Annotated in this window: 55 protein-coding genes and 1 pseudogene (1 of these 56 cut by a window edge); 16 read left to right on the top strand and 40 right to left on the bottom strand. The window is 71.0% G+C overall.

Going from position 1 to position 54985, the window contains the following annotated elements; all coding sequences use genetic code 11:
* Both ACX9GQ_RS22280 and ACX9GQ_RS22285 read right to left on the bottom strand, forming a co-directional pair.
* Positions 1 to 324 (bottom strand): annotated as a pseudogene (locus tag ACX9GQ_RS22280) (hypothetical protein); the annotation flags it as partial.
* Positions 317 to 2173, bottom strand: coding sequence for a sensor histidine kinase (locus tag ACX9GQ_RS22285; RefSeq protein ID WP_459631805.1), 1857 nt, complete (start codon positions 2171 to 2173; stop codon positions 317 to 319). The gene ACX9GQ_RS22285 and the pseudogene ACX9GQ_RS22280, both read right to left, overlap by 8 nt.
* Positions 2174 to 2479: 306 nt before the next feature.
* On the opposite strand from ACX9GQ_RS22285, the gene ACX9GQ_RS22290 reads away from it, so the two are divergent.
* From ACX9GQ_RS22290 to ACX9GQ_RS22300, 3 genes are all read left to right on the top strand, one after another.
* A complete protein-coding gene (locus tag ACX9GQ_RS22290; protein WP_459631806.1) occupies positions 2480 to 2794 on the top strand; it encodes a hypothetical protein in 315 nt (104 codons plus the stop codon).
* A 101-nt stretch (positions 2795 to 2895) separates the two neighbouring features.
* Entirely contained in the window at positions 2896 to 3321 is a 426-nt protein-coding gene (locus tag ACX9GQ_RS22295; protein WP_459631807.1) for a SufE family protein, read from the top strand.
* Between the two features lie 12 nt (positions 3322 to 3333).
* Positions 3334 to 3654 (top strand): cupin domain-containing protein, encoded by a 321-nt coding sequence (locus tag ACX9GQ_RS22300; RefSeq protein ID WP_459631808.1) that lies wholly within the window; start codon positions 3334 to 3336, stop codon positions 3652 to 3654.
* A gap of 18 nt (positions 3655 to 3672) precedes the next feature.
* Here ACX9GQ_RS22300 and ACX9GQ_RS22305 read toward each other — a convergent pair whose 3' ends face one another.
* Complete coding sequence (locus tag ACX9GQ_RS22305) at positions 3673 to 4272, bottom strand: DUF6456 domain-containing protein (protein ID WP_459631809.1); 600 nt, start codon at positions 4270 to 4272, stop codon at positions 3673 to 3675.
* A 108-nt stretch (positions 4273 to 4380) separates the two neighbouring features.
* Here ACX9GQ_RS22305 and ACX9GQ_RS22310 point away from each other — a divergent pair, with 108 nt between their 5' ends.
* Positions 4381 to 4743: a DUF6477 family protein gene (locus tag ACX9GQ_RS22310; protein ID WP_459631810.1), complete on the top strand. Its 363-nt coding sequence runs from the start codon at positions 4381 to 4383 to the stop codon at positions 4741 to 4743.
* Positions 4744 to 4747: 4 nt separating this feature from the next.
* Here ACX9GQ_RS22310 and ACX9GQ_RS22315 read toward each other — a convergent pair whose 3' ends face one another.
* The 10 genes from ACX9GQ_RS22315 to ACX9GQ_RS22360 all read right to left on the bottom strand — a co-directional run bounded on the left by ACX9GQ_RS22315 (position 4748) and on the right by ACX9GQ_RS22360 (position 13850).
* Positions 4748 to 6388, bottom strand: coding sequence for a methyl-accepting chemotaxis protein (locus ACX9GQ_RS22315; RefSeq protein WP_459631811.1), 1641 nt, complete (start codon positions 6386 to 6388; stop codon positions 4748 to 4750).
* Positions 6389 to 6446: 58 nt separating this feature from the next.
* On the bottom strand, positions 6447 to 7328 hold the full coding sequence (locus tag ACX9GQ_RS22320; RefSeq protein WP_459631812.1) for a ChbG/HpnK family deacetylase: 882 nt from the start codon (positions 7326 to 7328) through the stop codon (positions 6447 to 6449).
* 114 nt (positions 7329 to 7442) lie between these two features.
* Positions 7443 to 7829: a response regulator gene (locus ACX9GQ_RS22325; protein ID WP_459631813.1), complete on the bottom strand. Its 387-nt coding sequence runs from the start codon at positions 7827 to 7829 to the stop codon at positions 7443 to 7445.
* Positions 7822 to 8961 (bottom strand): chemotaxis-specific protein-glutamate methyltransferase CheB, encoded by a 1140-nt coding sequence (gene cheB / locus ACX9GQ_RS22330; protein ID WP_459631814.1) that lies wholly within the window; start codon positions 8959 to 8961, stop codon positions 7822 to 7824. The genes ACX9GQ_RS22325 and cheB overlap by 8 nt, the downstream gene beginning before the upstream one ends.
* Positions 8961 to 9578: a chemoreceptor glutamine deamidase CheD gene (locus ACX9GQ_RS22335; protein WP_459631815.1), complete on the bottom strand. Its 618-nt coding sequence runs from the start codon at positions 9576 to 9578 to the stop codon at positions 8961 to 8963. The genes cheB and ACX9GQ_RS22335 overlap by 1 nt, the downstream gene beginning before the upstream one ends.
* Complete coding sequence (locus ACX9GQ_RS22340) at positions 9578 to 10420, bottom strand: CheR family methyltransferase (protein WP_459631816.1); 843 nt, start codon at positions 10418 to 10420, stop codon at positions 9578 to 9580. Before ACX9GQ_RS22340 ends, ACX9GQ_RS22335 begins: the two co-directional genes overlap by 1 nt.
* 39 nt (positions 10421 to 10459) lie before the next feature.
* Positions 10460 to 10963 carry a chemotaxis protein CheW gene (locus ACX9GQ_RS22345; RefSeq protein WP_459631817.1) on the bottom strand — a complete coding sequence of 168 codons (504 nt, stop codon included), beginning with the start codon at positions 10961 to 10963 and terminating at the stop codon, positions 10460 to 10462.
* Complete coding sequence (locus tag ACX9GQ_RS22350) at positions 10963 to 13143, bottom strand: chemotaxis protein CheA (protein ID WP_459631818.1); 2181 nt, start codon at positions 13141 to 13143, stop codon at positions 10963 to 10965. Before ACX9GQ_RS22350 ends, ACX9GQ_RS22345 begins: the two co-directional genes overlap by 1 nt.
* A 67-nt stretch (positions 13144 to 13210) precedes the next feature.
* Positions 13211 to 13570: a response regulator gene (locus ACX9GQ_RS22355; protein ID WP_459631819.1), complete on the bottom strand. Its 360-nt coding sequence runs from the start codon at positions 13568 to 13570 to the stop codon at positions 13211 to 13213.
* A 4-nt stretch (positions 13571 to 13574) separates the two neighbouring features.
* Positions 13575 to 13850 (bottom strand): STAS domain-containing protein, encoded by a 276-nt coding sequence (locus ACX9GQ_RS22360; RefSeq protein ID WP_459631820.1) that lies wholly within the window; start codon positions 13848 to 13850, stop codon positions 13575 to 13577.
* Positions 13851 to 14122: 272 nt separating this feature from the next.
* On the opposite strand from ACX9GQ_RS22360, the gene ACX9GQ_RS22365 reads away from it, so the two are divergent.
* The 3 genes from ACX9GQ_RS22365 to ACX9GQ_RS22375 are packed head-to-tail and all read left to right on the top strand — an operon-like array spanning position 14123 to position 16598.
* Positions 14123 to 14974, top strand: a complete 852-nt coding sequence (locus ACX9GQ_RS22365; protein ID WP_459631821.1) for a branched-chain amino acid aminotransferase — start codon at positions 14123 to 14125, stop codon at positions 14972 to 14974.
* Positions 14974 to 16146 (top strand): YbfB/YjiJ family MFS transporter, encoded by a 1173-nt coding sequence (locus ACX9GQ_RS22370; RefSeq protein ID WP_459631822.1) that lies wholly within the window; start codon positions 14974 to 14976, stop codon positions 16144 to 16146. Before ACX9GQ_RS22365 ends, ACX9GQ_RS22370 begins: the two co-directional genes overlap by 1 nt.
* A gap of 59 nt (positions 16147 to 16205) precedes the next feature.
* Positions 16206 to 16598 carry a hypothetical protein gene (locus ACX9GQ_RS22375; RefSeq protein WP_459631823.1) on the top strand — a complete coding sequence of 131 codons (393 nt, stop codon included), beginning with the start codon at positions 16206 to 16208 and terminating at the stop codon, positions 16596 to 16598.
* Here ACX9GQ_RS22375 and murJ read toward each other — a convergent pair.
* The 8 genes from murJ to ACX9GQ_RS22415 all read right to left on the bottom strand — a co-directional run bounded on the left by murJ (position 16564) and on the right by ACX9GQ_RS22415 (position 23983).
* Positions 16564 to 18090 carry a murein biosynthesis integral membrane protein MurJ gene (murJ, locus tag ACX9GQ_RS22380; protein WP_459631824.1) on the bottom strand — a complete coding sequence of 509 codons (1527 nt, stop codon included), beginning with the start codon at positions 18088 to 18090 and terminating at the stop codon, positions 16564 to 16566. The genes ACX9GQ_RS22375 and murJ overlap by 35 nt on opposite strands.
* 199 nt (positions 18091 to 18289) lie before the next feature.
* On the bottom strand, positions 18290 to 19324 hold the full coding sequence (locus tag ACX9GQ_RS22385) for a glycosyltransferase family 2 protein (protein ID WP_459631825.1): 1035 nt from the start codon (positions 19322 to 19324) through the stop codon (positions 18290 to 18292).
* 112 nt (positions 19325 to 19436) lie between these two features.
* Entirely contained in the window at positions 19437 to 20273 is an 837-nt protein-coding gene (locus ACX9GQ_RS22390) for a ComEC/Rec2 family competence protein (protein WP_459631826.1), read from the bottom strand.
* A 111-nt stretch (positions 20274 to 20384) separates the two neighbouring features.
* The gene (locus ACX9GQ_RS22395) at positions 20385 to 21050 is read right to left on the bottom strand and encodes a pyroglutamyl-peptidase I (protein WP_459631827.1); all 666 of its coding nucleotides are present in this window, start codon (positions 21048 to 21050) and stop codon (positions 20385 to 20387) included.
* Positions 21047 to 22054, bottom strand: coding sequence for a methylmalonyl Co-A mutase-associated GTPase MeaB (meaB, locus tag ACX9GQ_RS22400; RefSeq protein ID WP_459631828.1), 1008 nt, complete (start codon positions 22052 to 22054; stop codon positions 21047 to 21049). Before meaB ends, ACX9GQ_RS22395 begins: the two co-directional genes overlap by 4 nt.
* A 147-nt stretch (positions 22055 to 22201) precedes the next feature.
* The gene (locus tag ACX9GQ_RS22405) at positions 22202 to 22522 is read right to left on the bottom strand and encodes a YkvA family protein (RefSeq protein ID WP_459631895.1); all 321 of its coding nucleotides are present in this window, start codon (positions 22520 to 22522) and stop codon (positions 22202 to 22204) included.
* Positions 22523 to 22619: 97 nt separating this feature from the next.
* Positions 22620 to 22856, bottom strand: coding sequence for an Lrp/AsnC ligand binding domain-containing protein (locus ACX9GQ_RS22410; protein ID WP_459631829.1), 237 nt, complete (start codon positions 22854 to 22856; stop codon positions 22620 to 22622).
* Positions 22857 to 23152: 296 nt separating this feature from the next.
* Positions 23153 to 23983, bottom strand: a complete 831-nt coding sequence (locus ACX9GQ_RS22415; protein WP_459631830.1) for an alpha/beta hydrolase — start codon at positions 23981 to 23983, stop codon at positions 23153 to 23155.
* Positions 23984 to 24148: 165 nt separating this feature from the next.
* Here ACX9GQ_RS22415 and ACX9GQ_RS22420 point away from each other — a divergent pair, with 165 nt between their 5' ends.
* Positions 24149 to 25156 (top strand): asparaginase, encoded by a 1008-nt coding sequence (locus ACX9GQ_RS22420; RefSeq protein ID WP_459631831.1) that lies wholly within the window; start codon positions 24149 to 24151, stop codon positions 25154 to 25156.
* Here ACX9GQ_RS22420 and ACX9GQ_RS22425 read toward each other — a convergent pair.
* The 3 genes from ACX9GQ_RS22425 to ACX9GQ_RS22435 form a co-directional block, all read right to left on the bottom strand.
* Positions 25128 to 25538 (bottom strand): NUDIX domain-containing protein, encoded by a 411-nt coding sequence (locus ACX9GQ_RS22425; protein ID WP_459631832.1) that lies wholly within the window; start codon positions 25536 to 25538, stop codon positions 25128 to 25130. The two genes, ACX9GQ_RS22420 and ACX9GQ_RS22425, sit on opposite strands and share 29 nt — an antisense overlap.
* On the bottom strand, positions 25535 to 26920 hold the full coding sequence (locus ACX9GQ_RS22430; RefSeq protein WP_459631833.1) for a dipeptidase: 1386 nt from the start codon (positions 26918 to 26920) through the stop codon (positions 25535 to 25537). The genes ACX9GQ_RS22425 and ACX9GQ_RS22430 overlap by 4 nt, the downstream gene beginning before the upstream one ends.
* Positions 26921 to 27126: 206 nt before the next feature.
* Positions 27127 to 28668, bottom strand: coding sequence for a helicase HerA-like domain-containing protein (locus ACX9GQ_RS22435; protein WP_459631834.1), 1542 nt, complete (start codon positions 28666 to 28668; stop codon positions 27127 to 27129).
* A 193-nt stretch (positions 28669 to 28861) separates the two neighbouring features.
* Between ACX9GQ_RS22435 and ACX9GQ_RS22440 the strand changes: the two genes are divergently transcribed.
* Complete coding sequence (locus tag ACX9GQ_RS22440; RefSeq protein ID WP_459631835.1) at positions 28862 to 29245, top strand: DUF2267 domain-containing protein; 384 nt, start codon at positions 28862 to 28864, stop codon at positions 29243 to 29245.
* 74 nt (positions 29246 to 29319) lie between these two features.
* Positions 29320 to 29730 (top strand): DUF4332 domain-containing protein, encoded by a 411-nt coding sequence (locus ACX9GQ_RS22445; RefSeq protein WP_459631836.1) that lies wholly within the window; start codon positions 29320 to 29322, stop codon positions 29728 to 29730.
* A 127-nt stretch (positions 29731 to 29857) separates the two neighbouring features.
* Here the strand turns inward: ACX9GQ_RS22445 and ACX9GQ_RS22450 are convergent, their stop codons facing one another.
* Entirely contained in the window at positions 29858 to 30430 is a 573-nt protein-coding gene (locus ACX9GQ_RS22450) for a hypothetical protein (RefSeq protein ID WP_459631837.1), read from the bottom strand.
* Positions 30431 to 30680: 250 nt separating this feature from the next.
* Between ACX9GQ_RS22450 and ACX9GQ_RS22455 the strand changes: the two genes are divergently transcribed.
* Entirely contained in the window at positions 30681 to 32540 is a 1860-nt protein-coding gene (locus tag ACX9GQ_RS22455; RefSeq protein WP_459631838.1) for a methylmalonyl-CoA mutase family protein, read from the top strand.
* A 4-nt stretch (positions 32541 to 32544) separates the two neighbouring features.
* Positions 32545 to 34710: a methylmalonyl-CoA mutase gene (scpA, locus tag ACX9GQ_RS22460; protein WP_459631839.1), complete on the top strand. Its 2166-nt coding sequence runs from the start codon at positions 32545 to 32547 to the stop codon at positions 34708 to 34710.
* Positions 34711 to 34740: 30 nt separating this feature from the next.
* Here scpA and ACX9GQ_RS22465 read toward each other — a convergent pair whose 3' ends face one another.
* Positions 34741 to 35022 (bottom strand): Uma2 family endonuclease, encoded by a 282-nt coding sequence (locus ACX9GQ_RS22465; RefSeq protein ID WP_459631840.1) that lies wholly within the window; start codon positions 35020 to 35022, stop codon positions 34741 to 34743.
* Positions 35023 to 35086: 64 nt separating this feature from the next.
* Between ACX9GQ_RS22465 and ACX9GQ_RS22470 the strand changes: the two genes are divergently transcribed.
* Positions 35087 to 35887 carry a DUF3750 domain-containing protein gene (locus ACX9GQ_RS22470; protein WP_459631841.1) on the top strand — a complete coding sequence of 267 codons (801 nt, stop codon included), beginning with the start codon at positions 35087 to 35089 and terminating at the stop codon, positions 35885 to 35887.
* A 6-nt stretch (positions 35888 to 35893) separates the two neighbouring features.
* Here ACX9GQ_RS22470 and ACX9GQ_RS22475 read toward each other — a convergent pair whose 3' ends face one another.
* From ACX9GQ_RS22475 to ACX9GQ_RS22495, 5 genes are all read right to left on the bottom strand, one after another.
* The gene (locus tag ACX9GQ_RS22475; protein ID WP_459631842.1) at positions 35894 to 36910 is read right to left on the bottom strand and encodes an ABC transporter ATP-binding protein; all 1017 of its coding nucleotides are present in this window, start codon (positions 36908 to 36910) and stop codon (positions 35894 to 35896) included.
* The gene (locus tag ACX9GQ_RS22480) at positions 36907 to 37908 is read right to left on the bottom strand and encodes an ABC transporter ATP-binding protein (RefSeq protein ID WP_459631843.1); all 1002 of its coding nucleotides are present in this window, start codon (positions 37906 to 37908) and stop codon (positions 36907 to 36909) included. Before ACX9GQ_RS22480 ends, ACX9GQ_RS22475 begins: the two co-directional genes overlap by 4 nt.
* Complete coding sequence (locus ACX9GQ_RS22485) at positions 37905 to 38831, bottom strand: ABC transporter permease (protein WP_459631844.1); 927 nt, start codon at positions 38829 to 38831, stop codon at positions 37905 to 37907. The genes ACX9GQ_RS22480 and ACX9GQ_RS22485 overlap by 4 nt, the downstream gene beginning before the upstream one ends.
* A gap of 10 nt (positions 38832 to 38841) precedes the next feature.
* On the bottom strand, positions 38842 to 39819 hold the full coding sequence (locus ACX9GQ_RS22490; protein WP_459631845.1) for an ABC transporter permease: 978 nt from the start codon (positions 39817 to 39819) through the stop codon (positions 38842 to 38844).
* Positions 39820 to 39889: 70 nt separating this feature from the next.
* Positions 39890 to 41500: an ABC transporter substrate-binding protein gene (locus ACX9GQ_RS22495; protein ID WP_459631846.1), complete on the bottom strand. Its 1611-nt coding sequence runs from the start codon at positions 41498 to 41500 to the stop codon at positions 39890 to 39892.
* Between the two features lie 253 nt (positions 41501 to 41753).
* Here ACX9GQ_RS22495 and ACX9GQ_RS22500 point away from each other — a divergent pair, with 253 nt between their 5' ends.
* Positions 41754 to 42950 carry an alpha/beta hydrolase gene (locus ACX9GQ_RS22500; RefSeq protein WP_459631847.1) on the top strand — a complete coding sequence of 399 codons (1197 nt, stop codon included), beginning with the start codon at positions 41754 to 41756 and terminating at the stop codon, positions 42948 to 42950.
* Between the two features lie 164 nt (positions 42951 to 43114).
* Entirely contained in the window at positions 43115 to 44320 is a 1206-nt protein-coding gene (locus tag ACX9GQ_RS22505; protein ID WP_459631848.1) for an alpha/beta hydrolase, read from the top strand.
* A gap of 60 nt (positions 44321 to 44380) precedes the next feature.
* Here ACX9GQ_RS22505 and ACX9GQ_RS22510 read toward each other — a convergent pair whose 3' ends face one another.
* The 8 genes from ACX9GQ_RS22510 to mog all read right to left on the bottom strand — a co-directional run bounded on the left by ACX9GQ_RS22510 (position 44381) and on the right by mog (position 52619).
* Positions 44381 to 45061 carry a GntR family transcriptional regulator gene (locus tag ACX9GQ_RS22510; RefSeq protein WP_459631849.1) on the bottom strand — a complete coding sequence of 227 codons (681 nt, stop codon included), beginning with the start codon at positions 45059 to 45061 and terminating at the stop codon, positions 44381 to 44383.
* Between the two features lie 9 nt (positions 45062 to 45070).
* Positions 45071 to 45967: a dihydrodipicolinate synthase family protein gene (locus ACX9GQ_RS22515; RefSeq protein ID WP_459631850.1), complete on the bottom strand. Its 897-nt coding sequence runs from the start codon at positions 45965 to 45967 to the stop codon at positions 45071 to 45073.
* A gap of 41 nt (positions 45968 to 46008) precedes the next feature.
* A complete protein-coding gene (locus tag ACX9GQ_RS22520) occupies positions 46009 to 46842 on the bottom strand; it encodes a carbohydrate ABC transporter permease (protein ID WP_459631851.1) in 834 nt (277 codons plus the stop codon).
* A 166-nt stretch (positions 46843 to 47008) separates the two neighbouring features.
* Positions 47009 to 47956 carry a carbohydrate ABC transporter permease gene (locus tag ACX9GQ_RS22525; protein WP_459631852.1) on the bottom strand — a complete coding sequence of 316 codons (948 nt, stop codon included), beginning with the start codon at positions 47954 to 47956 and terminating at the stop codon, positions 47009 to 47011.
* A gap of 119 nt (positions 47957 to 48075) precedes the next feature.
* Complete coding sequence (locus ACX9GQ_RS22530; protein ID WP_459631853.1) at positions 48076 to 49455, bottom strand: substrate-binding domain-containing protein; 1380 nt, start codon at positions 49453 to 49455, stop codon at positions 48076 to 48078.
* 504 nt (positions 49456 to 49959) lie between these two features.
* Entirely contained in the window at positions 49960 to 51546 is a 1587-nt protein-coding gene (locus ACX9GQ_RS22535; protein ID WP_459631854.1) for a DEAD/DEAH box helicase, read from the bottom strand.
* Between the two features lie 244 nt (positions 51547 to 51790).
* Positions 51791 to 51976, bottom strand: coding sequence for a hypothetical protein (locus ACX9GQ_RS22540; protein WP_459631855.1), 186 nt, complete (start codon positions 51974 to 51976; stop codon positions 51791 to 51793).
* 100 nt (positions 51977 to 52076) lie between these two features.
* The gene (mog, locus tag ACX9GQ_RS22545; protein ID WP_459631856.1) at positions 52077 to 52619 is read right to left on the bottom strand and encodes a molybdopterin adenylyltransferase; all 543 of its coding nucleotides are present in this window, start codon (positions 52617 to 52619) and stop codon (positions 52077 to 52079) included.
* A gap of 290 nt (positions 52620 to 52909) precedes the next feature.
* On the opposite strand from mog, the gene ACX9GQ_RS22550 reads away from it, so the two are divergent.
* Positions 52910 to 53674 carry a cyclic nucleotide-binding domain-containing protein gene (locus ACX9GQ_RS22550; RefSeq protein WP_459631857.1) on the top strand — a complete coding sequence of 255 codons (765 nt, stop codon included), beginning with the start codon at positions 52910 to 52912 and terminating at the stop codon, positions 53672 to 53674.
* Positions 53675 to 53816: 142 nt separating this feature from the next.
* Here the strand turns inward: ACX9GQ_RS22550 and ACX9GQ_RS22555 are convergent, their stop codons facing one another.
* On the bottom strand, positions 53817 to 54985 hold the 3' portion of the coding sequence (locus ACX9GQ_RS22555) for an efflux RND transporter permease subunit (RefSeq protein ID WP_459631858.1). Its footprint extends 2017 nt past the window's final position; the window shows 1169 of its 3186 coding nt (coding positions 2018–3186); the start codon falls outside the window, past its right edge; the stop codon is at positions 53817 to 53819.

Here is a 54985-nt window from a genome sequence, read left to right on the forward strand (position 1 = left end):
CGGCGCGGGCGCTGCGGCCGCGCGCTCGGCGGGGCGCGGCGCCGGCATTGGCGGCTGGGCCGGCGCGGGCTGGGCCGTACGCTCGGCCTTCGGCGGCGCCTTGAAGAAGGGCGCGGGATGCGGGCCGCCCTGCAGCGCGAGGGCGTTCACGAGGATGCCGACGCCCACCGCCGCAGCCGCGGCGCCGACGATCGTGCGCCCCGGGTTGCGGAACAGGGTCGACACCACCGCGAACACGCGGCGCCCGCGCTTGCGGGCACCCTTGCGCGGACGGCGCTCCTCGAGGACGAAGTCATGGTCGGCGCGGGCGAGCATTTCACGCACGTTTCTTCACCATCGGCTCGAGGTCGGGAGAAGCCGCCCGCTGGGGCGGAAGGACGGCCGCCGCCGGGCGCTCGGCCGGCGCGGAGGGGAAGGGAGCGACGACCGGGGCCGGCTCCGGGCGTCCGGCCGCACCGGAGACGAGGCGCACCCGCACCCGCAGGCCGCTCTCCGGGCCGCAGGCGAAGTCGATGCTGCCGCCATGGAGCCCGACGAGCCCCCGGACGACCGAGAGGCCGAGCCCCGTGCCCTCGAAGGGACGGTCATGGCCCGAGCGGGCCTGGAAGAACGGCTCGCCGAGCCGGCCGAGGTCATCCTGCGACACGCCGATCCCGGTGTCGGACACGCCGATCCGCACGCCCTCCCCGTCCCGCTCGCACGTCACCGTCACGGTCCCGCCGGCCGGCGTGAACTTCACGGCGTTGGAGATGAGGTTGACGAGGATCTGGCGGCAGGCCCGGCGGTCGGCCACGATCAGCGGCAGGTCGGGCGAGACGTGCGAGACCAGCGTGACGGAGCCGGCCTCCGCCCGCAGGCGCAGCATGTCGGTGACGCCGGCCAGCACGTCGCGCAGGTCGACGGGCTCGGGATCGAGCGGGAAGGTGCCGGCCTCGATCTGCGAGATGTCGAGCAGCGTGTTGACGACGCCGAGCAGGTGCTGGCCGCTGTCGCGGACGATCCGCGCGTATTCGCGGCGGCGCTCGTCGTCGAGCGGCCGGGGCAGCGAGCCCGCGAGCATGTCGGAGAAGCCGATGATGGCATTGAGCGGCGTGCGCAGCTCGTGGCTCACCATGGCGAGGAAGCGGCTCTTGAGCTCGCTGGCCGATTCGGCCTGCCGGCGCGCGCGGTCGAGATCGTCGTGCTGGAGCCGCTGCACCGAAACGTCGCGCAGCAGGCACACGAGCCGCGCATCGTCACCGGCCGCCGGGTCGAGCGCCAGGGCCCGGATCTCGAACCAGCCATAGGCGGGAACGGCGGGGCCGCGCGTCGGGTCGACCTCGCCCACGCGGATGCGGACCTCGGCACGGACCGGCAGCGCCTGGGGGCCGGCCGCGTCGGCCAGCGCCTTCAGGTAGGCGGGACGATCGGCGACGTGGACGCGTTCGAAGAGGCCCCGCTCCTCGAGCGAGGCCGGCGACACGCCGAGCACCGTCCCGGCGTTGGGGCCGACGGACAGCACCGCGCCCCGCTCGTCGTGGCGGGTCACGAGGTCGCCGAAGCCTTCGTTGACGAGGCGGTCGCGCGCCTCGACGGCCCGTTCGCTGGAGCGGCGGCGCACCATCTCGCGCTCGACGAACATGCCGACGCCGGCCGAGGCGGCGAGCAGGGCGGCATGCTGGACGAAGAGGCGGGCGGCGGCCATCGGATCGGCGGCGGCCGGTCCGAGCACCGACACCAGCGCCATGCCGCTGAAGGCGGCCAGCGTCACGCCGGTGGTGAACGCGAGCGCCCGCAGGCCGCCGAGCACGGTGGCCTCGAGCATGAGAATCGGCAGGATCGCCATCACCGGCGCCTGCGAGGCGCCGCCGAGCCCCGCGAGCCAGCCGAGCACGGCGGCGAGGACGACGACCGAGATCCGGTGCGGCCATTCAAGGTCGCCGCGACGCGACGCCCACAGCGCCAGCGTGGCCTGCGCGACGAGACCCACGATGACGACGAGGGCGACGCCGACGAGGGCGTTGTGCATCGCCAGCACGATCGGCACGGCGGCAAGGCCGATGGCGCCGATGACGAGGCGGGTGCCGATGAACCAGCGGTGGCGGTCGCGCTCGGGCGGGTTCGCCTGCACGGCAGGGTGCACGAGGGCGTGAACCCGCCCCTCCAGCCCGCCCCATGCACGCGACTCACGCACGACCCACAACCCCTGACGGTGCCGGCTGTCCGGTGTCGTCGGCCTCCCGCCGGGAGGCCGCTGTCCCGCCGCTCCACCGGACGGGACAATGGCAGCGCAGCCTTAAGCGAACCCTAAGCAAGCCCCCCGACGCCGTTCGGGCGCCGGCGGCGGCCTGCATCCACCATCAAGCGGCAACAGGATGAACGGACCGTTTCCACGCGGCCCTTTCCCGCACGACGGGAGCCCCCGGACCGTCCGGTGACGGAGCCTTAAGGCGCAGCGGCGAGAGTCGCCGGCGTCGGGAATGGCCGAGGGAGCCTTGGCGTGGGCGTGATGCTGCGGGCAGTGCTGGCGATCGGGGCGATCTACGCCCTGTCCCCGGTCGACGTCGGCCCCGCACCGGACCTGCGGCAGGCGGCGAGCCAGGCGCTTCCGGCCGTCACGGGCGCCCTCCCCTCCTCCACGACGCTCGGCCGGGACGCCGCCGCGGCGGCGCTCGCCGCCTGCGCCGCGAAGCCGCAGGCGTGCGCCGACATGGCCGCGACGCTGCGCGGCTCCATGGCCGGCGGGCCGGCGGAACGTCCTCCGGCCCAGCCGCAGGCTTCGCCGAGCGCTCCACCGCGATCGTCGGCACGCTGAGCGGCCATCCGTCCGCCTGGTGCGTTTTTGCGTACACCGGACGGGCCGGAGCCTGTAAACAGGCGCCTCAGCGACCGGCGGCAACTCCACGGGCATTCATCATGGCGGCGACCATCGACGAGATCGTCGAGAACTTCTCCTTCCTCGACGAATGGGACGACCGCTACCGCTACCTGATCGAGCTCGGGCGGACGCTGGAGCCCCTGCCGGAGGAAGCGCACAACGACGCCAACAAGGTGCGGGGCTGCGCCAGCCAGGTGTGGCTGGAGACGCGGGTGCGCCGCGACGACGGGACGCCCGTGCTCGACTTCCGCGGCGACAGCGACGCCCACATCGTCCGCGGCCTCGTGGCGCTGGTTCTGGCGCTCTACTCGGGGCAGCCTGCGACCCGAATCGCCGAGATCGACGCCATGGACCTGTTCCGCTCGCTCGGGCTCTCCGAGCACCTGACGCCGCAGCGCTCCAACGGGGTGCGCTCCATGGTGGAGCGCATCAAGTCCGACGCCCGCGCCGCCCTCGCGGCCTGAGGAGACGACGCGATGGCCTTCGCCTGCGACATCCCCGCCCGCCCCACCGTGCAGGTGGACGACGCCGCCGTGCGCATCACCCGCTGGGACTTCGCGCCCGGCGCCGTCACCGGCTGGCACCGCCACGGCTGGCCCTACATGGTGGTGATGCTGGTCGCCGGCACGCTGCGCGTGCACGACGGCTCGAAGGTCACGGAGGTGGCGCTGGAGGCCGGGCAGTCCTACCGCCGGCCGCCGGGGGTGGAGCACGACGTCATGAACGGCTCGCCCCACCCCATCGCCTTCATCGAGATCGAGGTGAAGGACGGCGCCCTCCTCGACACGCCGGCCTGAGACGGGGCCGGCCCGCCCTCACCCCATCGTCGGGCGCGCGTCCGGCGCCATCCAGCTGCGGGAACGGGCGGCGGCGGGACCGCGCACCTCGTCGGCGAGGCCGTAGTGCGCGGCCAGCCGGTCGAGGGCGATCAGCAGGACGACCTTGGCCGACCGTGCCGGCCAGCGCCGCTCACGCTCCACCGTCTCGAGCCCCTTCAGGAAGCCGCACACGTCGATCAGAAGGCCCGCCATGTCGCGGCCGACGGCGGCGGCGGCGTCCTGCACCCGCTGGCGGGCGTCGAGGGCGACGTCGCTCACGTCCGCGGGGCCGCGGCGGCCGCCGCCGGGCGGGCGTGTCCAGTCCATCGTCATGCGTGGCTGCAGGCCGGCGCGGGCGATGTCGGCGCGCAACCGCTCTCCCGCCGCGAATGCGGCGTCTCCGACGAGAGGCAGGCCATCCGTCCCGCGCCGTCGCCGCAGCCACGCGAGCGGGCTCTCTGCGCCGTCGAGCAGCACGCGGCGGGGCGTGCCTTCCACGTCGAGGGTGGCCTCGTGCAGGTCGAGGTGGCGGGCCCGGAGGGGGCCCGGGCGAAGGGACCGCGGCGGTGTCACAGCGCGGGAGCGGGACTTCCTCATCTGAAACTCCTTGCGAATATATGTCTTTGTTCCTAATGTCGGTGCGTTCGAAACCGCTCCGGCGGACCACCGTTCTTTCATCACCTCTCGATTTCAGGAGACGCTGCGATGGCGCCCACGCCGCGACCCGCCGTGCCGCACGGCGAAAGACTAGGCTCATTTTCCTCTTTATGGGAAGAGGCCGCCCGTGCGGCCGTCGCCCGCACCGTGCGGCGAGGCAGCCTCGCCTATCGCCGCGAGGCCACGCTGATGCGGGTGCTGCCACGGGCGACGCTCGACCTTCCGGAGGCCGAGCCGCGGCGGACGGCGCTGATCCTGCTGCGCATCGCGCGCGCACTGCGGGCGGAACGCCGGCTCGGCCGGGCGGGACACTGGACGTACGACATCGCGCGGCACGTGGCGCTGGCGCAGGCCTTCGCGGCGGAACGGCGGACGCTGGAGCGGCTGCTGCGACCGGTCCGGCGCGGCTGACGGATCAGGCGGCGGAGACGGCCTCGAGGAAGCGGTCGACGGTGGCGTGCAGGCGCTTCGCCTGCTCGGCAACGTCGCCGGCCGCGTGGCTCACCTGGGCGGCGGCCTGGTCTGTCTCGCCGACCACGGTGTCGAGCTGATGCATGTCGGACGCGGCGCTCTCCGTGCCGCTCGCGGCGCGCGACACGCCCGCGGCGATCTCGCCCGTGGCACTCGCCTGCTTCTCGACCGCGTCGACGATGCCTGCGGTGAAGCCCTCGACCTGCTCCATGCCGCGGGAGATGGCCTCGATCGCCTCCACGGCAGAGGCCGAAGCACCCTGGATGGCGCCGATCTGGTCGGCGATGCGCTCGGTGGCGCGGGCGGTCTGGCCGGCGAGGCTCTTCACCTCGGACGCGACGACGGCGAAGCCGCGGCCCGCCTCGCCCGCGCGCGCGGCCTCGATGGTGGCGTTGAGCGCGAGCAGGTTCGTCTGCGCGGCGATGGCCTGGATGAGGCTCACGACCTCGCCGATGTCCTGCGCCTTGCCGGCGAGGCTCTGCACGGTGGCGGTGGTGTCGCGGGTCGTGGCGGCCGTCGAGACGACGACCGCGCGCGTCTGCATGACCTGGCTCTCGATGTCGGCAATGGCGGCGGCCAGCGCGTCGGAGGCGCGGGAGACGCCGCGCACGCTGTCGGACGCGTCGCGCGTCGCGCGGGCTGCGGCCTTGGCGCGCGTCGCCGACTCTGCGGCGATGCCGGACATGGTACGGGCGGCGAAGGTCATCTGCTCGCTGTTGGCGGCAACCGACGTCAGGGCCTCGCGCACGGCGAGGCGGAAATCGGCGACGAGCGCGTCGATGCGCGACTGGCGGTCCTCCTGGCGGGCGCGGTCCGCCTCGGAGCGCTTCTGCATGTCGCTGCGGTCGCCGAGGCCGTCCTTGACGAGCTGGACCGCGTGGGCCAGCGCGCCGAGTTCGTCCTGGCGGCGGGTGGCGGGAACGCTGACGGAGAGGTCGCCACGGGCGAGGTGGCGCGCAGCCTTGGCGAGCGCCCGGATCGGCTTCGTCAGCCGGCCCAGCGCCACGAAGAGCAGCAGCGCGACGACGACCACCACCATGAGGCCGGTGATCGCGTCCTGCAGCATCTGCGTGCGCAGGCGGGCGTCGAGGCGATCGTGCGAGAAGCGGACGACGAAGAAGCCAAGCTCAGCGCCGCTGCGGTCGATGATCGGCTTGACGCGCAGCGTGAAGCCGTCGCCCCGCACCTCGACCTCCGACTTCGGCGGCCAGCCGGGGGCGATCTTGCCCTGCTGGCGCAGGACGTCGAGGGACAGCGGTCCGCTGTTGTGGAACGCGGCGGCCGTGACACGGGCGACGACCGACCCGGCAGTGTCCAGCACGGTGGCGGCGTGAACGTCCTCGTCCGTGAGAAGCACGGTGAGCACCGCGCGGGCGCCGGCGGCATCTGTCCGGGTGAGCGCGTCGGCGAGGAGCGGCGTGACGACGGATGTGAGCGCCGCGTTCTTGGCGCTGAAGTCGGCCATGGTGCGCGCGCGGTTCTGCCATTGCGAGAACGTGAACGCGCAGCCCAGCACGACTGCCACCACCGCCGCGACCGAGGCGGCGAGGAAGGCCTGCAGCGATTTGCGAGGGTCGAGCGTCACGCGCCACCGCCAGGAATTGCGGGATGGGGCAATGTGCTCGCCTAAGTTGAAGACACCGTTAAGGGTGATCGCCCTGCAACGCGGCGAAACGCACTCTTTCCATCCTGCTTTTCGCCAGCAGCTCCGGGAACCCATCCCCCGCGAGCCACGCGTGCTCCTGCGGCCGCGTGGCGACGACGGGGTCGATCCGGCCGAGTTCGTCGTCGACGAAGCCGGGATGGCACATCACGAGATGGGCGGGGCCGGGCACGGACAGGAAGCGCGCCATGTCCGCCCCGAAATCGCGCGCGGGGTCGAACGGGCTGACGCCGGCGAAGCCGCGGTTCGTCTCGCAGCCCGCATTCGCGGCCTGCCGGCGCCAGCCGACGGACAGCGCCGCGATGACGAGGGCCTTCGGCACGGCGACGCCCCTCGCCAGCACCGTTCCCGGCGTGTCGAACGGGTCGCGCAGCCACGGTCGGGCGTCGTGCGGCCAGCGGCGGGCGACGGCGTCGAGCAGCGCATGCCGTACGCCGGGCAGCACATGCGCGTGCTGGTGGCCGTCCATGAAGTCCGGCAGGCGACCGAGTCCGTCCGCGCAGGCGTCGACCTGGGCGAGGATCTCGTCGCGCAGCGCCGCCGCGTCGAGGCCGCCGGTGAAGGCCGCCTTCGCCAGGGCGCCAAAGGCGGGCAGCGTGTCCCCGCCTCCCCGCACCGGGCTGCGCCCCGTGATCGGCGCGCCCAGCGTCAGGTTGAGGTGGAGGCCGAGGTCGGCGGCGCCGTCGAAGGCTCGAAGGTCCGCGGCGAAGGAGGGCCAATGGGGCCGGTTCGCCATGATGCCGGTGCCCGACAGGCGCCCGCGGCCGAGAAGATCGAGGATCGCCCGCGACACGCCCGGCGTCAGCGCGAAGTCGTCGGCGACGAGGGCGAACCGGGTGGGACGGGGGGCGAAGCGGGACATCCGGCTCCTGCTGGCACGCGCGGGAGCGGTTTCCCTAGCACGGAGGGCCCTGAAACGGCGAGGCCGCCCGGATCGCTCCGGACGGCCCGCCGAACTCGCCGGGATGGTCGCGGCTCAGGCGACCTTGAGCACCGTCTTGACGCGCTGCTGCAGCGCGTTGGGCTCGACGGGCTTGAGGATGAAGGCATCGACGCCGGCCGTCTTGGCCTGGCGCACGGTGTCCGACGACGTCTCGCTCGTCGCCATGATCACCGGGGTGCCGCGCAGCACCGGGTGCTGGCGGATGGCCTTGAGCAGGCCGAGCCCCGAGATGCCGCCCATGTGCAGGTCGGTGATAACGAGGTCGTAGCGCACCTGGGTGAGCTTCTTGATGGCCTCTTCGCCGCTCTCGGCGCCGTCGACCGTCTCCATGCCCATCTGCAGCAGCGCGAAGCGGACGAGGCCGCGCATGCTCTTCTGGTCGTCGACGACGAGGACCTTCTTCGACTTCAGATCAGCCATTGCGGCCTCCCATGGACTTGCGGACGGACCGTGCGGTCCGGCCGGACACGTTGGCGAGAACTCCGTCCGCGATGCGGTCGAGCGGCAGGATGACGTCCGTCGCGCCGAGGCTCGCGGCCACCTTCGGCATGCCGTAGACGACCGAGGTGCTCTCGTCCTGCGCGATGGTCCACGCGCCGGCCCGGTGCATGGCGAGCAGGCCCTCGGCGCCGTCGCGGCCCATGCCGGTGAGGATGACGCCGGTGGCGTTGGCGCCGGCCTGCCGGGCCGCGCTCTCGAACATCAGGTCGATCGACGGCTTGTGGCCGCTATAGGGCGCCTCGTCGGAGAGCGCCGCGACGTAGCCGCCGGACTTGCGGACGATGCGCAGGTGGCGGCCGCCGGGTGCGACCCAGACGGTGCCGGCCGTCAGGCGCTGCCCGTCGGTCGGCTCGATGGAAGGCAGCCCCGTCGTCTGCTGCAGGCGTGCGGCGAGGCGGGCCGTGAAGCTCGGCGGCATGTGCTGCACGACGACGATGGGGAACGGCGCGGGCGCAAGGCCGCTGACCACCTTGCATACGGCCGGCACGCCGCCGGTCGAGGCGCCGATGCAGACGATCGCGTCGGGGTCCATCGCGGCGGAGGCCATCGCTCCGGCGGCGCCGCCGCCCTGCGCGATGCGCAGCATGGCCTGCAGGCCGGAGGTCGCGGCCGGGGCGCTCGTGGTGGAGGCGCGGCGGTTGCTCTGCGCCGCCCGCATGAGTCCGGCGGCGGTGTCGGCGATGAAGCGGTCGATCTCGTCGGGACGGCCGTCCGGCTTCTGGATGCAGTCGATGGCGCCGTTCTGGAGCGCCTCGAGAGTCAGGTCGGCGGACGCGTCCGTGTGGCCGGAGACGACGAGCACCGGCAGCGGGCGTACGCCCATGATCTTCTTGAGGAACTCGATGCCGTTCATGCCCGGCAGCTCGATGTCGAGCGACAGCACGTCGACCTCGACGCCGGGCTGGCGCAGCACGTCCCACGCATCCTCGGCGCTCTCGGCGGTGCCGGCGAGGACGAGACCCTCGGTCTCCTCGACGATGGCGCCGATGAGGCGGCGGATGGTGCGGCTGTCGTCGACGACGAAGACGCGATAGGGAGGGCCGTTGCGCATCAGAAGAACTCCACATCGCCCGCCGGAGCACGACGCGAGATCGTGTTCCGGTAGTTCTCTTCCTGCGTCGTCACGGTCGCCGCGCTCGTGCGGTCGAGTTCCTGGACGAAGGCCCGCCCGGTGGCGGGATGGAAGCGCAGGCGCCGGGGCGCCGTGCCGCCCACGGAGCGGGCGACGATCGGGAACCCTTCCGTCTTCAGGAAGCGCTCCACGAAGGCGATATTCTGCTCGCCGATCTTCAACATCGTATTACCGCCGAGCACCCGCGCGCCGCCGAAGATCTTGAACTCGATGCGGCCGCGGGCGCCGCCCTTGCGGTAGATCGAGTTGAGCAGGGTCTCCATGGCGTAGTCGCCGAAGCGCATGGCCTCGTCCCCGCCCTGGGCGAGGTCGTGGGCGTCGCTGGACGGCAGCAGGAAGTGGTTGAGCCCGCCGACTCCGGTCACCGTGTCGCGGGCGCAGGCCGCCACGCACGAGCCGAGCAGCGTCACCACCACCTCGTTGGCATCGTTGGTGACGTAGTGGTCGCCGGGGGCGACCGACACCAGGGTCTGGCCCGAGCTCGCGTCCTGGAAGGAGCGGCGCCCGGGCGGCGGGGCCGCCGGAGAGAGCGCCATCAGCGCCTCCTGTAGACGGTGCGCCCGATCAGCTCGAAGGCCGGGTGAGGCGGGGACAGGGATTCGGAGTGGCCGAGATAAAGCCACCCGCCGGGCCGCAGCATGTCGACGCAACGGTCGACGATGCTCTTTTTGGTCGGCGCGTCGAAGTAGATCATCACGTTGCGGCACATGATGATGTCGAACGGGCCCTTCATCGGCCAGGGCGTGACGAGGTTGAGCTGCCGGAAGGTGAGCAGCTTGCGCAGGTTGGCGCCGATGCGGACCGTGTCCCGGTCCACGTTCTCGACCTGCAGCAGGCCCTTCAGGTCCGGCGGCGAGCGCTCGTACACCTCGCGGGTGTACTCGGCGGCCTCGGCGCGGGCGAGCACGTCCGTGTCGATGTCCGTCGCCAGGATCTTCACGTCGAGGTTGCGCGGGGGCTGGGAGGCCACCACCGTCGCCGCGATCGTGTAGGGCTCCTCGCCCGTTGACGACGCGGCGCACCAGATGCGCACCCGGCCGTCGCCGCGCGAGGCGCGGGCGTAGGTCTCGGGCAGGCCGTTCGACCGCATGTGGTCGAAGTGGTGGCGCTCGCGGAAGAACGCCGTGTGGTTGGTGGTCAGGACGTTGAGCAGCTGCGGCAGTTCGCGCTCCGCCTCCGGCCCGCGCAGCAGCTCGCAGTACTCGGTGACCGAGCGCAGCTGCAGCGCGCGCAGGCGGCGCAGCAGCCGCCCGCGGATCATGGCCATCTTGTGGGCGCGGATGACGATCCCCGCCTGCTCCTTCGCGATTCCGGCGATCAGCTCGAAATCGCGTTGTGAGAGGGTGAAATCACCATCTTCGATTGCATGTGCAAGCACGGAACGGCGGTCCTCAGCGTTGAAGCCGTCGGCGGGGGGTTAGGCGGCCAGGGACGGGGTGTTTTCGCGGACGATGGCGTTGAGGTCGAGCAGGGCGACGACCTCGTCGCCCTTGACCAGCAGCGCCTGCAGCACGTCGTCGCCGTCGCCGGCGATCTCGGGGGCGGGACGCAGGTCGGACGGCAGGATGTCGACGATGTCGGAGACGGCGTCGACGAGGATGCCGCCGTAGCGCTCGCCGAGGTCGAGCACGATCACGACCGAGGAGCGCGACACGGGCGATGGCCCGAGGCCGAGCCGCTGCCGCAGGTCGTACACGGCGATGATGGCGCCGCGCAGGTTGATCACGCCGAGCACGTGGGCGGCGGCGTTGGGCAGCGGGGTCGTGGGCTGCCAGCCCTTGATCTCGCGGACCGCGCCGACGTCGACGCCGAACGAGCGCCCCTCGACCTTGAAGGTGACGATCTGCTGCGGCTTGCCGGCGGCGATGGCGGGTCCGCCGTGGGCGGCCTGCGGGGCGGCGGCGTCAGGGGCGAGCGACATCAGGCGGCTCCGGTGTTGATCTCGGTGGCGGAGGGAAGGCGGCGCTGGGTCTGGGAGAGGCCCGGCAGGGCGTCGACGTCGAGGATGAGCGCGACGAGGCCGTCGCCCAGGATGGTGGCGGCGCTGACGCCCTCGACGCGGCGGAACGAGGATTCGAGGTTCTTCACCACGACCTGCTGCTGGCCGACGATCTCGTCGACCGCGATGGCGAGGCGCGGCACCGTCTCGGTCTCGACGATGACGACATTGGGCTCGTTGCCGATGGCGCGGATGCCCAGCAGTTCGCGCAGCTTGAGGAGCGGGGCGATCTCGCCGCGCAACTGAAGGATGTGTCGGCCGCCCGGCAGCTGCTCCACCGTCTTCGAGTCGAGCTGCATCGTCTCGACGATGTTGGAGAGCGGGAACACGAAGCGCTCGGTGCCGGCGCGCACGATCATGCCGTCGAGCACCGCCAGCGTCAGCGGCAGGCCGAGGGTGAACTTGCAGCCGCGGCCGGGGGTGGATTCCACGGTGATGCGGCCGCCCAGCGCCTCGACGTTCCGGCGCACCACGTCCATGCCGACGCCGCGGCCCGACACGTCGGTGACGGCGGCGGCGGTCGAGAGGCCGGGGTGGAAGATGAGGTTGTCGGCCTCCTCGGGCGTCGGATCCGGCGCGTCGGCGGCGATGAGGCCGCGCGAGCGCGCCTTCGCGACCAGGCGCTCGCGGTTGATGCCGCGCCCGTCGTCCTGCACGCAGATGAGGATGCGCGAGCCGCGGTGCTCGGCGCTGACCCGGATGGTGCCGTCGGCGTGCTTGCCCGCCTCCATGCGCTCCTCGGGCGTCTCCAGCCCGTGGTCCATGGCGTTGCGGATCATGTGGATCAGCGGGTCGGCGAGCTCCTCCACGATGGTCTTGTCGACCTCGGTGTCCTCGCCGGCGAGGACGAGGTGGGCCTTCTTGCCGAGCGTGCGCTCCAGCTCGCGCACGAGGCGCGGCAGGCGCTGGAACACCACCTTCACCGGCTGGGCGCGCACCGCCATGACGTTGTCCTGCAGCTCGCGCGTCTGGCGGGCCAGCGAGAACAGGGCGTCGACGAAGGCCGCCGCCTCGCGCTTCGGCAGCACGCCGGCGCGCTCGGTGAGCATGGACTGGGTGATGACGATCTCGCCCACGAGGTTCATCAGGCGGTCGATGCGGTCGAGGTCGACGCGGATCGTGCCGCCGCCGGTCCGGCGGGCGGGAGGCTGGCCGCTGCCGGAGCCCGAACCGTTGCCGGGGGCGCCGCCGTTGCCGCCGCCCGTCGAGGCAGGGGGCGGCGGGGCGGCCGGGCCGGCCGTCGCCGGGACCGGAGCCGCATCGGCGTCCGCATGGGCATCGAGCGGGATGAGCGGGATGTCGATCGACGCGGACGCCTCCTCGGCGACGGCGTCGCCGGGACGGGCGATGCGGAACTCGTGGTCGGCGAGGAAGCTGTCGAGCGTCTCGACGATGACCTGGTCGCTGGCATCGGTGTCGAGGGTGATGACCCAGACTAGGTGGCAGTCGAGCGGGTCGAGCGCGTCGAAGGCCGGCACCTGCGAGGTGTCGCAGACGATCTCCATGCCGCCGAACACGCCGAGCGCATCGAACACCATGCGCGGGTCGAAGGCCCGGCGGAACACGTCCCGGTCCGGCGCGATGCGGACCTCGAGCTTGTGGCGGGCCGGGGCCGGCGGGGCGGCGGGCGCGTCCTCGACGGGCTCGGGCTCGTCGGAGGGAGCGCCGGCGAGGCCGTCGTTGAGGGCGTCGATCTCGGCGGCCGAATGCTTCTTGACGGGGTTGCCGCCGGCCATCGCCTCGAGCGCCTGCACGAGATCGGGCGGCGGCGGGCGGGAGCCGCCGTCGCGGGCGGCGGTGATAACCTCGGAGAGCACGTCGCCGGCCTGCAGCAGCGTGTCGACGGGGGCGTCCTCGATGGCGACCCGGCCGGAGCGCAGGGCGTCGAGGCAGGCTTCGAACAGATGGGCGAACTCGACCAGCTCGTTGAGCCCGAAGGCGCCGGCGCCGCCCTTGACGGAGTGGACGGCGCGGAAGGCGGCGTTGATGTCCTCGGAGGAGGCGCGGCCGTCGGCAATGGCGGCGAGGCAGGTCTCGAGTTGCCCCATGAACTCGTCGCACTCGTCGAAGTAGATGCCGCGGATCTCGGCTAGGGCGTCCATGGCGGGCCTGTGTCTTGACAGTGACGGGTCTTGGCAGTGACGGGACGGCGAGGGTCGCTCCGGCGCGCTACTTGCGCAGGCGCCCCAGCATGTCGAGGAGGCGCTGCGGGTCGAAGGGCTTGACCATCCACGCCGTGGCGCCGGCCTTGCGGCCCTCGGCCTTGATCTCGGCGCCGCTCTCGGTGGTGAGGATGATGATCGGCACCTCGCCGCCGTCGGGGCGCTGGCGCACCGCGCGGGTGAACTCGATCCCGTCGAGGACGGGCATGTTCAGGTCCGTGATCACGACGTCGGGGCGGTGCTCGGAGAAGCGCGAGAGACCTTCCTCGCCGTTCTCGGCCTCCACCACGTCGTACTGAGCCGCCCTGAGGGTGCGGCAGAGGAGTTCACGCAAGGTCCGCGTGTCGTCGATCGCCAGAATTCGCACCGCCTTACTCCATCCCCACCGTCATGAAATCGGCAAACAAGCCCAGGGCCTGGAAGCCGTCGACCAGCCCAGCCGTCGGCGACACCAGCGTGAACGCGCCCTCGCGGCCCGGCGCCGCGCGACCGGCGGCGATGATCAGCTGGGCGAGAGCGGGCGTCAGGCGGTTCACTTCGGCCACGTGCAAACGCACGTTGTCGTTGGCCGCGAACGCGTCCTTCATCTTCCCGTAGACCTCGAAGATCTCGTCGCGCGTCGGCTCGGATGTGAGGGCCAAGTCCAAGGTGTGTCTCCAGGCAAGCAACAACCGGGACGTTAGGCAGGGAAAAGTTAAAAACCGATGGGTGGGCAGGGTGAACCACGGTTAAGGTCCGGGTGGAACGGCACATTCTTTCGGTTACACAACATGTGGCAGGGTCGGTCTTGACCTTTGCATAAAGGACCGCCGTCCCAGTTGGACGCGCGCAGGGCAGCCCGGCCCTGCGGTGGCGCCGTGTTGACGGGGTGTGCCTGCGGGACTTGGATGGCGGCTTCGAGTCGCCGATGGAGGACGTGATGAGCTTGTCGCAGACGTGGTCGTGGTTCGAGGGGGCCTGGCTCGAGGGCAACCCGGGGATCGTCGGGCCGCGCACCCATGCCCTGTGGCTGGGGTCCTCGGTGTTCGACGGCGCGCGCGCCTTCGAGGGCGTGATGCCCGACCTCGACCTGCACCTCGCCCGCGTGAACCGCTCGGCGACCGCGCTCGGCCTGCAGCCGACCATGACGGTCGAGCACATGCGGGCGCTGTGCGAGGAGGGCCTGAAGAAGTTCGGGCCCAACGCGGAACTCTACATCCGTCCGATGTACTGGGCCGAGCACGGCGGCCCCAGTGCCGTGATGCCCGACCCGACCTCGACGCGGTTCTGCCTCTGCATGCACGAGGCCCCGATGCCCCAGCCGGTCGGCTCATCGATCACGCTGTCGCCCTTCCGGCGGCCGACGCGCGAGACGGCGCCCCTCGACGCCAAGGCGGGCTGCCTCTACCCGAACAACGCCCGCGCGCTCGTGGAGGCCCGCAGCCGCGGCTTCGACAACTGCCTCCTGCTCGACATGCTCGGCAACGTGGCGGAACTCGCCACCGCCAACATCTTCATGGCGAAGGACGGCGTGGTGTTCACGCCGATCGCCAACGGCACCTTCCTCAACGGCATCACGCGCCAGCGCACGCTGAAGCTGCTGCGCGAGTCTGGCGCGCAGGTGGTGGAAGGCGCGCTCGGCTACGCCGACTTCACGGGCGCGGACGAGATCTTCTCGGTGGGCAACTACGGCAAGGTGCAGCCGGTCATCCGCATCGACGACCGCAACCTCCAGCCGGGTCCCGCCTTCCGCAAGGCACGGGAGCTCTACTGGGCCTACGCCCACGCCTGATGGACGCTGCCGCGATCCGAAGGCTGGAAGCCGCGGGGTTCTGCACGATCCTCGTCGGCATCGGCCTCGCGCGCTTCGGCTTCCCGCCGCTGATCCCGGTACTGGTCGGCGACGGAACGCTGACGCCGGCGGGCGCCGGCTACCTCGCGGCGGCGAACTTCACCGGGTACCTCGTCGGCGCCGTGACGGCGGAGCGCGTCTGCCGCGCCCTGCGGTTCCGCCCGACCATGCAGTGGGCGCTCGCCGCCACGGTGCTGTCCTTCGCCGCCAGCGCGCTGCCCCTCGGCCTCGCATGGCTGGCGCTGTGGCGGTTCGTGGCCGGGGCCACCGGCGCGTGGATGATGGTGCTGGCGCCGCCGATCCTGCTGCCGCTGGTCCCGGTGGCGCTGCGCACCCGGGCTGGCGGCCGCATCTTCGCGGCGCCTGGATCTGGAATGCTGACGTCGGGCCTCCTCCTGGCCCTCCTCGCCGGCTACGGGTCCACGGTGCTGTGGCTGGCGCTGGCGGCGTTCTCGCTGGTGCTCGCGGTCCTCGCGCTGCTCTGGCTGCCCGATCCGGGTCCCGTCGTTCCCTCGGCCGCGGCGGGCGACGCCGCTGCCGCCCCCGCCGTCCGCTTCGGCCTCGCCTTCTGGGGCCTGACGGTCCTCTACGCAGCGATGGCCGCCGGCTACGTCCCGCACACGGTGTTCTGGGTGGATTTCCTGGCACGGGAGGCCGGCGCGGGGCTCGGCGCCGGTGGCGCGGCGTGGACGCTATTCGGCATCGGCGCCGTGCTGGGGCCGCAGGTGCTGGGCCGCGCGGCGGGCCGGTTCGGCATCGCGCCGGTGCTGCGCTGCGGCGCGCTCGGCCTCACGGCCTCCGTGCTGATCCCCCTCGTGGCGCGGGACAGCCTCGTCCTCTCCGCGACGTCGGTGTTCGCGGGGGCCTGCTCCGTCGGCAGCTTCTCGCTGGTGGCGGCCCGGTCCAACGCGCTGATCGCGCCGGAGGGGCGGCCGCGCGCCTGGGCGATCCTGACGATCCTGTTCGCGCTGATGCAGGGGGCGGGCGCCTTCGCCCTCGCCCGTCTGATCGAGGTGACCCACACCTACCAGTCGCTGTTCCTCGCGGCGGCGTTGGTGCTCTCGGCCGGCCTCGCCGCCGAGTTGGTGCTGAGCCTGCGGGACCGGCGGTAACCTTCCGTCAACCATCCGGGCGCAGGGTCGGCGCGATCCCCGGGCGCCCGGACCCTCGCATGCGTCGCTTCGTCCTCACCGCCGCCGTCCTCGGAGCGGCGCTCCTCGCCGGGGGCTTCACGCAACCGCCGGTGTCGCCTGAGCATACGCTGCGCTACACGCGCGAGCGCGGCGGCAGCTGTACGGTGATGGTGCCCTACTACGGGCCGCAGGTGCTGACGATCGGCCGTTTCGCCGGCGGGCGGCGGCTGGACAACTCCGCCGAGCGCATCTTCATGGACTGGCGGGCCGAGACCTCGTGCTTCTTCGAGGCTGCGGACTGCGAGCGCTGGCTCGAGATCCTCAAGCAGCGTTTTCCCGACGGCGCAGGCTATGCCTATTGCCGGGCGGCGACGGACATTCCGGACAACCCGCCGCCTAGGAGCGGCGGACGGAAAGTCGTAAAGCCCTGACCAGCACCGCCAGCGCGCCGAAGTAGACGACGGCGCCCACCGTGCCGAGCACGCCGAGGTTCACCTGCGGCGCGAGCCCGCCGAAGCCGGCGGCCCAGCGGGCCACGGCCGGCCCGGCAACGAGCGTGACGATCGCGAGCAACGCAGAACATCCCGCCACGGCGAACAGCGTGCGAACAAGGTCCCGGTCCGGCACCATGTAGTCCCGCCGCCGCGCCATGAGAACGAGCAGCAGCACGTTGACCCAGGCGCCGACGGCGGTCGCGAAGGCGAGGCCCGGAGCGCCGAAGCGCTCGTAGAGCATGATCTTGAGGAGCAGGTTGGCGCCGATGCCCGAGAACGAGGCGATCAGCGGGGTGCGCGTGTCCTGCCGGGCGTGGAAGCTGGCGATGGCCGAGCGGATCAGCACGACGGCCGGCAAGCCGACGCCGTAGGCCGCCAGCGCCGCGCCCGCGGCCGCCGCCGAGTCGGCGGTGAACGCCCCGCGCATGAACAGCGCCGCCATGATCAGCTCGGGGATGAGCAGGAAGGCGACGAAGAACGGCGCGGCGAGCGCCGCCGTGAACCCCATCGCCCGGTTCTGCGCCCGGTGGGCGCCGGCGGCGTCGCCGAGCGCGAGGCGCTTGGCCATGGTGGGCAGCACCACCGTGCCGGCCGCGATGCCGATGACGCCGACGGGCAGCTGGTAGAGCCGGTCGGCGTAGTAGAGCGACGACACGGCGCCGGTCGGCAGCAGCGACGCGATGATCGTGTCGGCGAACATGGCGATCTGCACGCCGGCGGCGCCGATGACGGCAGGGCCCAGCGTCCGGAAGAACCGCTTCATGTCGGCGTCGAAGACGATGGCGCGCGGCCGCGGCAGGCACCCGGCGCGATGCGCCGCCACGAGGACGAGCAGGAGTTCGGCGACGCCCGCCGCCGCGACGCCCCACGCGGCGGCATGGCCAGCCGTGGGGAACAGGAAGGCGACCGCGAGCGCGGCCACCATCGACACATTGAGCAGGATCGGCGCTGCCGCCGCCGCGGCGAAGCGGTCCGCGGCATTCAGCACGCCCGAGACGAGCGTCACCAGCACGACGAAGAGCAGGTAGGGGAAGGTGATGCGCGTCAGCGTCACCGCCAGCGCATACTTCTCCGGCTCGTCGGGGAAACCGGGCGCAAGCAGCGCCACCACCTGCGGCATGAACAGGAAGGCGAGGCCGGTCAGCACCAGCAGCACGACGATCAGCAGGGACATCAGCCGCCCGGCGAGCAGCAGCGCGGCCTCCTGCCCGCGCGTCTCCAGCGCCTTGGAGTAGGTCGGCACGAAGGCCGAGTTGAAGGCGCCCTCCCCGAAGATCGCGCGGAAGTGGTTGGGCAGGCGCTGCGCCACCACGAAGGCGTCGGCGACGAGCCCGGTGCCCATGACCGCGGCCATGACGATGTCACGGATGAAGCCCGTCAGGCGCGACAGCAGCGTGAACGAACCGACGGAGAGGATGCTCTTCAGCATCGGCGCGAGCCCGCCGAATGTCCCCTCATCCGCCCCTGCGGGGCACCTTCTCCCCGCAAGCGGGGCGAAGGGAAAAACGCCCGACTGCTCATGGTCCTTCCGGAGGAGGTCCCGGCTCTCCCTTCTCCCCGCAGGCGGGGAGAAGGTGGTCCGGAGGACCGGACGAAGGGTTCGCGCCGCAGCGCCACCGGGACACCCATCACGCGCGCCGTCTCTCGGGCCCGAGCGGCCGGGCGGCATCGACGTCGGCCGCGTCGAAGCCGACGCTGTCGCCGACGATGTAGAGCGGGCGGCGCTTCACCTCGGCGAAGATGCGGCCGATGTACTCGCCGATGACGCCGAGCGAGATCAGCTGCACGCCCGCAAAGAACATCACCGAAACGATGAGCGAGGCGAAGCCGGGGACGTCGACGCCCCGGATCATCGTCTCGGCGACGAAGTAGACCGCCGTGACGAAGGCGAGCGCCGACACCGACACGCCGATGTAGGTCCACAGCCGCAGCGGCACGGTGGAGAAGCTGGTGATGCCGTCGAAGGCGAAGCGGAACAGCTTGCGGGCGTTGAACTTGCTGCTGCCGTGCGCGCGCTCGGCGACGTCGAAGGGCACGCCGATCTGGCGAAAGCCGATCCACGCGTAGAGGCCCTTCGAGAAGCGGGCGCGCTCGCCCATCTGCCGGAGCGCGTCGACGGCCTTGCGGTCGAGCAGGCGGAAATCGCCGGCCCCCTCGGGAAGCGGCGTCTCGCCGAAGGCCTGGAACAGGCGGTAGAACACCCGCGTGAAGCCGCGCCGCAGCGGGCCGTCGGCCTCGCGGTCCGTGCGCTGGCCGTAGACCATGAGGTAGCCCTCGCGCCAGTGGCGCATGAAGGTCTCGATCATTTCCGGCGGGTGCTGGAGGTCGGCGTCCATGATGACGACCGCCCGCCCGCGGGCGTGGTCGAGCCCCGCAGCGATGGCGATCTCCTTGCCGAAGTTGCGGCTGAAGGAGACGGCGCGCCAGCGTGGGTCTCCGCCATGGAGGGCGCGGATGCGGGCCAGCGTGTCGTCGCGCGAGCCGTCGTCGACGAAGACGACCTCGAAGCTCTCCGCCACGCGCTCCAGGATCGGCTGCACGCGCGCCGCGAGAAGGTCGATGTTGGCGCCTTCGTTGAAGACGGGGATGACGACGCTGAGCTCGGGCCCGCGGGGATCAGCGGGCGATGAGTCAGGACGTTCGGGGGGGATCACGGGCTGCATGGCGGTCGGGATCGCGGGTCGGGACGGCGCGGTGCGCCGCTGCCCGCGCTGATGCCGCCCAAAAGAGCCGATAGCAAGGCGGGGCGCAAGGCTCGCCCGCCTCTCCGGGGCCTCAGGCGACCTTGCCGAGGGCCCTTTGTTCCTGCACGAGGTCGGCGTTCGTGCCGTCGAGCGTGAGGCTGATCCACGCCTTGCCGCTCAGCTCGACGAGGCCGCGGCCGCCCGGATGACGGGTGACGATGTGGCCGTAGAGTTCGCGCGCGGCGACGCGCAGCTTGTTCTCGCCGTCCGGATCGGCGCCCAGCAGCACCGTGCGCGGCGCGATCCAGCGCAGCGGGTCGGCGCTGACGAGCCCCCGGTCGCGTGCGGTGAGGATGATGTCGAGCGGGAAGCGCCCGTCGACGATGAGCACGTCGGATCGGAACTGTTCCGCCGTCGCCTCGCCGAGGTCGAGCCAGTCGAGCCCGTTCAGCGGACCGGTGCAGAGCACGCTGCCGCCGGCCGGGTCCTCGCCGTGGCTGACATGGATGCCGACAGGGCGCAGGCGCCCCTCGGCCGTTTCGCGGCCGTGCGGGCCTGCGATGATGCGGACCTGCGTGTCACCGAGTTCCCAGACGTCGTCGGGCTCCAGCGTCTCGACCTCGCGCTCGGCGCGGAAGTTCTCGTAGATCTGCGGCAGCGCGAACCCCTCGCCCTCGGGCTCGAGACAGGTTTCGATGGGGAACATGTCGGTGATGTCGGCGGCGGTCACCGGGCCGTCCGCGTCGAAGCCCGAGTGCACGAAGTAGTCGATCTTGCCGTCCTCGAGCACCTCGAAGAGGCGCTGCAGGATCTCGTTGGCGGTGCCGGCGCCGAAGCGGGACCCGTAGAGCAGCCGCGAGCCGTCGCTGCCGATCACCAGCACCATGCCGGCGCAGGGATCGATCAGGTGGATCTGGGTCGAACTCATCACACGCTACCCCGGTAAACGACGCCCGACGCCTCCGCGGACGGGCGGGAAAGCGCGCGCCCGGGCGGTCCTTCGGTGAATCCAGAGTGGAGGAACAGGCTTTCGGAAGCGTTAAGTGGCCTGCGCGTGGTGGTTGCGTCCTTCGACGACCAGCGCCACGGCGATCTCCTCCAGCGCCGCGATGAGGACGTCCAGCGGGATGCGGGGGCGGCGCGACGCGCTCAACTTCCGCGTGCCGGCAGCGGGTGCGGGCCACGGCAGGTGGACGAACACCACCGGCCGGTCGCGGCCGGCACGACGCGCCTCGTCGAGCGACCAGAAGTACATGGCGTTGCACAGGTAGGCGCCGGCATCCTGCGAAAGCCGGGCCGGCAGCCCCTGCCTCCTCAGGCCCGCCAGCAGCGCGGCGGCGCGGGGCGTGCCGCGCAGGGCGGCCGGCGCCTCCGGGCGCAGCTTGAGCGAGGCGGGGCGGCGGCCGCGGACGTCCGGCGACAGGCGGCGGGTGCGGTTCTCGCCGCGGGTCTCGATGCGGATCACCCGCTCGCGCGGCGCCAGCCCGAGATGCAGGCAGGCATCCGGTTCGACGGCCGCAATCAGCGGTGGCACCGCCGCTCCCGCGGCGGCGTAGGACGTTTCCAGCACCTGCGCCGTCACCGCGATGCCGAGGCGGGCGAGACGGCGGGAGGCGCCGAGGCGGCGGGCGATGACACCCGTCGGGTTGACGCGGACCTTCGGATACGGCCCGAAGCCGGTGACGAGCAGGCGGGGCGGGCTCACGGCAAGGCTCCTCCGGCGAGGCCGACGAGGCCCAGCACCTCCTCCGCGGCCACCGTCGGCGACAGCGACCCCGCGGCGACCGCCGCCTCCAGCGCGGGGATGCGGGCCTTCACGGCAGGGTCGCCGTGGAGGCGGGCGAGCAGGCGGTCCTCGATCATGGTCCACATCCATCGCGTCTGCTGGGCCTGCCGCCGCGCGGCAAAGGCGCCGGTCGCCGTCATCCGGCGCCGATGCTCAAGCACCTGCTCCCACAGTTCCCTCAACCCCTCGTTGGCGAGGCCCGAGATCAGCATCACCGGCGGCGTCCAGTGCGGGGACGCGGGCGCCAGGATGTGCAGCGCGGCGCGGTACTCCGCCGCCGCGGCGCGGGCGCGGGCCATCCCCTCCCCCTCCGCCTTGTTCACGGCGATGAGGTCGGCGAGTTCCAGCACGCCCTTCTTGATGCCCTGCAGCTCGTCGCCGGCGCCGGGCAGCATGAGCACGACGAAGACGTCCGTCATCTCGGCGACCGTGGTCTCGGACTGGCCGATGCCGACCGTCTCGACCAGCACCACGTCGAACCCCGCCGCCTCGCACAGGAGCATGGTCTCGCGTGTCTTGGCGCCGACGCCGCCGAGCGTGCCCGAGGAGGGCGAGGGCCGGATAAAGGCGTTCTCGTCGGCCGACAGCCGCGCCATGCGGGTCTTGTCGCCGAGGATCGAGCCGCCGGTGCGGGAGGAGGAGGGATCGACCGCCAGCACCGCCACGCGGTGGCCGGCGGCGGTGAGGTTGGACCCCAGCGTGTCGATGGTCGTCGACTTTCCCACGCCCGGCACGCCGGTGACGCCGACGCGGACCGCGCCGCCGGTGCGCGGCAGGAGCCGCTGCACGAGGTCGCGGGCGGCGGCCTGGTGGTCGGCGCGCCGCGATTCGACGAGCGTGATGGCACGCGCCAGCGCCGCGCGGTCGCCCGCCACGAGGCGGCCGGCGAGATCGTCGAGGTCGAGGGGCCGGGCGGGACTCATCGTGCCCGAGGCTTACGCGCCGGGGCGGCTGGCGGCAACCGGTGCGAAGGTCGGTGGGGCCGCGGGAGCGCGGCGCGTCCTTCGAGACGGCCGCTGCGCGGCCTCCACACGGGATGAGGCGACGGAGGGTGGCCCGTTCGGGAAGGGCTATCCGCGCCACCACCGCACGGCCCACCACCCCACCGCCGCCGACCCGGCGAGCCACAGCGCAATGATCACGGCGGCTCCCGCCCGGCTCACCGGCCTTCCCTCCCGGCGGGCCGCCTCGGCGCGGCATTCGGCCATGATGGAAGGGGGCACGAGGCGGACGGCGAGCCAGATGCCGAGCGGGACGATGACGAGGTCGTCGAGCAATCCGAGGACCGGCACCGCGTCGGGGATGAGGTCGATCGGGCTCAGGGCATAGGCCGCGACGATCGCGGCGACGGCCTTGGCCGGCCAAGGCACGCGCGGGTCCCGGGCTGCCATCCAGAGCGCGACGACCTCGCGCTTCAGGCCGCGCGCCCAGTCCTTCAGCCGCGCGAGGAGGCCCGCCACGGCACGCGCCCCGCCATCACGGCCGGCGTCAGAACGCCTTGAAGGTGATGATGGTGTGGGTGTCCATGATGTCGGGGATCACCTGGACCTTCTGGCCGACGAAGTGGCCGATGTCGACGTTGTCGTCGACATGGAACTTGGCGAGGATGTCGTAGGTGCCGGCGGTCGAGTAGATCTCGGAGGCGATCTCGGCGTCCGCGAGGCGGCTCGCCACCTCGTAGGTCTTGCCCAGCTTGCACTTGATCTCGACGAAGAAGGTCTGCATCGCACCGGTCCGTTGGTCATCTGTCGGCGGGGACAATAGGGCGAAGGGTCCGGACTGTCACGGGCGGGTGCATCACCAATGGGCCTGCGAAGGGCTCACGCCGACAAAGGGCGAAAGGCCTTCCTCCCCCTTGTGGGGAGGGATTGAGGGTTGGGGTACGCGGCATCGCGATACCGGCCCATCCCGCCGCGCGGAACCGCACTCTCTCGGCGGGGCGAAGACCCCCACTCCTGCCCCTCCCCACAAGGGGGAGGGGTACCGTGCTGGCGCCGTCGGCGATCGCGGTCCCCCGGACGCTACGGCAGCCCGGCCTGTTCCGCCAGTTGCGCCAAGCGGCGTGTCATGGCGGACCCGGGGTCGGCGAGCGGGGCGATGACGGTGAAGTGGTTCTCGCCCTCGACGGCCTCGTAGCGCGTACGCACGCCGCCGGCGCCCCAGCGCTCGGCGATCTCGCGGCTCTGGCGCAGGTACTCGGCGCTTTCCGTCCCGCCCACCACTGCGTCGAGCACCAGCCCCCGGGGCGGCGTCCAGGTGACGGGCGACAGGCGCACGGCCTCTTCCGGCGTGAGGCCGAAGGTGGCGTTCATGCCGGTGTGGACGAGCGGGGCCAAGTCGAAGAGGCCGGACAGCGCGTAGGCGGCCCTTACGAGGTGCGGCGGCAGGTCCGGCGCCAGCGCCGGCCAGTCCGTCGCCAGCATGCAGGCGGCGAGGTGCCCGCCCGCGGAGTGGCCTGCCACCGTGAGCGGCTTCTCGAACCGGCGCCACGCGAAGGCGCAGGCCTGCCGGATCTCGTCGACGATGGTGCCGATGCCCACGGCCGGGCAAAGGTCGTAGCTCGGAATGACAACGGTGATCCCGCGCGCCGCGAGGCCGCGCGCCATGTGGGTGAAGAAGGAACGGTCGAGCGCCATCCAGTAGCCGCCATGGACGAAGAGCGCGACCGGCCCGCTGCCGTCGCCGACGACGTCGAGTTCCATGCGCGGGCCGTCGCCGTAGCGCAGCCCCCATGTCCCTTTCGCGACCTGGCGATAGGCCGCCGCGTCGCGCTGCCAGCCCTCGATATGGGCGGGGTGCTCGGGCACGCGGGCCCGGTTGTTGTACTCGGCGTCGTAGTCGATGGGCGGCATGGGAAGCGGTCTCCTGGGCGCAGTGTAGAGCCGGGCCGTGGCCGCGTCAGCAGGGAGCGGGCGTCCGGCGCACGCGCGCCTCGTGCGATGCGTTTGCCTTGGGCGGCGCGAGGCATTATGCCCGCGGCCGGTCCGGCCCTCGCGCCGCATGATGAAGGAACTGCCATGGACAATCCGGTCCTCGTCGAGGTGCTGCGCGCGGACGTGGTCGAATCGCGCCACAGGGGCTCGGTCGCGGTGGTCGACGAGACCGGCGCGGTGGTGCTGGCGCTCGGCGACGTCGAGCGGCCGGTGTTCCCGCGGTCGGCGGTCAAGGCGCTGCAGGCACTGCCGCTGGTGGAGAGCGGCGCGGCAGACCGGTACGGCCTCGATCCGGCCGAGCTGGCGCTGGCCTGCTCCTCGCACAGCGGCGAGCCGGCCCATGCGGCCGCCGCCGCGGCGATGCTGGACAAGGCGGGCCGCACGCCGGGCTGCCTCGAGTGCGGCGCCCACTGGCCGCTCAACGAGAGCGCAGGCCGCCACCTCGCGTCCGAGGGGCAGGCACCGACGGCGCTGCACAACAACTGTTCCGGCAAGCATGCCGGCTTCGTCTGCCTCGCCTGCGGCACCGGCGCCGACCCGGCCGGCTATGTCGGCCCGGACCACGCGGTGCAGAAGGCGGTGAAGCGGGCCGTCGAGGACATGACCGGCGTGCGGCTGGAGACGGCGCTGCGCGGCGTCGACGGCTGCTCGATCCCCACCTACGCGACGCCGCTGGTGGCGCTGGCCCGCGCATTTGCCCGGTTCGGCTCCGGCGTCGGGATCCCGGCCGACCGGGCCGCCGCGGCGGCGCGGCTGCGCGCGGCGGTGGCTGCGCACCCCTTCATGGTGGCCGGCACAGACCGGTTTGATACGCGGCTGATGACGGCGCTGGGAGACCGCGTCTTCTCCAAGACCGGCGCCGAGGGAGTCTACTGTGCGGCCCTACCCGGGCAGGGCCTCGGCATCGCGCTGAAGTGCGACGACGGGCAGACGCGGGCCGCCGAGGTGATGCTCGCCGCCCTCGTGCGCCGCTTCCTGCCGCTCGCCGGCGCCGACGCCACCGCCCTGGACGCGATGGTCGAGCCGACGCTGCGCAACTGGCGCGGGATCGACGTGGGCCGGCTCAGGCCGGCAGGTGTTCTGGCCGGCTGAGCGCGGCGAGGCCGTCCATCACGGCCTGCCCCAGCGGGGACGGCAGCGCGTCGAGCGGCCACCAGCGCACGGCGGCGTGCTTCTCCGGCTCCCTGTTCACCGGATCGCCCGCGACGATCGTGGCGCAGTAGACGGGCGAGACCCAGTGGTGATCCTCGCCGATCAGTTCGGAGAGGCACAGCAGCGGGCCGACCGCGATCCCGATGTCGAGTTCCTCGGAGATTTCGCGGGCCACCGCTTCCGCCGCGCGCTCCCCGGCGTCGACCTTGCCGCCCGGCAGGTTCCAGCATCCCAGCTCCGGCGCGCGCAGGCGGTGGACGAGGAGGACGCGGCCGTCCTCTTCGATCCACGCGCCGCAGCCGACGCCGGGTGCGGCGCTCATGCCGCCAGCGCGGCGAGGATCCGCGCCCAGGAGCGGATGCCCTTGTGGAAGCTCTTGAGGTCGTACTTCTCGTTCGGCGAGTGCACGCGGTCATCGTCGAGCCCGAAGCCGACGAGGAGCGAGTCGAGGCCCAGCGTGCGCTTGAAATCCCCGACGATGGGGATCGACCCGCCCGACCCGATGGTCACCGGGGCGACGCCCCACTCGTCGTGCAGCGCCGCCTGCGCCTTCACGAGCGCGGGCATGTCGAAGGGCAGCCGGATGGCGCGCGAGCCCTTGTGACGGATGAACTCCACCGTGCAGTCGGCCGGGATGCGCGCCCGCACATGCTTCTCCAGCGCGGCGCTCACCTTGGCGGGATCCTGGTCCCCGACCAGGCGGAACGAGATCTTGGCGGAGGCCTGCGCGGCGATGACCGTCTTCGTCCCCTCCCCCGTGTAGCCGCCCCAGATGCCATTGACGTCGCAGGTGGGACGGGACTGGATCTGCTCGATCAGCATCCGCCCCTTCTCGCCGACCGAGTGCTTCAGCCCGACCGTGCCGAGGAACTGCTCCTCGGTGAGGTCGAGGCCCTTCCACTGCTCCAGCACCTGCGTCGGGGTTTCCGGCACGCCCTCGTAGAAGCCCTCCAGCGTGATGCGGCCGTCGGCGTCGTGCAGGTCGGCGATGATCCGCGCCAGCACGCGGACAGGGTTAGCGGCGGCGCCGCCGAAGAGACCGGAGTGAAGGTCGCGGTCGGCGCACTTCACGGTGATCTCCTCGTAGACCATGCCGCGCAGGGACGAGGTGATGGCCGGGGTGTCTGCGTCCCACATGCCGGTGTCGCAGACGAGCGCCACGTCAGCCTTCAGGTCGTCGCGGTGTTTGGCGACGAACTCCGGCAGGTCCTTGGAGCCGTTCTCCTCGGCCCCCTCGATCAGCAGGGTGATGCCGACCGGCAGCGCGCCCGTCACAGCCTTCCAGGCGCGGCAGGCCTCGACGAAGGTCATGAGCTGGCCCTTGTCGTCGCAGGCGCCGCGGGCCGAGATGACCCGCCGGCCGTCCGGCAGCGTCGCGAGGCGCGGCTCGAAGGGCGGCGTCTCCCAGAGATTCAGCGGATCGACCGGCTGCACGTCGTAATGCCCGTAGAACAGCACGTGCGGCGCGCCGGCCTTCGGCGCATGACCGACCACGGCCGGGTGGCCGCCCGTCTCGCGCGGCGACGCGTCGGCGAATCCCAGCCCGCGCAGGTCGGCCGACAGCCACTCCGCCGCCTTCCGGCACTCCGCCGCGTAGGCGCTGTCGGTGGAGATGGAGGGGATGCGGAGGAAGTCGAACAGGCGGGCGAGCGAGGCATCGAGATCGGCGTCGATGCGGGCGAGGACGGCGTCGAGGTGGGACATGCGGAGGACTCGGCAGGGATGCGGAAGGAGAGCGCGGAGCATAGCCCCGGCGCCGGGGGGTGCAAGGATGCCGGCATCCGCACGCTCGGACGGATTGCGCGCGCAGACGCGCCAAGCCAACGCCGCTGCGGACATCGCGCGGCGGGGCATCCGGCGAGACGGTCGCGCAGGGAGGGCCGGTGTCGCGGGCGCCCCGGCGCCCGCCGTTACTTCAGGCTTCCCAGCACGCCGCGCAGGATGGCCTTTCCGATCTGGGTGCCGACGGTGCGGGCCGCGGAGGAGGCAGCGTTGTTGATGACGCGCTCCGTCACCGTCATGCGGCCGCGCTTGCCGGAGCCGCCGCCGAGGATGCTGCCGAGGATCGAGCCGAAGATGTCGCCGGCGCCGCTGCCGGCGGAAGCCTCCTGAGGCGCCTGGCCGGGACCCGCCTTGCCGGGCGGGGCCTGGCCGGGCTGGGGCGTCGCCAGCTGGCGGCGCTTCATCAGGATCTCGTAGGCGGACTCGTTGTCGACGGCGCGATCGTAGCGTCCGCGCAGCGGGCTCGACGCGATGACCTGCCGGCGCTCCTCGGGGGTCAGCGGTCCGACGCGCGCCTGCGGCGGCCGGATCAGCGCGCGCTCGACGATCTCGGGAATGCCCTTGCCCTCCAGCATGGAGACCAGCGCCTCGCCGACGCCGAGCTGGGTGATGACCTCCTCGGTCTTCAGCTTGGGGTTCTGGCGGAAGGTCGTGGCTGCCGCCTTCACCGCCTTCTGGTCGCGCGGCGTGAACGCGCGCAGCGCGTGCTGCACGCGGTTGCCGAGCTGCGCGAGAACGGTGTCCGGCACGTCGAGCGGGTTCTGCGTGACGAAGTAGACGCCGACGCCCTTCGAGCGGATGAGCCGCACCACCTGCTCCACCGCCTCCAGCAGCGCCTTGGGCGCGTTGTTGAAGAGCAGGTGCGCCTCGTCGAAGAAGAAGACGAGCTTCGGCTTGTCCGGATCGCCCACCTCGGGCAGCCGCTCGAACAGGTCCGACAGCATCCAGAGCAGGAACGTCGCGTAGAGGCGCGGGCTGCCCATCAGCTTGTCGGCGGCGAGGATGTTGATGATGCCGCGCCCGTCCTCGACCTTCATGAAGTCGTTGAGGTCGAGCGACGGCTCGCCGAAGAACTTGTTGGCGCCCTGGTTCTCGAGCACGAGCAGCTGACGCAGGATCGAGCCCACCGTGGCGTCCGCGACGTTCCCGTACTGCGTCGCCATCGGCTTCAGGCCGTCGTCCTTGGTGAGCTCGTTGAGGAGCAGGCGCAGGTCCTTCATGTCGATGAGCGGCAGCTGCTGCTCGTCGGCGATGCGGAAGGCGATGTTGAGCACGCCCTCCTGCGTGTCGTTGAGCTCCAGAAGGCGCGCCATCAGCAGCGGGCCCATCTCCAGCACGGTCGTTCGCACCGGGTGGCCCTGGTCGCCGAAGAGGTCCCAGAAGACGACCGGGAACTGGTCCGGCTGGTAGGCGTAGCCCATCTCCTTCGCGCGCTTGACGAAGTGCTCCTTGGGCTCGCCCATCGCCGCGATGCCGGAGAGGTCGCCCTTGACGTCGGCCGCGAAGACCGGGACGCCGGCGGCCGAGAAGCCCTCGGCGAGAACCTGCAGGGTCACGGTCTTGCCCGTGCCCGTTGCGCCCGTGATGAGACCGTGGCGGTTGGCCAGGCGAAGGTTCAGCACCTCCGGCTTGCCGCTCTTCCCGATCAGGATCGTCCCCGCGTCAGCCATGCCGTCTCGTCCCTCTGCGCCGCCGTCGACCCGCGAGTTATAGGCGGGCCGCTGTGTCCTTTCCACATCGCCGCGCCGGCTCCGTGGTTCCCGCGCGCGAATCGCATGTGTCGTCGCTTGAGTTTCGGCGCCAGCCATGAATGATGACGTTAATCAAGCTTAAATCCGCAAGGCGGGTGTAGGATTTAGTCTGATGGATGAGTTGATCGCGAAGATCGCGGACGTGACGGGCCTGGATCCGGCCACCGCGAGGCAGGCCGTCGGGATCGTGCTGGCGTTCCTGCAGAAGGAGGCGCCGGCCGACGACATCGCCGCGTTGTTCGCCGCGATGCCCGGCGCCGCCGAGGTCGCGGCCGAGGCCTCGCCCGGCGGCGGCGGCATCATGGGCGCGATCGGAGGGTTCATGCCGGGCGGCGGACTCATGGCGCTCGCCGGGCAGCTGACCTCCGCGGGGCTCTCCATGGACCAGATGCAGGACCTGGGACGGACGCTCTTCGCCCATGGCCGCGAGGCGGCCGGCGAGGACGTGATGGGGTCGATCGTCGGGGCCGTGCCCGGCCTCGGCCAGTTTGTCTGACGCCGACAGGGGGCGTTGCGCTACCGGGATCAGAACCCGCACAGGGCGATCCCGTCGGACAGGAGGGACTTCGCATGTCGTCTTATCCCATCGCCAGCATCGAGGGCATCGGCCCTGCCTTTGCGGCGAAACTGAAGGCCGCGGGCATCAAGTCCACCGGGGACCTTCTCGTGCGCGGCAAGGATCCGAAGGGCCGCAAGGAGATCGCCACGGCGACCGGCCTCGACGAGAGCCGGATCCTGAAGTGGACCAACATGGCCGACCTCATGCGCATCAAGGGCGTGGGCGAGGAATACTCGGAGCTCCTCGAGGCCGCCGGCGTCGACACCGTCAAGGAGCTGCGCAACCGCAACGCCGCGAACCTCGCCAAGGCGATGAGCGAGGCGAACGCGAAGAAGAAGCTCGTCCGCCTGCTGCCCAGCGAGAAGATCGTCCTCAAATGGGTGGCCATGGCGAAGGAGCTGCCTCCCGCCATCACCTACTGAGCGGCGAGCCGCGGGCCCTGCCGGCTCCGCCCGGAGCCGGTGCCCTCCTCGTCACCGCTTCCTCCTTCATTCCCGGACCTGTCCTGCGACGGCACACCCCGCGGGGAGAGAGCCGCTTGCTCGCGGGTCAGCACGTCTCCAGCTGGCGCGCACAGACACGGGCCACCCAGCCCGTGCCGAACTCCGTCTCGGCCTGCACCCATTGCCCCTTGCACGCGAGGAAGCGGCGCACGGCGATGCCGTCGGGCGAGATCGGAAAGCCGCCCCGCATGCCCCGCAGCGGCGCGACGACCCTGGCCGTCGGCGAGGGTGCCGCGCGAAGGGCATCGGCCGCGAGGGTGCCCTTGATGCTGTCAGCGGGCACCCACCCCTCGCCGCGGAACCACGTCGCCGACTGGCGCGCAAAGGCGTCGTCGGCCTCGGCCGGGAAGTAGGCGCTGCCGATGCGAAACCACCCCGGGCTGTAGCCCGTGACGCGCACCAGCACGGCGACCTCGTCGACGCCCACCACCCGAGGCGGCGGCAACCGCGCCAGCACGGCCGAATCCGCCTTCGGCTCGTAGCGGACGGAGAGGCCGAAATGGCCGCGGTCGACCGACCAGCCGCTGAAGTCGCAGGCGACGACCCCGCCGGCGGTCCGTGGCGGCGCGCTGCGCGCCGACTGGGCCATGGCGATGGCGGGAACCGTCAGGACCCCCATCGCCAGGGCGAACCCGCTGACAGCGGGGCCGCGTCCCCGCCGGCGGTTCGGTCGCGCCCCTCCGACCTTCGTGTCCGCCGCCACTGTCCCCGCCCTGCGATGCATTGCCCAGCCCCCGTCAGCCGAACGGAGGGTGGCGCATTTCGGCGTCTTGGTGCAATGGTCCGCCTGTCCGGACCGCGCGATGCGGCGACGGGCCGCTCCGTCCCGAACGGAGCCGCAGAGAACGCGACGAACGGCGGGAGACATCATGCCTGACCTCTCCTTCGCGTCGGACTTTCCGCAGCCGACGAGAGAGCAGTGGCTGAAGCTGGTGGAGGGCGTGCTCAAGGGCGCCGCCTTCGACAAGGTCCTCGTCGGCACGACGGCCGACGGTCTGCGCATCGAGCCGCTCTACGGCAAGGCCGAGGGCGCCTCCCCGGTCATCGGCCGTACGCCGGGGGCGCCGTGGCAGCTGCTGGCCCGCATCGACCATCCTGACGCGAAGACCGCCAACGCGCAGGCCCTGCACGACCTCGAGAACGGCGCCACCGGGCTGCACCTCGTCTTCGCCGGCAGCGTCGGCGCCCATGGCTTCGGACTGCCGGACGGCTCGACGCAGACCGTCGAGACGGCCCTTGATGGCGTCGTGCTCGACGCCGGCATCCGGCTCGAGATCGACCTTTCGATGCAGACGAAGGACGCCGCCGAGGCCGTGATGGCGCTGGTGGAGCGCCGCAAGCTCGATCCGGCCGCCTGCGCCATCGCCTTCGGCTACGATCCGATGGGGCAGATGGCGCTCCACGGCGGTGCGCCGATCGACTGGCCGACGCTGGCGCCGATGTTCGGGGCGCTGGGCAGGGCGATCCTCGACCGGGGCTTCGGCGGAAGCGTGTGCAGCGCCGACGGGCGGCTGGTCCATTCCGCCGGCGGCACGGAGGCGCAGGAGTTGGCCTTCACGATCGCCTCCGCCCTCGCCTACTGGCGCGCGCTGGAAGCGGCCGGCGTCCCGGCGGAGGCGGGTCGCGCCGCCATCGGATTCCGGCTCGCGGCGGACGCCGACCAGTTCATGACCATGGCCAAGCTGCGCGCCCTGCGCCGGCTCTGGGCGCATGTCGAGACGAGCGCGGGGCTCGCGCCGCGGCCGATCCGGCTGGAGGCCGAGACGGCGTGGCGCATGATGACCCGGCGGGACCCGTGGGTGAACCTGCTGCGCACGACGGTGGCGGTGTTCGCCGCGGGCGTGGGCGGCGCAGACGCCGTCACCGTGATGCCGTTCACGCAGGCGCTCGGCCTGCCCGATGCCTTCGCCCGGCGCCTCGCCCGCAATACGCAGCTCGTTCTGCTGGAGGAAAGCAACCTCGCCCGGGTCGCCGACCCCGCTGCCGGAGCGGGCGGTATCGAGGCGCTCACCGACCAGCTCGCCGGCAAGGCCTGGGCGCTGGTGCAGGAGATCGAGCGCAAGGGCGGCCTCCATGCGGCGCTGGCGGACGGCTCGTTCCAGACCGGCGTCGTGGCGGCCCGCGAGGCGCGGGCCAAGGCGCTGGCGCGCCGCAAGGAGGCGCTGACGGGCACCAGCGAGTTCCCGCACATTGCAGAGGCCGCCGTCGCCGTGGCGGCGCCGCTGCCGCGCACGGAGGCGCAGGGGTTTGGGCAGTTCCCGCCGCTGGCCCCGATGCGGCTCGCAGAGCCCTACGAAGCCCTGCGCGACCGCGCCGACGCGGCGACCGAGCGGCCGTCCGTCTTCATCGCGACGCTCGGCCCGGTGGCTGACTTCACGGCCCGCGCCACCTTCGTGAAGAACCTCTTCGAGGCCGGCGGCATCGCTGCCCCGGTGGGCGACGGGTTCATGGCCGGCGAGGCGACCGATCTCGGGGCGCTTGTCGCGGCGTACCAGGCATCGGGAGCACGTGTCGCCTGCCTCTGTTCCACCGACGCGCGTTATGCCGTCGAGGCTGCTGCGGCAGCGCGGGCCCTGAAAGCTGCGGGCTGCACCCGGCTGTGGCTCGCCGGGCGCGCCGGCGAGATGGAGGCTGCACTGCGCGAGGCGGGCGTCGACGGCTTCGTCTTCGCCGGCTGCGACGTGCTGGCGACGCTGTCGGAGGCTCATGCTACGCTGGGACTGGAGTGAGGCGATGAGCACGAGCCGCATCCCCGACTTTTCCGCGATCCCCTTTGCCCCGGCCGGCGTGCCCGCGCCCGAGGGCGCCGCGGAGGCCTGGCTGACGCCGGAAGGCATCCCGGTGAAGCCGGTCTACGCCGAGGCGGACCGCGCCGGCCTCGACTTCGTCGACGGCTTCCCCGGCGTGGCGCCCTATGTGCGCGGCCCCTACCCAACGATGTACGTCAACCAGCCGTGGACCGTGCGCCAGTACGCCGGGTTCTCGACAGCGGAAGATTCAAACGCCTTCTACCGCCGCAACCTCGCGGCCGGCCAGAAGGGCCTGTCGGTGGCCTTCGACCTCGCCACGCATCGCGGCTACGACAGCGACCACCCGCGCGTCGCGGGCGACGTCGGCATGGCGGGCGTCGCCATCGACTCGATCTACGACATGCGCACGCTCTTCTCGGGGATTCCCCTCGACCAGATGAGCGTGTCGATGACCATGAACGGCGCCGTGCTGCCGGTGCTGGCGCTCTACATCGTGGCGGCGGAGGAGCAGGGCGTGCCGCCCGAAAAGCTCTCCGGGACCATCCAGAACGACATCCTCAAGGAGTTCATGGTCCGCAACACCTACATCTACCCGCCGGCGCCCTCGATGCGGATCATCTCCGACATCTTCGCCTTCACCTCGCAGCGGATGCCGAAGTTCAACTCGATCTCGATCTCCGGCTACCACATGCAGGAGGCCGGGGCGACGCAGGACCTCGAGCTCGCCTACACCCTTGCCGACGGCGTCGAGTACATCCGCGCCGGCATCGCGGCGGGGCTCGACGTCGACCGCTTCGCCCCGCGGCTCAGCTTCTTCTGGGCCATCGGCATGAACTTCTTCATGGAGGTGGCCAAGCTGCGCGCGGCGCGCCTGCTGTGGGCGAAGCTCGTGAAGCAATTCGAGCCGAAGAGCGAGAAGTCGCTGCCGCTGCGCACGCACTCGCAGACGTCCGGCTGGTCGCTGACCGCCCAGGACGTGTTCAACAACGTGGTGCGCACGCAGATCGAGGCGATGGCGGCGACGCAGGGCCACACGCAGTCGCTGCACACCAACGCGCTCGACGAGGCGCTGGCGCTGCCGACCGACTTCTCGGCGCGCATCGCGCGCAACACGCAGCTCTTCCTGCAGCAGGAGAGCGGCACGACGCGCATCATCGACCCCTGGGGCGGCAGCTTCTACGTGGAGCGGCTGACGCAGGAGCTTGCGGCCAAGGCGTGGGCGCACATCCAGGAGGTCGAGGAACTGGGCGGCATGGCGAAAGCCATCGAGGCCGGCATCCCGAAGCTGCGCATCGAGGAGGCGGCCGCGAAGACGCAGGCACGCATCGACAACCGGACGCAGACCGTCGTCGGCGTGAACAAGTACCGCCCGACCGAGGAGACGCCGATCGACGTGCTCAAGGTCGACAACTCCGCCGTCCGGACGCAACAGCTGGACAAGCTGGCGCGCCTGAAGGCCGAGCGTGACCCGGCCGCGGTCGAGACGGCGCTGGCCGCGCTGACCGAGGGGGCGCGGGGCAACGGCAACCTGCTGGCGCTCGCCATCGACGCCGCCCGGGCCAAGGCCACCGTGGGCGAGATCTCGCTGGCGCTGGAGACCGTGTTCGGCCGCCACCGCGCCGAGATCCGCTCCATCTCCGGCGTCTACAAGCGGGAGGTCGGGACCATGTCCGACAGCGTCGCGCGGGTGCAACGCCTGGTGGAGGCGTTCGAGGAGGCCGACGGGCGGCGCCCGCGCATCCTCGTCGCCAAGATGGGGCAGGACGGCCACGACCGCGGCCAGAAGGTGATCGCCTCGGCCTTCGCCGACCTCGGCTTCGACGTCGACATCGGCCCGCTGTTCGCCACGCCCGGCGAGGCGGCGAGGCAGGCGGTCGAGAACGACGTGCACATCGTCGGCGTGTCGTCGCTGGCGGCCGGGCACCTGACCCTCGTGCCGGAGCTCCGCGCGGAACTGGAGAAGGCGGGCCGGCCGGACATCATGATCGTGGTGGGCGGCGTGATTCCGCCGCAGGACTTCGAGGCGCTGCGCACGGCGGGCGCCTCGGCGATCTTCCCGCCGGGGACCGTCATCGCCGACGCTGCCGCCGGCCTCATCGAGGAGTTGAACCGGCGCCTCGGTTACGCGCAGAAGGACGCGGCCGAGTAGCGCCGTCCGCTGCCCTGTCCCGCACGGCGGTCAGATGTCGCCGAGCCTCGGCGAGAAGCCCGGCACCGCCGGGTGGGAGAGGACGTCGCCCTCGCCGAGCGTCAGGCGCTCGACCCAGGTGCCGTGTTCGCGCGGCCCGCGATGGACGAAGGCGCGCCGCCTGCGGGCGTCGATGACCCACAACTCCCGCACGCCGTATCGAGCGGAGAGGAGCGCCTTGACGCCGCGGTCGCAGGCATGATCAAGCGAAGCATGGTGCGTCGCCGCGTCGAAACGACCTCCATTTCGCCACTCTTGTGCACGAGGTAGCATCATCTTGGTCCGCCAACCGGTTCCCACTTGGCGGGATGATGCTCATGTCCGGTTGAAAGCCACCATGCTCCGGTTGCGTTCGATGCTGGCTGCGTTCCTCCTCGTCTTCATCCTGCCCCTCGCCGCCCACGCCGTCTGGTGGTCCGGCCAGGATCGGCCGCGCTCCTGGTCGTCGGCCAACTGGGGCTCGGCGGGCCTGCTGCCGCCGCCTGCCGCGAAGCCGGAGGCGATGGTGCACGTCTACGCGGCGCGCGTGGGACGGTGGCGGGGCATCTTCGCCCACCACACCTGGATCGTGGTGAAGGAGAAGGACGGCGCCCGCTACACCCGCTACGACAAGGTGGGCTGGGGCTCGCCGGTGCGCACCGACAACTGGGCGCCCGACGCGCGCTGGTTCGGGCAGGTGCCGGACCTCGTCGCGGCCATCGAGGGGCCGGCGGCGGAGGCGATGATCCCGCGGGTGCGGGCCGCGGTGGCCTCCTACCCCTATGCCGGGATGGGCCAGTACGCGCCCTGGCCCGGTCCGAACTCCAACACCTTCGTCGCCCACGTCGTCGCGGCCATCCCCGAGGCCGGCATCGCCCTGCCGCCGACGGCGCTCGGCAAAGACTTCCGGACCGACGGTTATCCCGGTGGCCGCTTCGCGGGCCTGACGCCGACACGAACCGGCGTGCAGGTCGATCTCGGCGGACTGCTGGGACTGACGGTGGCGTGGATCGAGGGGGTGGAGATGAACGTGCTGGGCCTCGTCGCCGGCGTCGACATTCGTCGTCCGGCGCTGAAGCTGCCCGGCTTCGGGCGGATCGGGATGCCGTCGGACCCGCTGGTCGGCACCGCCACGGCGGCCGACGGCGTCACCCGCTGATCCCCGTCAGGCGACTTTCGCGCCCAGCACCGCCGGCGTGACCTTGCACGCCACCCGGTGATCCTGACCCACATCCACCAGCGGAGGCCGGCCCGTCAGGCAGGCCGACAAGGCCAGCGGGCAGCGCGGATTGAAGTGGCAGCCCGGCGGCGGGTCGAGGGGCGACGGGATTTCGCCCTTCAGGGCCGAGAAAGCGCGCTTGCGGGCATCGAGGCGCGGCACCTCGGCCAGCAGCGCCTGCGTGTAGGGATGGGTCGGCTTGGCAAACAGCGCCTCGGCCGGCGCGAGCTCGACGATGCGACCGAGATACATGACCGCGACACGGTCGGCGATGTGCTCGACGACGCCGAGGTCGTGGCTGACGAAGAGGTAGGTGAGGTCGAGTTCGCGCCGCAGGTCCATGAACAGGTTCAGCACCTGCGCCTGGATCGAGACGTCGAGCGCCGCCACCGCCTCGTCGCAGACGAGGACGCGCGGCTTGACGGCGAGCGCGCGGGCGATGCCGATGCGCGCGCGCTGGCCACCGGAGAACTGGTGCGGATAGCGCCCCATGACAGCCGGGTCGAGGCCGACGCGGCCCAGCATGTCGGCGACGTAGTCGCGCCGGGCCGAGGCCTTCACGAGGCCATGCACGACGGGCGCCTCGCCGACGATCTCCTCGACGCGCATGCGCGGGTTCAGGGAGGCCATCGGGTCCTGGAAGATCATCTGGATGGCAAGGTCGGCGCGCTTGCGCTCCGCCGGCCCCATCTTCGCGACGTCCTGGCCTTCGTAGAGGATCCGTCCCTCGGTCGGCGCCATGATGCCGGCGACCATGCGGCCGAGGGTCGACTTGCCGCAGCCGGATTCGCCGACCAGCCCGACCACCTCGCCCGGCATGATGGCCAGATCGACACCGTCGACCGCGCGCACCACCTGGTCGGACAACCCCGCGCCCATCAGGTTGGCGATGCGTCCGGCGACGTCGACCCGCTTCACGAAGCGCTTCGACACGCCCTCGATGGTGAGGATGGGCGTGCTCATGCGGGCTCCGTCACGGGTACGGACAGCGGATGGTGGCACCGCCAGCGGCGGCCGTCGCCGCCGCGGGTCTCCTGCGGCGCCGCGGTGCGGCAGTCCGCGGCCACGGACGGGCAGCGCGGACCGAAGGCGCAGCCCTCGGGCAGGCGGGCGAGCGAGGGGGTCATGCCGGGGATCTGGCTGAGCTTCTCGCCGCGGCGGTTGCGGCTCGGCACGGAACCGATGAGGCCGGCGGTGTAGGGGTGGCGCGGCGCGTCGAGGACGCCGTCCACCGGCCCCTCCTCGACAATGCGGCCGGCGTACATGACGGCGACCCGGTCGGCGAGGCCGGCGACCACGGCAAGGTCGTGGGTCACCCACACGAGCGCGGTGCCCGTCTCGGCGCACAGCTGCTGCACCTCGGCGAGGATCTGCGCCTGGATGGTGACATCGAGCGCCGTCGTCGGCTCGTCGGCGACCAGCAGTTCGGGCCCGTGCAGCAGCGCGATGGCGATGGCGACGCGCTGGCGCATTCCGCCGGAGAACTGGTGCGGGTAGGAGAGCAGGCGCTCGTTCGGCGAGGGGATGCCGACCCGCGCCAGCGCCTTCGCCGCCCGCTCGCGCGCCGCCTTGTCGGACACCTTCTCGTGCGCCTGGATGGCCTCGATCATCTGCGTGTCGACGCGCAGCACCGGGTTCAGCGTCGTCATCGGATCCTGGAAGATCATGGCGACGTGGCGCCCGCGCAGCTTGCGCAGTTCCGCCTCCGGCAGGCCGACGAGCTCGCGCCCCTGGAAGCGGATGGAGCCGCCGGCGATGCGTCCCGGGGGATCGATGAGCCCGAGCACGGCGAGCCCGGTCACGGACTTGCCCGACCCCGACTCGCCGACGAGGCCGAGAACCTCGCCACGGCCGACCGAGAGGCTGACGCCGTCCACCGCGCGGACGAGCCCGTCGCGGGTGGAGAAGGTGACGGCGAGGTCCCTGATCTCCAGGACCGGTGGCGCTTGGACGGGCGTCACTTGCTGAGCCTCGGGTTGAGCACGTCGCGCAGCCGGTCGCCGACGAGGTTGATGGCGACGATGGCGACGACGAGGGCCACGCCCGGGTAGGTCGAGATCCAGTACTTGCCGGAGAGCAGGTAGTCGTAGCCGTTCTTGATGAGCAGGCCGAGGGACGGTTCCGTCACCGGCACGCCGACGCCGAGGAAGGACAGCGTCGCCTCGAGCGCGATCGCGTGGGCGACCTGCACGGTCGCCACGACGATCAGCGGCGGCAGGCAGTTCGGCAGCAGGTGGCGGAAGACGATGCGGCTCTTGGGCAGCGCGAGGCAGCGGGCCGCCTCGATGTACTCGCGGTTGCGCTCGACCAGCGCGTTGCCGCGCACGGTGCGCGCGTAGTACGCCCACTGCACCACGACCAGCGCGATAATGACCTTGTCGATGCCGCGGCCGAAGGCGGCGAGCAGCACGAGCGCGATCAGGATCGACGGGAAGGACAATTGCAGGTCGACGAGACGCATCACCGCGTTCTCGACCCGCCCGCCGGCATAGGCGGCGGCGACACCCACCGAGGCGCCGATGGTGCAGGCGAGCACCGTCGAGGTCACCGCCACGAAGAGCGAGATGCGCAGCCCGTAGAGGATGGCCGAGAGCATGTCGCGGCCCTGCTCGTCGGTGCCGAGGTGGTAGACGTAGCCCGCCGCCGCCTTCGATCCCGGCGGAAGCGTGCCGTCCATGATGTCGAGCTGCGCGAGGTCGTAGGGGTTCTGCGGCGCAAGCCACGGCGCGAAGATGGCCGCCATCACGAGGGCGAGCAGCAGGAGCACGCCGAACCACGCGAGCGGCGTGTCGAAGTACTCGCTCACGCGGCGGCGCAGGAGGCTCTCGCCGCGCTCGACCGAGGGCGGCGCGACGGCAACGGGCTGGCGCAAGACGTCGGTCATGGCTGCGTCCTCACGCCTTGGCCTCGGCAAGCCGCACCCGGGGATCGAGGGCGGCGTAGATGAGGTCGACGACGAAGTTGATGACGACGAAGAGGACCACCACGAGCATCAGGTAGGCGACGATCACCGGCCGGTCGAGCCGGCCGATCGAGTCGATCAGCAGCTTGCCCATCCCCGGATAGGCGAACACCGTCTCGGTGACGACGGCAAAGGCGATCATGCCGCCGAGCTCGAGGCCGAGCACGGTGACGATGGGGATCATGATCGCCTTCAGCACGTGCACCATGACGATGCGGGTCGGCGACAGGCCCTTGGCGCGGGCGAAGCGGACGTAGTCCTGCAGCATGACCTCGCGCGTTCCCGCGCGGGCGAGGCGGATCACCAGCGCCGCCTTGTAGAGGGCCAGCGTGAAGGCTGGGAGAATGAGGTAGCGAAGCCCCTCCCAGGTCAGGAAGCTGACCTTGATGCCGAGAATGTCCGTCGTCGGTCCCCGGCCGCCGGACGGCAGCCACTTCAACTGCACGGCGAAGAACAGGATCAGCATCAGGCCGATCCAGAAGTTCGGCAGGGAGAAGCCGAGGATCGAGCCGCCCATGATGCTGCGGCCGACGATGCCGTTGGGATAGAGGCCGGCGATGACACCGAGCGGGATGCCGATGGCGATGGAGAACACGAGCGCCAGCAGCGCCAGTTCCATCGTCGCCGGCATGCGCTGGAGGATCAGCTTGAGCGCCGGCTCGTTGAACACGAAGGAGCGGCCGAGGTCGCCGTGCAGGCTGTTCCAGACGAAAAGGCCGAACTGCTCCCACAGCGGCTTGTCGAGGCCGAGCCGGGCGGCGATCTCGGCCATCTCCTTCTGGTCGGCGTTGGGGTTGGCGAGCACGTCGACCGGATTGCCGATCATGTAGATCGACACGAAGACGATCGTCGCCATCACCGCCACGACGAGTGCCGCCTGCCCGAGACGCCGGATGAAATAAACGAGCATGGCCGCCCTCCCCGCGGGGTCCCTGAAGGGACCGTGCCGCCGGCGCGCCGAAGCGCGCCGGCGCCCGCACTTACTTCGGCTTCACCTCGTAGGCCAGCGTGTACTGGTCGACGCGTGCGGCGTAGCTGAGCGCCGGCTTGAAGGCCCAGGGCGTCACCTCGAAGTGCAGCGGGATGATGCCGTAGTCCTCCATGGCCGTCTTCGAGGCCTGCCGCAGCAGATTCTCGCGGGCGGCGTCGTCGATGGTGCCGAGCGCCTTGATCGTCAGCTCGTCGACGGTCTTGTTCGAGTAGCGGCCGCGGTTGGTGTTGCCGAAGCTCGGCGCCGCGTCCTGCGTCGCCACCAGCGCGATGATCGAGTTCGACATCTCGTTGGTGTCGGCGCCCCACCCGGCGAGATAGGCCGAGAAGTCGTACTTGTTGCGCCGGGTGAAGAAGGTCGATGCCGTCATCGAGTCGACGCTGGTGCGGATGCCGATGCGGGTGAGCATCTGCGCCACCGCCTGCGCCACCTTCTCGTCGTTGATGTAGCGGTCGTTCGGCGAGCCGAGCACGAGCTCGAAGCCGTTCGGGTAGCCGGCCTCGGCGAGCAGCTTCTTGGCCGCCTCGGGGTCGAAGCGGTCGGGCTTGCGGTCGGGCGAGGTGCCGAACAGCGGCACGGGCAGGAGTTCGCCGGCCGGGATGGCGACGCCGCCCATGATGCGCTCGACGATGGCGTCGCGGTTGATCGCCTTCGACATCGCCTCGCGGACCCGCTTGTCGAGGAAGGGGTTCTTGCCGTCCGTCCCCTTCACGCCCGGCGTGGTCCAGCCCGCCCCGGTGAACTGGTCGAGGTGGATGTAGATGACGCGGTTGGACAGGCCCTGGATGACCGTGTTGCCCGAGGCCTTGATGCGCTCGAAGTCCTGGATCGGCGGGTTCTCGATCATGTCGACGTCGCCGGCGAGGAGCGCCGCGACGCGCGGGCCGGCCGCCGTCAGGGGCCGGAACGTCACCGTCTTCCAGTGGGGCTTCGCGCCCCAGTAGGCGTCGTTGCGCTCCAGCACGACCTTCGTGCCGCGGGTGTACTCCGCCAGCTTGTAGGCGCCGGTCCCGACCGCCTTGGCCGGGTCGTTGAAGTCCGCCGACTTCGGCGGCGTGCCGAGGCCGGGGCAGCCGCCCTTCTTGAAGGCGAGGTCAGCGCCCGCCCCGAACACCTGCGACGACAGGATGGCCACCGACCCCATGTCGAGCGGCATCAGCGGGTACGGGCCCTTCGTCTTGATCACCAGCGTCAGCGGATCGGGGGCTTCCATGCCCTCGATGCCCTTGGTGGCGATGGTGAAGTTGGAGGGCGAGTTCTCGACCGTGGGGATCCGGCAGACCGAGTAGATCACGTCGCGCGCGGTGAAGTCGGCCCCGTTGGTGAACTTCACGCCCGGGCGAAGCTTGAACTCCCAGGTGTTGTCGTCGACGGAGCGCCACGAGGTGGCGAGGTGGGGCACCGGCTTGCCGTTGGCGTCGTTGGCCACCAGCGATTCGAAGATGTGGCGCCGCAGCGCGTTGTTCTGCCCGACATTGTGGAAGTGCGGGTCGATCGAGGTGGCCTCCGAGGCGACACCGATCCGAAGCTCCTGCGCCAGCGCAGGGGTAGCGCCCACGACGACCGCGAATGCGGCCAGGGCCGCGCGTTTTGACGACATGATGATCCTCCCGCCGCTGTTCGGCCCGATGGCCCGCGGCTCCGTGGCGTCGCAGTCTACGGAGCGCCGCCCGGCGCGCAAGTGCGCCGCGGCCGGCGCCCGCCTACTGCCAAGGTCTCGCCAGCGTTAACGATTCTGAGGCTTGGCCGTCACAGGGGCGGCCAAATCGTGAGAATGCGGCAGCGCGCGCGTTGCAACGCCGGCGGCGGATCGCTAACGGCATGGGGAGGCACATCCGGGGAGGGGGCAGTCGATGGGCGTGCAGGCGGCGTTGCGTGTTTGCGCCTTGCTCTCGGCATTGGCAGTGGCCGGTTGCGGCGCCCCTCGGGGTCTGCTCGACCCCGTGTCCGACATTCCGCCCGGAGCCTCGCCGGTCACGATCTACGTCGCCACCTCGCGTGCCAAGGACGGAGCGGACCCGGCGCTGATGTTCGGCGGGGACCGGTCGAAGGGCGTCAACCACGCGCGCATCGTCGTCTCCGTGCCGCCGGACCACAAGACCGGCGAGCTGGAGCTGCCGTCGCGCCCGCCGGGGAACCCCAAGACCGACTTCGTCACGGCCGAGCGCGACCTCGTCAACTCGGAGGACTTCATCGCCCAGGTGCGCAAGGCGGTGCAGTCGCGGGCGCCGCAGAACCGCGACGTGCTCGTCTTCGTGCACGGCTACAACACCCGCTTCGACGACGCCGTGTACCGCTTTGCGCAGATCGTCCACGACAGCGGGTTCAAGGGCGTGCCGGTGCTGTTCACCTGGCCTTCGAAGGGTGAGCTTCTCGCCTACCCCTACGACCGCGAGAGCGCCGTCTATTCGCGCGACGACCTCGACAACACGCTCACCGCGATCGCCACCAAGACCGGCGCGCGGAAGTTCGACGTGCTGGCCCACTCGATGGGCGGCTTCCTCACCGCCGAGGTGCTGCGGCAGGCCGCGATCCGCGGCAACGGGCGCTACAACGGCAAGCTCGACCAGGCGATGTTCGCCGCGCCCGACATCGACATCGACGTCTTCCGCCGCCAGCTCGAGAAGATCACGACCTCGGGCCTGCCGATCACCGTCTTCGTGTCGAAGGACGACAAGGCGCTCGCCTTCTCGCGCTTCGTCTGGCGCTCCAGCAACCGCGCCGGCGCCTTCATCGTGTCCGATCCGGAGATGGCGCAGCGGCTGGAGCAGCGGCACATCACGGTCATCGACCTCTCGGACGTGAAGTCGTCCGACAGCATGAACCACGGCAAGTTCGCCGCAGCGCCCGGCGTGGTGCAGATGATCGGCGGCCGGCTGGCCGACGACGGCGGAATCAAGGGCCGCGGCCCGACCCTGGGCGAGAGCCTCGTCGTCGTCGGCTCTTCGCTCGGCAACACGGTCGGCGGCGTGGCGGCGGGCGTCGTCGCCGCTCCGGTGAAGGTTCTCGAAGGCAAGGATCCCGTGCCGGCCGTCCTCAAGGAGGAATGACGGCCGAAACCGGCCGTCGTCCCATTTGCGTCACGATCGGGTGTCACTGGCCGGGGCCGCGGTACCGGCGACCCGTGGGATTCACCGTCCATTCACCCTTGCGGGTCCACGGACAGGGTCCGGGCCGTCGCCTGCCGCGGCCGTCCGCGTCCCGAGAGGTTGCCGTGTCCAGCGTCCGTCCTGCCGTCCGCCGTTCCCTTGCCGCCCGTATGGCGATCGTCGCCGCGCTCGGGGTCTCCGGCCTCGGCCTCGCCGGCTGCGCCGGAACGATGGACACCGTCACCGGCTCGACGGGGCTCTTCTCCAAGGCGCAGGCGGCGCAGGGCCGCACGGTGCAGATGTACGTGGCCTCCACGCGCAAGTCTAACCGCGACGCCGGCTCCGGCGAGACGCTGAAGGCGGCCCGATTCTCGTCGACCTCGATCAGCATTCCCCCCGGGCACGAGCCCGGCGTCATCGAGCGTCCCACGATCACGCCGGAAAGCCGCAGCCGCCATTTCACCGTCGTCGGCGACCGCCGGATCGAGCCGGACGCGTTCCAGCAGGACCTCGCCGCGCAGCTCTCCGGCCGGATCGGGCCGAGCCGCGACGTGCTGGTCTTCGTGCACGGCTACAACGTCAGCTACGACGAGGCGCGCTTCCGCCTGGCCCAGATCGTCAACGACGGCGGCTTCACCGGCGTGCCGGTGCTGTTCACATGGCCGTCGCGCAGCCAGATCCTTGCCTATGGCAGCGACAAGGAGAGCGCCACCGCCTCCCGCGACCCGCTGGAGAAGATGCTGCAGGACATCGCCGCGACGCCGGGCGTGGGCCGCGTGCACATCCTCGCCCACTCGATGGGAACGTGGCTGGCCATGGAGGCGCTCCGCCAGAGCGCCATCGCCGGGAAGGCGGACCTCGGCGGGCGCATCGGCGAGGTGATGCTGGCGGCTCCCGACATCGACATCGACGTCTTCCGCGCGCAGATGCAGCGCGTCGGCAGCGCGGCGCGGGTGTCCGTCTTCGCGGCCGCCGACGACCGGGCGCTGTCCGTCTCGTCGAAGCTCGCCGGCTCGCGTACGCGCCTCGGTGCGCTCGACCTCGACAACAAGGACCATGTCAACGAGCTGGCGGGGCTCAACGTGCGCGTCTACGACCTCAAGGGCGCCGGCTCCAGCGACATCTTCCGCCACGGCACCTTCGCGGAGGCGCCGCAGGTGGTGCGCTCCATCGGCGCGCAGCTCGCGGAGGCGCCGCGGGTCGCCGAGCCGCCGGACGCCCAGCAGGCGCAGTCCTACATCGACCCCTCGGTCGCTGCCGCCCGCACCGCCGCGCCGCCCGCGCCGGAGAAGACGACGCCCGTGGAAGCGCAGCCGCTGGCGCCGCTGTAGAGGGCTGACCGGCCAACCGGTCCGTCACGCCTCGAAGGACGAGGGATCGTTCCGCCGGTCCTACCGGCCCGTGAGCCCGAGCGCCTTGTCGCGGGCGTGGTTGATGTGCCACGCGAGAGCCCCCACCGCGGCGTCCACGTCGCGGCGCTCCAGCGCCTCGAGGATGCGCATGTGCTCCTGCATCACGGGCACGACGATCTCGCGGTGGATGCGGATGTCCTGCTGGCGGATCAGGCGGATCTTGATGGCATTGACCTGATAGGCCTTGGCGACGATCTCGTTGCCCAGCCCTTCCACGAGATTGTCGTGGAAGCCCCAGTCGATGGCCTGCGCCTCGGCGATGAGCGCCGGCGTGACATCCTCCGTCGAGGCACGCTCCATGATCGAGCGGTGGCTGGCCAGCAGTTCGGCCACCAGCGCGTCGGAGGCGGTGGAGACGAACTGCGCCATCGCCTCCTTCTCGATGATCAGGCGGAACTGGAAGGCGTCGCGGATCAGCGGCACGTCGATGTGCGCGACCTGCATCCCCCGCTGCGGCACGGTGCGGATCAACCCCTCGGCCTCCAGCCGCGGGACGAGTTCCCGGATCGCGCCGAGCGGCAGGCCGGTCAGCTCCACGAGCTCGCGCTGGGAGACGAACTGGCCGGGCAGGATGTCGCGCGCGAGGAGATGCTGCTTGAAGGCGTCGTACGCCTTCTCCCGCAGCTTGAGGGGCTCGCCCTCGTCTCCCCGCCCGGCCATGGCTCCTCCTCAGGCGGCCTTCGCGCCCACGATCCGGTCCACGGCGGCACCCAGCGCGGCGGCGTCGGCCGCCGGCAGCGGATCGAGCGGCGGCCGCACCGTGAGCCAGGCCGGATCGCGGTGGACGTGGCCGACCATGGCCTTCACAGCCGGGATCACCGGATAGGCGCACAGCGCATCCACCACGGCGTCGATCCGCGGCTCCGAGCGCCCCTCGTGCGCCATGGGGCGCAGCAGGTGCGGCAGGAAGTTCGCGACGCCGCAGATCGTGCCCTGGCCGCCCTTGCGCACGGTCTCGGCCAGCTGGCGCTCGTCACCGACGAGGATGGCGAGGTCGGCGTGCGTGTCGAGCAGCTTCTGCGTGTTGGCCTGGTCGCCGGAGGAGTCCTTCACGCCGATGACGACGCCGGGATGGCTCTTGCGCAGCATCGAGATCAGGTTCGGGCTGATGTCGACCGCCGTCACCGAGGGGATGTGGTAGAGGATCACGTCCCGTGCGCGGGCGCCGAGGGCATCGAACAGCTTCGCATACCAGTGGTGGAGGCCCTCGTCCGAGACGCCCTTGAAGTAGAAGGGCGGAGCGACGAGCGTGCCGCGGCAGTTCACGTCGTAGGCGGCGCGGGCCTGCTCCAGCGCCTCGTGCACCGAGGCGGCGGCGACACCGGCCAGCATCTGGGTGCGGGCGTCAAGGCCGGCGCCCAGCATGGCGCCGAAGGCCTGGTTGCGGCCGGCGAGGCCGATCGACGCGCCCTCCCCCGTCGTGCCGAACAGCGTGACGCTGTCGCAGCCGTTGTCGAGGCACCAGCGGGCGTGGTTCGCCATCCGCTTGAAGTCGATGGCGCCACCGGCCGTGAGGGGCGTGGCCAGCGCGACGGAGAGGCCGAAGCGCTTGCGGGGTTCAGTCATGGCAGGGGCTCCGATGGGAAGGGAGGAACGGGGTCATGGCGTCAGCCGTCCTTCAGGCCGCCGGCCGACAGGCCCGCGACGATCTCGCGCTGGGCGATGACGGTGAGCAGCAGGACCGGCAGGGTGACCAGCAGCGCGGCGGCTGCGAGCGGGCCCCACGAGATCTGCTCGAAGGTCAGGACGTTGTAGATGGCCGAGGGCAGCGTGCGCGTGGACTTTCCGCCGAGCACCACCGAGAAGATGAAGTTGTTCCACGAGAAGATGAAGGCGAGGATCGCGCCCACCACCATGCCCGGCCGGGCCAGCGGCATGGCGATGTAGCGGAAGCCCTGCCACGGCGTCGCGCCGTCGACCAGCGCGGCGTCCTCGAGTTCCTGCGGGATGTTCTCGAAGTAGCCGATCATGATCCACACGATGATCGGGATGGTGATGACGAGGTGGGTGATCAGCAGCGCCGGGATGGTGCCGACGAGGCCGAGCCACTGGAACACCATGAACAGCGGGATCAGGTAGGACAGCGCCGGCGTCATGCGCGCGATCAGGATGAGGATCGCGAACTTCGCCGACTTCGACCGGGCGATGCCGTAGCCGGCTGGCACGCCGACGAGCAGCCCGACGAGCACCGCGCCGCCCGTCACCAGGATCGAGTTCCACAGGTAGAGCAGGAAGTTGTTGCGCGCGAACACCTCGACGTAGTTGGCGAGCGTCGGCGGGTTGGGGATGAACACCGGCGGCCACGCGGTGTTGTCGACCTCGTTCTTGAACGACAGCGACAGCATCCACAGGAACACGAGGATCGCCGGCGAGACGAGCGCGAAGACCGAGAGGGCAAAGCCGGTCTTCAGGGCCACGCGCTTGAGGGTAAGCGTGCTCATGAACGTCGTCCCGAGAGGTTGGTCGCGGTCCTGCGATCCTCCGGCAGACCGCTCAGGCCATATCGTCCTTCGTTGCCGCGGCGCCGGACGATCCCAAGGCTGTCAATCCCGACCCGCTGCGCAGGCCGCAGGGGATGACGGCGAGGGTGACGAAGATCCGCGGCCATCACGCGTTCCACTTCGACTTCTGCCGCGTGTAGAGCAGCAGGAGGGACAGGGCGACGATGATGCCGAAGAAGATGACGACGACGGCGGAGGCGTAGCCGATCTTGTAGAACTGGAACGCCTGCAGGTAGAGGAAGATGTTGAGCGTCTCCGACGCCGTGCCCGGCCCACCTTCCGAGATCACGAAGATGATGTCGAAGACCTTGAGCGCGTCGATCGTGCGGATGATCAGCGCGATCATGATGTAGGGCCACAGCAGCGGCAGGGTGATGTAACGGAACATGTGCCAGCTGTTGGCACCGTCGATCACCGCCGACTCGTAGGGCTCCTTCGGCAGGCCGGCGAGGCCGCCGAGAACGATGAGCATGACGAGCGGCGTCCAGTGCCAGACCTCGACCATGACGAGGGTCGGGATGACCGTCTCCGGGCTGAACACCCAGGCGCTCGGCGGGATGCCGAACAGGCTGAGGATGTAGTTCAGCACGCCGAGCTGCGGGTGGAACATCATCTTCCACACGAGCGAGACGGCGACCGGCGTCGCCATCATCGGCATCACGAAGATCGTGCGCAGCACGCCGCGCAGAGGGAACTCGCGGTGGAACACGAGCGCCGCCGCCGTGCCCAGCACGATGGGGATGACGACGGCCAGCACCGTGAAGACGAAGGTGATGCGGATCGAGTCGATGAAGCGCTCGTCGCGGATCAGGGTGCGGTAGTTCTCGAGGCCGACATACTCGGCCCCGCCGCCGACCTTCCAGTCCTGCACCGACATGACGACGGTGAAGAGCCAGGGGAAGACGATGACGGCGCAGACGATGACGGTCGCCGGGACGGCGAACACCCAGTACTTGCGCGAGAAGTCGTAGGGCTTCGCGGACGCGGCCGAGCGATCGACCGTGCGGCCGGCGACGTCCTGCGGCCTCGGGGCCTGGGCTGTGGCATTCGTCATCCGTGCACCCGGAACGAGGCGGGCCTCACGGCCCATGCGAGGGGGATCCCGGTCCCCGCGCGGGGACCGGGTCGTCATTCATGCGCGAGCGCGAGGCGGCGGCCGCAGCCGCCGCGCCGTCAGCCCTGCTCGGACTTCTCGAGGACCGGCTTGAAGGTCTCGGTGGCCTTCTTGAGCTCGGCGGCCGGATCGGCACCCGACAGGGTGTTGGTCAGCGCCACGCCGAAGATGTCGCGGAACTCGGTGACCGGGATGATCTGCGGCAGGCCGGGGCGCCCGATCTTGCCGGAGCCGGCCATGCAGTCGAAGTAGTCCTTCGCGAAGATGGACGACTTCGTGCCCTCCGGGTCGTTGAACGGCGACATGCGCGCGGGGGAGCCGGCGCCGGCCTTCAGCATGGCCAGCTGGTTCTTCTTGTTGACCATGAACTGGATGTAGAACCAGGCCGCGCCCTTCTTCTTCGACGCCTGGGCGATGCCCATGCCGTCGGCGAAGATCGCCGAGTGGTGCGCCTTCGGGCCGGGGGGCGTGATGCCGTAGCCGACCTTGCCGACGACCTTCGACTTGGTCGGGTCCTCGAGCGGCGTGGCGAAGCCGATGCCGTCCAGCCACATCGCCGCGCGGCCCTGCATGAAGGTCGTCTGGCACTCGTTCCAGTTGAAGCCGATGGTGCCGGGCGGCGCGTAGTCGCGGTTGAGCTTGCGATAGAGCTCGGCCGCCCAGATCGCCTCGGCGCCGTCCGTGTTGAGCTTGCCCGTGGCCGGGTCGATCGTCTCGAGGCCCTGGCCGAGCAGCCAGCTCGTCCACACCGGGATGTTGGCGTTCTTCAGGCCGCGGGAGACGAAGCCGGCGACCTGCTTGGACGGGTCGTTGAGCTTGGCCGCAGCCGTGATGATCTCGTCCATCGACTTCGGGTATTCGACACCCTTCGCCTGGAACATCTCCTTGTTGTAGTAGAGCATCCAGAAGTCGACGAAGTGGGGCAGCGTGTTCATCACGCCGTCGGCCTGCGTCGCGAAGGTGAGGCCCGCCTTGCCGAAGTCGGCGAAGTCGAAGTCGGGGCTCGTCATGTCGGGATTGTTGATGAGCGGACGCAGGTCTTCCGTCCACTTGCCCTTGTAGGACAGGCGCTTCTGCACGTGCAGGGCGAGCATCGTCACGTCGAAGGTCGGGCGACCCGAGGTGAACTCGATCATCGCCTTCTGGCGCTGCTGCTGCTCGGGGATCTGCTCGGAGGAGACCGTGATCCCCGTCAGCTCGAAGAACTCCTTCTCCGCCGCCTGCAGCAGATCGGAGCGCGGGTTCTTCACCAGCATGACGTCGATCTTCTCGCCGGAGAAGCGCTTCCAGTCGAACTTCGACTGCGCGTTGGCCGTGCGGACGATCGCCGGGGCGCCGATCACGCCGAGCGCGGACACGCCGGCACCTGCCTTCAGCAGCGTGCGGCGGGACACGTTGAATCGATTGAAACGGCCGTTGTTGTCGGTGTGGTCGGGCATGGTTCCTCCCCAGGAACGGTGTGGCGGTCGCGCTTCGCGCCCATCCCCGGTCGTTGCGGCCGGGGTGTCCTTGACGAATGCAGGGGCAGGCTAGCGCGCTCCGTCGCACCTTGCAACTGACATGTTAGCTGCATCGCAGCATGTACGCAGTGGGATGGGGACAGGAGGCAAAGGGGGACAAGGGGAAAGTGGAACAGCGGGATCCGGCAGCAGGGCGGGGTGGCCCACTGCCGACCGGAAGGACGAACGCCGGTTTCCGCGCCTCCCTTCGCCCCGCTCGCGGGGAGAAGGTGCCCTCCGCGACAGCGGAGGCGGATGAGGGGTCGTTGCCGCATTAGGCTGGAGGGCCCGGCCGGGCGCACCCTCATCCGGCGCGCGGGTGCGAGGGTGACCCACTCTCGCGAACCGATGGAGCACGGTGCGCCCCTCATCCGGCGGTCCGCGCCACCTTCTCCCCACGCGGTGGGGAGAAGGGCGCCGCGCCATCGCGGGTTGCTTCCCGACTCAGCCCTGCCAGGCGCGGCCCTGGCCGCCGCCGCGGCGACCATTCGCGCGGTTGCCGCCGCCCTTGCCGGGGCGGTTGCGGTCGCCGAAGCGGGCGCGCTCGGCTTCGCTCGGCGCCGTTCCGGCCTTGTCGCGGCCGGCAGGCTTGCCCTGGCCCATGCGGCCGCCGGGGTTGGCGTTGGCCCTGGCCGGAAGTCCTGCCGGAGGCGCCGCGCTGCGCGGCGCTGACTGCGCGGGGCGCTGGCCACCCTGCCGGTGTCCACCCTGCGGCTCGGCGCGGGCGCCGTCGCGCGGGGCGGCGCGATGGTCGGAGCGGGCTTCGGACCGCGGTCCCCTGCCCTGCCCCTCGGCGCGGCGCTGGCCATCGCGAGGGCCGCGGTGGTTGTCGCGACCACGTCCGCCGCCGCGGTGCTGGCGCTCCTCGGGGGCGGGGCGCGGCGCGTCGGCGACCATCGGCAGGTCGTCGGGCGCGGGCACGACCGGCACCTTCAGGCGGGTGAGGCGCTCGATGTCGCGCAGGAACGCCCGCTCCTCGCTGTCGCAGAAGGAGATGGCGATGCCGGCGGCGCCGGCCCGAGCCGTCCGGCCGATGCGGTGGACGTAACTCTCCGGCACGTTGGGTAGGTCGAAGTTGATGACGTGCGTCACGCCGTCGACGTCGATGCCGCGCGCGGCGATGTCGGTGGCCACCAGCAGGCGGCTGTGGCCGTCGCGGAAGTCGGCCAGCGCCTTCTCGCGCTGCGGTTGCGACTTGTTGCCGTGGATGGCCGCCGCCGGGATGCCGGAGGCGGCAAGGCGCCGCACGACGCGGTCCGCGCCGTGCTTGGTGCGGGTGAAGACGAGCGCGCGCGCGATGGAACGGTCGTCCAGCAGCTTCGTCAGCAGCGCCTGCTTGCGGGCCGTGTCGATGAAGATGACCCGCTGGTCGATGCGCTCGGCGGTGGTGGCGACCGGCGCCACCGACACCTTGGCCGGATCGGTCAGGAAACGGTCGGCGAGGTCGGCGATGTCCTTCGGCATGGTGGCCGAGAAGAACAGGCTCTGCCGCTTCTTCGGCAGCATCGCGACCAGCTTGCGGATGTCATGGATGAAGCCCATGTCGAGCATCTGGTCGGCCTCGTCGAGGACGATCACCTCGACGTCGTTCAGCGTCACGGCGCGCTGGTTGACGAGGTCGAGCAGCCGGCCCGGCGTGGCCACGAGCACGTCGACGCCGTTCGCCATCTCGCGGATCTGCTTGCCGATCTTCACGCCGCCGAAGATCACGGCGACGCTCAGGCGCATGTTGCGGCCATAGGCGGTGAAGCTCTCGGCGATCTGGCTGGCGAGCTCGCGGGTCGGGCTCAGCACCAGCGCACGGCAGCCGCGGCGCGGCGTCTGGCGGCGGTCGGCATCGAGGCGGTGGAGGATCGGCAGCGCGAAGGCGGCCGTCTTGCCGGTGCCAGTCTGGGCGACGCCCAGCAGGTCGCGACCGGTCATGACGTGGGGGATCGCCTTCGCCTGGATCGGCGTCGGCGTGACATAGTTCTCGGTCGCAAGCGCCTTCAGGATCGGCGCGGCAAGGCCGAGTGACGAAAAGTCGGTCAAGGTCGTTCTTTCTGTTGAGGAAGGTCGCACGCAGGCGCACGACGTCCGCGAGCGGAGATTTCCGCTCCGTGGGGACGCCCCGCGCGACGAGGGATGTCGGTTTCGATCGGGCGCTGAGGCCCAGTGTCCGCGGCAGGCCGGACCATTCACGGTCCCGTCACGCCTCCTCGATGCCACGGACGTGCGATGCGCGGACCATGCGCTTTCGCAAGTGCGAAGTCAATGCCGGCGTGTACGGCGGGATCTAGCGGACGACCCGGCCCTGCGCGGCCGCGACCTCGTGCGCGGGTCCGGTGGGATCGGCGGCGGCGAGGCGGATAGCGGTGAAGCCGAGGAGCACGACGGTCGCCACGACCAGCGTTCCTTCGACGACCGTGAGCCAGAGCGAGCCCCGACCCGGCACGACGACAGACTTGGTACCCAACATCATCAACGCGCCGGTTGACGTCGCAGTGTCACGACGGGGCCAACGTGTCAAAATCGTGAAATTTGTCAAGTTCGCGGTTACGCGCCGGAGGCCTGCAGCAGCCTCACGCCTTCGGGCGGAAGCTCTTGCAGACGCCGGGGTTCGTTTCGAACCGATCGCCGCCGATGAGGTCGATGCAGTAGGGCACGGCCGGGAAGACGGCGTCGAGACAGGTGCGGATCGCGGACGGCTTGCCCGGCAGGTTGATCAGAAGCGCCCGCCCCCGGGTTCCCGCGATCTGGCGCGACAGGATCGCCGTGGGGACCTCGCGCAGGCTGGCCGTGCGCATCAGCTCGCCGAAACCGGGCAGCAGGCGCTCGCATACCGCCTCGGTCGCCTCCGGCGTCACGTCGCGCGGCGCCGGCCCCGTGCCACCCGTGGTGAGCACGAGGCAGCAGCCCTCCCTGTCCACGAGATCGACCAGCGCGGCCTCGATGGCCGGCCTCTCGTCCGGAACGATGCGCGCCACCGGACGCCACGGCGTCGACAGGATGTCGGTGAGCGCCGCCACGATCCCCGGCCCGCCCTTGTCCTCGTACTCGCCGCGGCTGGCGCGGTCCGAGACGGTCAGCACGCCGACGGGGAGGATCGGCTGGGGGTCGGCCATGGCTGAACTCCTGCGGGCTGGAACTGGCTGGCGGTTCGTCGATGCGGTGAGGTTGTGTGACGCCGGGCCGCGACTTTCAAGACGGGTGGAACCCCTCGGCACAGAAGGCGTTGGTCACCGCGAAACTTGTCGAGCCGGAACTTAGCCGAATTGCACCAGCGCGCTACCGGAGATGAAGGCTGTCCTTGCCGCACGGCGGCAGGCAGCAGATGTGGGGTTCCGACCTTACGTATTCCGACCGATTAAACTCCGTGGCCACCCTCCATAGTTGAGGTGTAACACGAGCATTCGTGATACTCGTCCTGAGGGGCGAGATTCCGATCAAGCAGGCAATCAGCGAGGCGATGGCGGTGCGAAGCGCAGACGCGGCAGCAATCAGGGATCTGCCCTTGTTCCGGGGCATGGCGGACGACCGGTTCGACGCACTCGTGCAACCGGCCTTCCTGCAGCGGTTCCCGCCTCATGTCGTGCTGTTCGAGCGCGGCCAGACTCCGGACTTCCTCTACGTCGTGCTCGAGGGGGCGATCGAGCTGTTCGCCCGCCACGCGGACCGCGAGACGACCATTGCGGTGCTGAGGCCGATCTCGACGTTCATCCTCGCCGCCGTGATCAAGCGCCAGCCGGTGCTCACGTCCGGCCGCACGCTCGATCCCTCGCGCGTGCTCATGATCCCGACCGACGTCGTGCTCCGGGCCCTGTCCGATGACGCCGCCTTCGCCTCGGCCATCGCCTGCGAGCTGGCGGACGCCTACCGCTCGGTGGTTCAGGAACTGAAGAGCCAGAAGCTGCGCACCAGCGTCGAGCGCCTGGCCAACTGGATCATCCGCGAGAACACCTTCACCGGCGGCGAGGGGCAGTTCGACATCCCCTTCGACAAGCGCACGCTCGCATCGCGGCTGGGCATGACGCCGGAGAATCTCTCGCGCAACTTCGCGACGCTGACGCGCCACGGGGTCGAGGTGCACGGACGCACGATCCGCATCACCGACAAGCCGGCGCTCGAACGCCTCGCCATGCCTGACCCTCTGATCGACGAGGTCACGACGGACGCCTGAGGCGCCGCCCGTGGGCCGGCCTCGCCCGGGGCGGGCGCCGGCATGACACGGCATCAGCCTGAGACAGCTTCAGCCTGACGTTCTCTTCCCCCGGCCGGCTTCACCGCCCGCCGGGGAATGCGTTGTCCCGACCGGCGGACCTTCAGGCGTGGGCGCCCTTGGCCGGCACGGGAGCCTCGGGTTTCTTGCGTCGCCCGAGTGACGCGAGCCGGCTGCACAGTACGTAGAACGTGGGCGTGAACAGCAGGCCGAAGCCGGTCACCCCGAGCATGCCGAAGAACACCGCCGTGCCGATGGCCTGCCGCATCTCGGCGCCGGCGCCCTTGGCGATCACCAGCGGCACGACGCCGAGGATGAAGGCGAGCGACGTCATCACGATCGGCCGCAGGCGCAGCTTCGCCGCCTGCGTCGCCGCCTCGCGCGCGTCGAGGCCCTTGTCCTCCAGCTGCCGCGCGAACTCGACGATCAGGATGGCGTTCTTGGCCGCGAGGCCTATGAGAACCACGAAGCCCACCTGCGTCAGGACGTTGACGTCCAGCCCCCGGAACGTGACGCCGGCGACGCCCGCGAGCAGGCACATCGGCACGATGAGGATGACGGCCAGGGGCAGCGTCAGGCTCTCGTACTGGGCGGCCAGTACCAGGAACACGAACACCACGCCGAGCACGAAGACGTAGAGGCCCGTGTCGCCCGCCTTCTGCTGCTGCCACGCGATGCCGGTCCACTCGAAGCCCATGCCTGGCGGCAGCACCTCGCGCGCGATGCCCTCCAGCGCCTTCATCGTCTGGCCCGACGAGTAGCCCTGCGGCGTCGACGCGTCGAACTCCGCCGCGGGGTAGAGGTTGTAGCGCGGCACGCGCGCCGGCCCGGCCGTCTCGCGCAGCTGCGCGAAGGAGGCGAAGGGAACGGCATCGCCGTTCTGGTTGCGCACCCTGAGGCGCAGGATGCCGGAGGCGTCATTGCGGAAGCCTCCGTCGGCCTGCGCCGTCACGCGGAACGTCTTGCCGAGGAAATTGAAGTCGTTGACGTAGGCCGAGCCGAGATAGATCTCGAGCGTGCGGAAAGCCTCGGTCAGGTTGACGCCGAGCATCTGCGCCTTGACGCGGTCGATGTCGAGATAGATCTGCGGCGTCCGCGTCTCGAAGGTGAAGAAGGGTCGCTCGATGCCGGGCGTCTGGGCGGCGCGGGCCGCCATCGCCTGCAGGGCGTCGCCGAGGGCGGCGGAACCGAGGCCGGCTCGATCCTGGATCATCATGCGGACGCCGCCGGCATTGCCGACGCCCTGCACGGGCGGCGGGGCGATGGGGATGA

It is taken from the genome of Alsobacter sp. R-9 (assembly GCF_054612375.1).

Excerpts from the sequence above, each read along its gene's own strand:
- ACX9GQ_RS22295 (WP_459631807.1), top strand. The coding sequence starts at position 2,896 with ATGGCGGCGACCATCGACGAGATCGTCGAGAACTTCTCCTTCCTCGAC.
- ACX9GQ_RS22300 (WP_459631808.1), top strand. The coding sequence starts at position 3,334 with ATGGCCTTCGCCTGCGACATCCCCGCCCGCCCCACCGTGCAGGTGGAC.
- ACX9GQ_RS22305 (WP_459631809.1), bottom strand. The coding sequence starts at position 4,272 with ATGAGGAAGTCCCGCTCCCGCGCTGTGACACCGCCGCGGTCCCTTCGC.
- ACX9GQ_RS22310 (WP_459631810.1), top strand. The coding sequence starts at position 4,381 with ATGGCGCCCACGCCGCGACCCGCCGTGCCGCACGGCGAAAGACTAGGC.
- ACX9GQ_RS22320 (WP_459631812.1), bottom strand. The coding sequence starts at position 7,328 with ATGTCCCGCTTCGCCCCCCGTCCCACCCGGTTCGCCCTCGTCGCCGAC.
- ACX9GQ_RS22325 (WP_459631813.1), bottom strand. The coding sequence starts at position 7,829 with ATGGCTGATCTGAAGTCGAAGAAGGTCCTCGTCGTCGACGACCAGAAG.
- cheB (WP_459631814.1), bottom strand. The coding sequence starts at position 8,961 with ATGCGCAACGGCCCTCCCTATCGCGTCTTCGTCGTCGACGACAGCCGC.
- ACX9GQ_RS22335 (WP_459631815.1), bottom strand. The coding sequence starts at position 9,578 with ATGGCGCTCTCTCCGGCGGCCCCGCCGCCCGGGCGCCGCTCCTTCCAG.
- ACX9GQ_RS22345 (WP_459631817.1), bottom strand. The coding sequence starts at position 10,963 with ATGTCGCTCGCCCCTGACGCCGCCGCCCCGCAGGCCGCCCACGGCGGA.
- ACX9GQ_RS22350 (WP_459631818.1), bottom strand. The coding sequence starts at position 13,143 with ATGGACGCCCTAGCCGAGATCCGCGGCATCTACTTCGACGAGTGCGAC.
- ACX9GQ_RS22365 (WP_459631821.1), top strand. The coding sequence starts at position 14,123 with ATGAGCTTGTCGCAGACGTGGTCGTGGTTCGAGGGGGCCTGGCTCGAG.
- ACX9GQ_RS22370 (WP_459631822.1), top strand. The coding sequence starts at position 14,974 with ATGGACGCTGCCGCGATCCGAAGGCTGGAAGCCGCGGGGTTCTGCACG.
- ACX9GQ_RS22375 (WP_459631823.1), top strand. The coding sequence starts at position 16,206 with ATGCGTCGCTTCGTCCTCACCGCCGCCGTCCTCGGAGCGGCGCTCCTC.
- murJ (WP_459631824.1), bottom strand. The coding sequence starts at position 18,090 with ATGCTGAAGAGCATCCTCTCCGTCGGTTCGTTCACGCTGCTGTCGCGC.
- ACX9GQ_RS22385 (WP_459631825.1), bottom strand. The coding sequence starts at position 19,324 with ATGCAGCCCGTGATCCCCCCCGAACGTCCTGACTCATCGCCCGCTGAT.
- ACX9GQ_RS22390 (WP_459631826.1), bottom strand. The coding sequence starts at position 20,273 with ATGAGTTCGACCCAGATCCACCTGATCGATCCCTGCGCCGGCATGGTG.
- meaB (WP_459631828.1), bottom strand. The coding sequence starts at position 22,054 with ATGAGTCCCGCCCGGCCCCTCGACCTCGACGATCTCGCCGGCCGCCTC.
- ACX9GQ_RS22405 (WP_459631895.1), bottom strand. The coding sequence starts at position 22,522 with ATGGCAGCCCGGGACCCGCGCGTGCCTTGGCCGGCCAAGGCCGTCGCC.
- ACX9GQ_RS22410 (WP_459631829.1), bottom strand. The coding sequence starts at position 22,856 with ATGCAGACCTTCTTCGTCGAGATCAAGTGCAAGCTGGGCAAGACCTAC.
- ACX9GQ_RS22415 (WP_459631830.1), bottom strand. The coding sequence starts at position 23,983 with ATGCCGCCCATCGACTACGACGCCGAGTACAACAACCGGGCCCGCGTG.
- ACX9GQ_RS22420 (WP_459631831.1), top strand. The coding sequence starts at position 24,149 with ATGGACAATCCGGTCCTCGTCGAGGTGCTGCGCGCGGACGTGGTCGAA.
- ACX9GQ_RS22425 (WP_459631832.1), bottom strand. The coding sequence starts at position 25,538 with ATGAGCGCCGCACCCGGCGTCGGCTGCGGCGCGTGGATCGAAGAGGAC.
- ACX9GQ_RS22430 (WP_459631833.1), bottom strand. The coding sequence starts at position 26,920 with ATGTCCCACCTCGACGCCGTCCTCGCCCGCATCGACGCCGATCTCGAT.
- ACX9GQ_RS22435 (WP_459631834.1), bottom strand. The coding sequence starts at position 28,668 with ATGGCTGACGCGGGGACGATCCTGATCGGGAAGAGCGGCAAGCCGGAG.
- ACX9GQ_RS22440 (WP_459631835.1), top strand. The coding sequence starts at position 28,862 with ATGGATGAGTTGATCGCGAAGATCGCGGACGTGACGGGCCTGGATCCG.
- ACX9GQ_RS22445 (WP_459631836.1), top strand. The coding sequence starts at position 29,320 with ATGTCGTCTTATCCCATCGCCAGCATCGAGGGCATCGGCCCTGCCTTT.
- ACX9GQ_RS22450 (WP_459631837.1), bottom strand. The coding sequence starts at position 30,430 with ATGGGGGTCCTGACGGTTCCCGCCATCGCCATGGCCCAGTCGGCGCGC.
- ACX9GQ_RS22455 (WP_459631838.1), top strand. The coding sequence starts at position 30,681 with ATGCCTGACCTCTCCTTCGCGTCGGACTTTCCGCAGCCGACGAGAGAG.
- scpA (WP_459631839.1), top strand. The coding sequence starts at position 32,545 with ATGAGCACGAGCCGCATCCCCGACTTTTCCGCGATCCCCTTTGCCCCG.
- ACX9GQ_RS22465 (WP_459631840.1), bottom strand. The coding sequence starts at position 35,022 with ATGCTACCTCGTGCACAAGAGTGGCGAAATGGAGGTCGTTTCGACGCG.
- ACX9GQ_RS22470 (WP_459631841.1), top strand. The coding sequence starts at position 35,087 with ATGCTCCGGTTGCGTTCGATGCTGGCTGCGTTCCTCCTCGTCTTCATC.
- ACX9GQ_RS22475 (WP_459631842.1), bottom strand. The coding sequence starts at position 36,910 with ATGAGCACGCCCATCCTCACCATCGAGGGCGTGTCGAAGCGCTTCGTG.
- ACX9GQ_RS22485 (WP_459631844.1), bottom strand. The coding sequence starts at position 38,831 with ATGACCGACGTCTTGCGCCAGCCCGTTGCCGTCGCGCCGCCCTCGGTC.
- ACX9GQ_RS22490 (WP_459631845.1), bottom strand. The coding sequence starts at position 39,819 with ATGCTCGTTTATTTCATCCGGCGTCTCGGGCAGGCGGCACTCGTCGTG.
- ACX9GQ_RS22495 (WP_459631846.1), bottom strand. The coding sequence starts at position 41,500 with ATGTCGTCAAAACGCGCGGCCCTGGCCGCATTCGCGGTCGTCGTGGGC.
- ACX9GQ_RS22500 (WP_459631847.1), top strand. The coding sequence starts at position 41,754 with ATGGGCGTGCAGGCGGCGTTGCGTGTTTGCGCCTTGCTCTCGGCATTG.
- ACX9GQ_RS22510 (WP_459631849.1), bottom strand. The coding sequence starts at position 45,061 with ATGGCCGGGCGGGGAGACGAGGGCGAGCCCCTCAAGCTGCGGGAGAAG.
- ACX9GQ_RS22515 (WP_459631850.1), bottom strand. The coding sequence starts at position 45,967 with ATGACTGAACCCCGCAAGCGCTTCGGCCTCTCCGTCGCGCTGGCCACG.
- ACX9GQ_RS22520 (WP_459631851.1), bottom strand. The coding sequence starts at position 46,842 with ATGAGCACGCTTACCCTCAAGCGCGTGGCCCTGAAGACCGGCTTTGCC.
- ACX9GQ_RS22525 (WP_459631852.1), bottom strand. The coding sequence starts at position 47,956 with ATGACGAATGCCACAGCCCAGGCCCCGAGGCCGCAGGACGTCGCCGGC.
- ACX9GQ_RS22530 (WP_459631853.1), bottom strand. The coding sequence starts at position 49,455 with ATGCCCGACCACACCGACAACAACGGCCGTTTCAATCGATTCAACGTG.
- ACX9GQ_RS22540 (WP_459631855.1), bottom strand. The coding sequence starts at position 51,976 with ATGATGTTGGGTACCAAGTCTGTCGTCGTGCCGGGTCGGGGCTCGCTC.
- mog (WP_459631856.1), bottom strand. The coding sequence starts at position 52,619 with ATGGCCGACCCCCAGCCGATCCTCCCCGTCGGCGTGCTGACCGTCTCG.